Here is a 55,680-nt window from a genome sequence, read left to right on the forward strand (position 1 = left end):
GATGGCTTCCGGCGCCTTGATCTCCATGGTGACCTTGGCGGACTTCGCCTCGGTCGTCTTCTTGAAGGCGGCCGTGAGGACCTTCGTGACCTCGCCGCCGGACTGCGGCTTGCCCTCGGAGCTCGCGCCCTTCTTCCCGTCGCCGTCGCCACCGCTCTGGCAGGCGGTCACGCCCAGCACGACGGCCGCAGCCGTCGCCGCCAGGCCGGCCCGCTTCCACGAGGACTTGCTCATGACCCACCCCATTTGCTTGCTTTACGAACTCTTGAACGGTATCTCACGGCTCTGACACCGCCCCACCGGATATCGGACCCGCCGTCGCACCCCCGAACGAAACGAACCGGCCCCCACACCCCGCGAGGGGCGTGAGGGCCGGTTCCAGCCTGCGTGGACCGCGGCTGCCGTCGGATCAGACGGCCGCCGGGTCCTCCTCGACGAGGAGGTTGCGGGTGCGGTTGGCGTCCAGCGGGATGCCGGGGCCCATGGTGGTGGTCAGGGTCGCCTTCTTGACGTAGCGGCCCTTCGCGGCGGACGGCTTCAGACGGAGGATCTCCTCCAGCGCCGCGGCGTAGTTCTCCACCAGCTTGGTCTCGTCGAAGGAGACCTTGCCGATGATGAAGTGCAGGTTCGCGTGCTTGTCGACACGGAACTCGATCTTGCCGCCCTTGATGTCGGTGACGGCCTTGGCGACGTCGGGGGTGACGGTGCCGGTCTTCGGGTTCGGCATCAGACCACGCGGACCGAGCACTCGGCCGAGACGGCCGACCTTGCCCATGAGGTCCGGGGTGGCGACGACGGCGTCGAAGTCCAGACGGCCCTTCGTCACCTCGTCGATCAGCTCGTCGGCGCCGACGATGTCGGCGCCCGCGGCACGCGCGGCCTCGGCACGGTCACCGGTCGCGAAGACCAGGACCCGGGCGGTCTTGCCGGTGCCGTGCGGAAGGTTCACGGTGCCACGGACCATCTGGTCCGCCTTGCGCGGGTCGACGCCCAGACGCAGGGCGACCTCGACGGTGCCGTCGAACTTGGAGGACGCGGTGTCCTTGGCGAGACGGACGGCCTCGAGCGGGGCGTACTGACGCTCCCGGTCGATCTTGGCGTCCGCAGCGCGGAGATTCTTGCTGCGCTTCACTTCTGCTCCTGGTGTGTTTCAGGTGTGGAGTCGTGGTCCGGGCCAGCGCCTGGCCCTACCACTCAAGGTCAAGAGGGGTTGAATCAGCCCACTGCATCTTTTGCTCGGGCTTCCTCACTCACTCGCTCCGCGGACGACCTCGTACCTCGGTCGGCCACTACGCGAGCTCGATCGTCAGCCCTCGACGGTCACGCCCATCGAACGCGCAGTACCCGCGATGATCTTCTCCGCGGCGTCCAGGTCGTTCGCGTTCAGGTCGGGCATCTTCGTCGTGGCGATCTCGCGGACCTGCTCGCGCGTCAGCTTCGCGACCTTGGTCTTGTGCGGCTCGCCGGAGCCCTTGTCCACGCCCGCGGCCTTGAGGATCAGCTTGGCGGCCGGCGGAGTCTTGGTGATGAAGGTGAAGGAACGGTCCTCGTAGACCGTGATCTCCACCGGCACGACCATGCCGCGCTGCGACTCGGTCGCAGCGTTGTAGGCCTTGCAGAACTCCATGATGTTGACGCCGTGCTGACCCAGGGCCGGGCCCACCGGCGGAGCCGGGTTGGCCGCGCCGGCCTGGATCTGGAGCTTGATAAGCCCCGTGACCTTCTTCTTCTTGGGAGGCATTGCTCTCTCCGGGTCCTAGTGAGAGTTTCCAGCACCCCACCCGATCATCCGGATGGAGGCATACCGCACAACGATAACGGGTATGGCTGCACGGTTAAAAACCGACAGGTCAGAACAGCCACAGGGGCCGTTCTGACCTGGTCGGAAGCGAGTGTCAGTTCTTCTGGATCTGGTCGAAGCTCAGCTCGACCGGGGTCTCGCGGCCGAAGATCTCGACGAGGCCCTTGACCTTCTTCGAGTCGGCGTTGATCTCGTTGATCGTGGCCTGCAGCGTGGCGAACGGACCGTCCGTGACCGTGACGGAGTCGCCGACCTCGAAGTCCAGCACCTGGACCTCGACCTTACGGGCCGGCGCCGGCTCGCCCTTGGCCTCAGCGGCCTCGCGCGCCGCCTTCTCCTCCGCCTCCGGGGCGAGCATCTTGACGATCTCGTCCAGGGTCAGCGGGTACGGGTCGTAGGCGTTGCCCACGAAGCCGGTGACGCCGGGCGTGTTGCGCACGACGCCCCACGACTCGTTCGTCAGGTCCATCCGGACCAGGACGTAGCCGGGAAGCTTGTTCTGGCGGACGTTCTTGCGCTCGCCGTTCTTGATCTGGACGATCTCTTCCTCGGGCACTTCGGCCTGGTAGATGAACTCCTCGACGTTCAGCGAAACGGCGCGCTGCTCCAGGTTCGCCTTCACGCGCTTCTCGTACCCGGCGTAGGTGTGGATGACGTACCACTCGCCGGGGAGGGTGCGCAGCTCCTCGCGGAGCGCGGCGATCGGGTCGACCGGCTCCTCGGCCTCGACCTCAGCCTCGACGTCCTCAGCGACCTCGGCGTCCTCAGCGTCCTCGGTGAGCACCTGGGCCTCGCCGGCGGAGTCCACCTCGATGTGCAGAGCCGCCTCCTCGGCCGGCTCGCCGGCGGCGGCGTCCGCAGCCTCCGCCTCGTCCGGGTCGACGGCGTCCGCAGCCTCAACGACGTCGAGCTCGTCCTCGGTGGACTCCACGGACTGCACGTTCTCGCCGTCCGGCTCAACGGCCTCGTTCAGGTTCGGGTCAGACACGGTGGCTGCTTCTTCCTCGATACAGATGGGTGGAACATGCAAAAAGGGCGCCGCACCGATACTCCCGGCCGACGCCACTCCTCGCGGGAGGGATCAGCCGAAGACGTACCCGACGGCTTCCTTGAACCCATAGTCAATCACGGTCACCAGACCGATCATGATGACGACGAAGATGATCACGACGGTGGTGTACGTCGTCAGCTGGCTGCGCGTGGGCCAGACGACCTTGCGGAGCTCGGCCACGATCTGCCGGTAGAAGAGCGCGAGACGCCCGAAGGGGCCCTTCTTTCCGCGCTTGCCGCCCTTGCGGGGCTTGTCCCGGGACGACTTGTCCTCGGCATCAGGCGTGTCGATGGAGCCCACGGCATCCGTCACTTTCGTTCACCTGATTCCCGGGTCGTGGCCGTGCCGCGCCCGGTCGAGCCGCACGGCGGTTCAATGAATGTACGTACATGCGCACACATCCTGGCGGTGGTGTGTGTAGCAGGGCCGGAGGGACTTGAACCCCCAACCGCTGGTTTTGGAGACCAGTGCTCTACCAATTGAGCTACGACCCTTTGTGGCGTCCCCAACCTACAGCATCCGGAACTGGTCCGAAGATGCGGTCGGTGAGGGCCAACGACCAGTGAGTGTACGTGGTCGAGGCGCTGACGTCGAACAGAAAGCTCCCGAGCGGGTCTTGGGCTGGCGCCGGAGGGCCGTCCGCGGGGGCGGCGTACGCGCCCGCGCCCAAGCGGTGAAACACGTGTGCCGCCCCGGTTTGCCGTCTGGGACGATGGATCGTATGAGCGCTGTCAACCCATCCGCCGAGCGCCGGGTCTCCGCCCGCGTCGGCGCGATCTCCGAGTCCGCGACCCTCGCCGTCGACGCCAAGGCGAAGGCCCTCAAGGCCGCCGGGCGCCCGGTGATCGGCTTCGGTGCGGGCGAGCCCGACTTCCCGACCCCCGACTACATCGTCGAAGCCGCGGTCGAGGCGTGCCGGACGCCGAAGTACCACCGCTACACGCCCGCCGGGGGCCTGCCCGAGCTGAAGAAGGCGATCGCCGAGAAGACGCAGCGCGACTCCGGGTACGCGGTCGACCCGGCCCAGGTCCTGGTGACCAACGGCGGCAAGCAGGCGATCTACGAGGCGTTCGCCGCGATCCTCGACCCGGGTGACGAGGTCATCGTCCCGGCGCCGTACTGGACCACCTACCCGGAGTCGATCCGGCTCGCCGGCGGCGTCCCGGTCGAGGTGGTGGCCGACGAGACGACCGGTTACCGGGTCTCCGTAGAGCAGTTGGAGGCGGCCCGCACCGAGCGGACCAAGGTCGTGCTCTTCGTCTCGCCGTCCAACCCCACCGGCGCGGTCTACAGCCGCGAGGACACCGAGGCGATCGGCCGCTGGGCCGTCGAGCACGGCCTGTGGGTGCTGACGGACGAGATCTACGAGCACCTGGTCTACGGCGACGCGGTCTTCACCTCGCTGCCGGCCGTCGTCCCGGAACTGCGGGACAAGTGCATCGTGGTCAACGGCGTGGCGAAGACGTACGCGATGACGGGCTGGCGCGTGGGGTGGATCGTCGGCCCGAAGGACGTCGTGAAGGCCGCGACGAACCTCCAGTCGCACGCCACGTCGAACGTCTCCAACGTCTCCCAGGTCGCCGCGCTGACCGCGGTCTCGGGCGACCTGGACGCCGTGGCCGAGATGCGGACCGCCTTCGACCGCCGCCGTCGCACGATCGTGCGGATGCTGAACGAGATCGACGGCGTCCTGTGCCCGGAGCCGGAGGGCGCGTTCTACGCGTACCCCTCGGTGAAGGCGCTGCTCGGCAAGGAGATCCGCGGCAAGCGTCCGCAGACCTCCGTGGAGCTGGCCGCGCTGATCCTGGACGAGGTCGAGGTCGCGGTCGTCCCGGGTGAGGCGTTCGGCACACCCGGCTATCTGCGGCTGTCGTACGCGCTCGGCGACGACGACCTGGTGGAGGGCGTGTCGCGGATCCAGAAGCTGCTGGCCGAGGCGCGGGACTGAGCTCCCCCATGGCTGGAAGTACGGCTCCGGCCGACCGGAACGGCCCCCGTCGCCCCATGGCGCCGGGGGCCGTTTCTTCGTTCGGGCAAGCGCCCGATCAGGGAAAACGGCTTCCCGGCACCGGTGTGGTGCGGCAAGATCCGAGGATGGAACGCGTACGTGACGTCAGCCGGCTGCCCAAGGCCCATCTGCACCTGCACTTCACGGGCTCCATGCGGCCCGGCACCCTGCTGGAACTGGCCGAAAAGTACGGCGTCCACCTGCCCGACGCGCTGACCAGCGGCGAGCCGCCCAAACTGCGGGCCACCGACGAGCGCGGCTGGTTCCGCTTCCAACGGCTGTACGACATCGCCCGGTCCTGTCTGCGGGCCCCCGAGGACATCCAGCGGCTGGTGCGCGAGGCCGCCGAGGAGGACGTCCGGGACGGCTCCGGCTGGCTGGAGATACAGGTCGACCCCACCTCGTACGCCCCGATGCTGGGCGGCCTGATCCCGGCGTTGGAGGTCATCTTGGACGCGGTGGAGCGGGCGAGCCGCGACACCGGGCTCGGGATGCGCGTCCTGGTGGCGGCGAACCGGATGAAGCACCCGCTGGAGGCGCGCACCCTGGCGCGGCTCGCGGTGCGCTACCGGGACCGCGGGATCGTCGGTTTCGGTCTCTCCAACGACGAGCGGCGCGGCATGGCCCGGGACTTCGACCGGGCGTTCGCGATCGCGCGCGACGGCGGGCTGCTCGCGGCCCCGCACGGCGGCGAGCTGACCGGCCCGTCCTCGGTGCGCGACTGCCTGGACGACCTGCACGCCTCCCGCGTCGGCCACGGCGTGCGCGCGGCCGAGGACCCGCGGCTGCTGCGGCAGCTGGCGGAGCGCGGGGTGACGTGCGAGGTGTGTCCGTCGTCGAACGTGGCGCTGGGCGTGTACGAGACGCCGGGGGACGTACCGCTGCGGACGCTGTACGAGGCGGGCGTCCCGATGGCGCTGGGCGCGGACGACCCTCTGCTCTTCGGCTCGCGGCTGGCCGCGCAGTACACGTTGGCGCGGCGGCACCACGGCTTCACGGACGGGGAGTTGGCGGAGCTGGCGCGCCAGTCGATCCGCGGGTCGGCGGCGCCGGAGGACGTGCGGAAGAAGCTGCTGGTGGGCGTGGACGAGTGGCTGGCCTCGGAGCCCACGGAGCCCGCGGGCTCCTGAGCCCCGGGCTCCTGTGCTCGTCGTCAGTCAGAGCGAGACGCCGACGGTGACCGGTTCGTTGACCAGGGTCACTCCGAACGCGCTCTCCACGCCCGCCACCACCTCGCGGGCGAGGGCGAGCAGGTCCTCGGTGGTGGCCTCGCCTCGGTTGGTCAGGGCGAGGGTGTGCTTGGTGGAGATGCGGGCCGGGCCGCTGCCGTACCCCTTGGTGAAGCCGGCCTTGTCGATCAGCCAGGCCGCGGAGGTCTTGGTGCGGCCGTCGCCGGCCGGGTAGGCGGGCGGGACGGCGCCGGCGCCGAGGCGGTCACGGACCCGGCCGAGGAACGTCCCGTACGCGTCGGCGTCGAGGATCGGGTTGGTGAAGAAGGACCCGGCCGACCAGGTGTCGTGGTCGTCGGGGTCCAGGACCATGCCCTTTCCGGCGCGCAGCGCGAGGACGGTGCGGCGGACCGCGTCCAGCTCCGCCCGCTCGCCGGGCTCGATCCCGAGGACGCGGGCCGTCTCCGCGTACTTGATCGGCGCGGACAGCCCGTCGGCGTCCTCCAGGTCGAAGCGGACGCGCAGGACGACGTAGCGGTCCGGGTGCTCCTTGAAGACGCTGTGCCGGTAGGTGAAGGCGCAGTCGGCGTTGGTCAGCGTCACGGTCTCGCGCCGGCGGCGGTCGTAGGCGACGACCTCGGTGACGGTGGCGGAGACCTCCTGGCCGTACGCCCCCACGTTCTGGATGGGCGTGGCGCCGGCGGAGCCGGGGATGCCCACCAGGCACTCGACGCCGGCGAGGCCCGCGGCGACGGTCCGGGCGACCGCGTCCGTCCACACTTCGCCGGCGGCGAGCTCCAGGCGGGTGCCGGTCAGCTCGAAGCCGGTGGTGGCGATGCGCAGGGCGGTGCCGTCGAACCCCTTGTCCCCGATGACCAGGTTGCTGCCGCCGCCGACGATCAGCAGCGGGGTGCCGGTGTCGTCCGCCCGGCGCACCGCGGCGACCACCTCGTCGTCGGTGGTCGCCGTGATCAGGCGGCGGGCGGGGCCGCCGAGCCGGAAGGTGGTCAGGGGGGCGAGGGGCGCGTCGTGAAGTTCGTGCACGGGCACAAGGGTACGAAACGACGGCCCCCTCCCCGCGCAGGTTCAGGCCATGCCGACGGGCTGCCGCTCGTCCTCCTGCCCTTGCGGCTCCCAGTCGGCCGACGGCTCCGTACGGTCCGCACCGTCCGTCCGCCGCGTCCCGCGGTCCGTCCGTCGCCTCCCGGGGATCAGCAGCCCGGCGAGGGCCGCGAGCCCGACCGCCGCCGCGCCGATCCACAGCGCCGGCACGATCCCGTCGACGAACGCCTGCGGGGAGGCGTACCCGCCCTGCGCGGCGAAGACGGCGCCGAGGACGGCGATCCCGAGCGCCCCGCCGACTTCCCGCAGGGCGTTGTTCGCGCCGGACGCCATGCCCTCCTCCCCCGGTCGCACGCTGGACATCACCACGCTCATCGCCGGGGCGAAGAAGAGCGCCATGCCCACGCCGCCGACGAGGAGCGCCGGCAGCAGCGCCGGGTACGAGACGTCCGGGGCGAGCGCGAGCGCGAAGAGGGCGAGGCCGAGCGCCTGGAGGGCGAGCCCGGTGACGACGACGGGCCGGCCGCCGATCCGGTCGGAGAGCACTCCGGCGACGGGCGCGACGAGCAGCGGCATCGCGGTCCACGGCAGCATCCGCAGCCCCGCCTCGGTGGGCGAGTAGCCGGCCACGTTCTGGAAGAACTGGCTGAGCAGGAAGATCGAGCCGAACATGCCGAGGAACATCAGCACGCCGGCGATGTTGATCCCGGTGAACGCGCGGTCGCGGAAGAGGCGCATGGGGAGCATGGGGCGGGCGCTGACGATGCCGTGGCGGACGAAGGCGGCCAGCAGGAACGCGCCGCCGATCAGCCCGCCGAGCACCCGGGGGCTCGTCCAACCGTCGACGTGCCCGTTGATCAGTGCGTAGACGATGCCGAAGAGGCCGCCGCTGGCGAGGAGGGTGCCGGGGACGTCGATCCGGGCGTCGGGGGCGTACGACTCGTTCAGGCGCCAGGCGGCGAGGGGCAACAGGACCAGCCCGACGGGCACGTTCAGCCAGAAGATCCACTGCCAGGACAGGTGTTCGGTGAGCACGCCGCCGACGAGCGGGCCGCTGGCGACGGCGAGTCCGTTGGCGGCGCCGAAGACGCCGAGCACGGCGCCCCTGCGGGCGGCGGGCACTGCCGTGGTGAGCAGGGTCATGGTGAGCGGCATCATGACGGCGCCGCCGACGCCCTGGAGCGCCCGGGCGGCGATGAGGGAGTCGATGCCGGGGGCGAGCGCCGCTGCGGCCGACGCGACGGTGAAGATGCCGAGGCCGACGGAGAAGAGCCGGCGCCGTCCGAAGCGGTCGCCGAGGGCCGCGCCGAACAGCAGCAGGACCGCGAAGGTGAGGGTGTAGGCGCTGACGGTCCATTCGAGGTCGGCGAGGCCGCCGCCGAGGTCGTCGCGGATGGCGGGCAGGGCGGTGGTGACGACGAGGTTGTCGAGTGACGCCATGAATCCGGCGACGCAGGTGATGAGCAGCGTCCACCCGACGCCGCCCCGACCGTCCCGCCCGGTCCTGTTGTCCGTGCCGTTGTGCTCGGTCCGTCGTGCCGTGTCGTTCACCGTGTCCTTCACGGTGTTCTCCGCAGTGCCCTTCACGCTGTCTTTCACGGTGCCTCCCCCAACTTTCTCTGTGGTGCTCTCAGTCCACAGATGATTAGTAATCAGTCACTAACTTTCTTGGGCGTGCGACACTCCGCCCCGGCCGGGGCGGAGAGCGCACGTAAATCGCCCTACTCGACGGCGCCGCCGGGCCTGACCGCGAAGTAGTCGCGCCACACCCGGTGGTCGTCGGGGAAGCCCATGGACACCAGCACGTTGATCAGCATCCCGTAGCTCATGAACCGGCCGAGGTGCTCGGCGTCGCCCCCGAGGGCGTCGCCCGCCAGGTCCCAGATCTCCAGCCAGGCGCGCCGCACCGCGTCACCGAACTCGGTGTCGCCCGCGGCCTCGGCCGTCGCCACGGCCACGTAGACCTGCATCTGCATCAGGAGCTTCTCCCGGTCGCCGATCAGCCGGAAGTACTCGGTGGCCATCACGGTCTCGGGGTCGCCGTCGGGCGACGCCTCCAGGGCGCCGGAGAACACTCGTGCCATGTCCTCCATGCAGCGCCTGGCTGCAGCGAGGAACAACTCCCGCTTGCTCTTGAAGAGTCGGAAGAGATACGGCTGGGAGACCCCGACGCGCCGGGCGATCGCCTCCGTCGACGTGCCGTTGTACCCACCGACGGCGAACTCGGAGATCGCCGCCCGAACGACGCTCTCGCGCCGCTCTTCCGCACTCATCCTGACCATGGGCAAGAAAGTTAGTGACCAATCACTATCTTGTCAAGGCGGCTGGTGCCGCGCCCTCATGGGCCGGCCGTCGGCCGTCTCCACGCGAAAGGGGACCCCCCTCGGGAGGGCCCCCTTTCCCGGCGCGCCGGAGCCGCGCCGTACGACCGCTGCTCAGGCCAGTCGGATCAGGCCGGTCGGATCAGGCCAGTCGGACGACCGCGCGGGCCATCCCCAGCACCTTCTGCCCGTCGCTGACGGCGGTCAGGTCGACGCGCACCGCGTTGTCGTCCAGCAGCGCCGCGACCTTCCCGCTGACCTCGATCAGCGCGCCCTCGTCGTCGTTGGGCACGATCACGGGCTTGGTGAAGCGCACCGAGTAGTCGACGAGCGCCCCCGGGTCCCCGACCCAGTCCGTGACCACCCGGGCCGCCTCCGCCATGGTGAACATGCCGTGCGCGATCACGTTGGGCAGCCCGACCTCGACGGCGAACTTCTCGTTCCAGTGGATCGGGTTGAAGTCGCCGGACGCGCCCGCGTACCGGACCAGCGTCGCCCGCGTCACGGGGAAGCTCTGCGCCGGCACCTCGGTGCCGACCTCGACGTCCGCGTAGGACACCTTCGCCGCCATCACGCCTCCTCGGCGGCGCGCGCCACCAGCTTGGTCCACGCGGTCACCACGTGTTCACCGGACTCGTCGTGCACCTCGCCCCGGATGTCCAGGACGTCGTTGCCCGCCATGGACTTCACGCCCTCGATCGTGGAGACGACGGTGAGCCGGTCCCCGGCGCGCACGGGCCTGGTGTACGCGAAGCGCTGCGCGCCGTGCACCACCCGGCTGTAGTCCAGCCCGAGCTGCGGGTCCTGCACCACGACGCCGGCCGCCCGGTAGGTGATCGAGAACACGAAGGTCGGCGGGGCGATCACGTCCTGGTACCCCAGCGCCTTCGCGGCCTCCGCGTCGGTGTACGCCGGGTGGGCGTCCCCGATCGCCTCGACGAATTCGCGGATCTTTTCCCGGCCGACCTCATAGGGCGAGGTGGGCGGATAACTCCGCCCCACGAAGGACTGATCGAGGGCCATGCGGTGGCTCACTCCTCACAATGATCTGACTGGGTGATCGCGAGGACGCGCAAGACCGCGGCCGTTCACTCACGATCGGGTGATCAAATGACCGAAGGCCGTCCCCATGGCGGGAACGGCCTCGGTCGTGCCTGTGCGTGCGAGCCTGTGTCAGCGGGTCTCGCGGTGCGCGGTGTGCGCCTTGCAGCGGGGGCAGTGCTTCTTCATCTCAAGACGGTCCGGGTTGTTGCGCCGGTTCTTCTTGGTGATGTAGTTCCGCTCCTTGCACTCCACGCAGGCCAGCGTGATCTTCGGGCGGACGTCGGTGGCAGCCACGTGAGTGCTCCTTGACGGACAAATGGACGGGTTACGACAAACGCATAAAAGAGTAGCCGATCGGAGGACCGACCCCACAATCGGCTACTGTGTGTAGCGGTGACCGGACTTGAACCGGTGACACAGCGATTATGAGCCGCTTGCTCTACCGACTGAGCTACACCGCTGCGATATCGGATCCCCCCGCTCGAAAGCGGGGGTCCTCGACATCAGAGCCCCAATACGGAATCGAACCGTAGACCTTCTCCTTACCATGGAGACGCTCTACCGACTGAGCTATTGGGGCGAGCGATGAAGACATTACACGGTCTCCGGCCGTTCGCCCAAATCCGTTTCGCGCTCCTCGTCCGGGTCGTCCTCCGGCTGTCCTCCGGTCGTGCTCCGGTCGCGCTCCCGTCCTCCGTCCCGTCCTCGCCCCGCCCGCCTCAGGGCCCTCTTCCGACCCTTGCGCAGGCCCTCGCGCAGGCCCTCGCGCAGGCCCTCGCGCAGGCCCTCGTGCAGGCCCTCGCGCAGGTCAGCTTCCCGCTCGTCGCGCAGGCCCCGTGCACCTCCGCTGCCCCGCCGGAGCACGGCCCCCGCCCGTCGCGCCCAGGGCCGTGCTCCGGCTCGTACTCCGGCGCCTCTTCCGGCAAACCCCAGGTGGGCGCGCCGGTACGACTATTCCGCTCCTCCTCGAAGCCGGCCCCGGCCACCCCTAGGCTCGTCTCACGCTGCGTGACCTTCCCCCTTCCCCCTCCCCACGCCGCCAGCCCGCCGAGACCGCCGGGGCTCGATCCACAGGAGCGCGATGCCCGACAGCCAGCCGCAGCCCTCCGACGGCCCCGCGTCCGACTCCACCGCGCTGCTGCTGAGCGGCGCCCGGCTGGCGGACGGCCGCACCGTCGACGTACGGCTGAGCTGCGGGCGCATCGAGGCCGTCGGCACCGCCGGCAGCCTCACCCCGCGCTGCTCCCGGGTCGACCTGACCGGCTACCTGCTGCTGCCTGCGCCCGCCGAGCCGCACGGCCACGGCGACACCGCCCTCACCGCGGACGGCCCGGGCCCCGTCTCGTACCAGCCCGACGACGTCCAGCGGCGCGCCACCGAGGCCGCGCTGCTGCAACTCGGCCACGGCGCGACGGCGCTGCGCTCGCACGTGCGCATCGGGGACGTGCAGGGCCTCGGCCCGCTGGAAGCGGTGCTCCAGGCGCGCCGCTCGCTGCGCGGGCTGACCGATCTGACGGCGGTCGCGGTGCCCCGGCTGCTGACCGGCGTCGCCGGCGCGGAAGGGCTCGCGATGCTGCGGGACGCGCTGAAGATGGGCGCCGCGGTGGTCGGCGGCTGCCCGGACGCCGACCCCGACCCGACCGGGTACGTGGAGGCCCTGTTGGAGGTCGCGGCCGAACACGGCTGCCCCGTCGACCTGCACACCCACGGTGACGACCCGGCCCGGCTCGCCCGGCTCGCCGCCATGGCCGGCGCGGTGCGGCCGGGCGTGGCGATCGGGCCGTGCGCGGGGCTCGCGCGGCTGCCGCACGAGATCGCCGCCCGCGCCGCCGACCAACTCGCGGCGGCCGGCGTCACCGTGGTCTGCCTGCCGCAGGGCGGCTGCGGCGCGCTGGAGCAGCGCGGCTCGGCGCCGGTGCGCCTGCTGCGCGCCGCGGGGGTGCGGGTCGCCGCAGGCAGCGGCGCGCTCCGGGACGTGTCGAACCCGGTCGGCCGAGGAGATCCGCTGGAGGCGGCATACCTGCTGGCGTCGCGCGACGGGCTGGCCGCGGAGGAGGCGTACGCGGCGGTGGCGGCGTCGGCCCGGGCGGCGATGGGACTGCCGGAGGTACGGGTGGAGGCCGGGTTCCCCGCGGAGTTGCTGGCGATGCGCGGCGAGCGGATCTCGGGCGTGCTGTCACTCGCGTACAGCAGGATCGTCATCCACCGGGGGCGCGTGGTGGCCCGCACCAGCGCGGTGCGGGAGTACTGCGACTCGGCGGTGGCAGTGGCGCTGGAGCTGCCGCGTCAGATCCGCCCCTGAGCGTGGCCGGATCGGGCTCCGTAGCGGCCCGCTGACGATCGCGCGCGCCGGGCTCGGGGCGTACGGTCGGTCCCATGCGCATTGTGATCGCTGGAGGACACGGTCAGATCGCCCTGCGGCTGGAGCGGCTGCTCTCGGCCGGCGGGCACGAGGTGGCGGGGATCATCCGCTCGTCCGGGCAGTCGGACGACCTGCGGGAGGCCGGCGCGGAGCCGGTCGTACTGGACCTGGAGTCGGCGGCGGTCGAGGAGGTCGCCGACGTGCTGCGGGGCGCCGACGCCGCCGTGTTCGCCGCGGGCGCCGGACCGGGCAGCGGCATCCCCCGGAAGGACACGGTCGACCGGGGCGCCGCGGTGCTCTTCGCCGACGCGGCCGAGCGGGCGGGCGTACGTCGCTTCGTCGTCGTCTCCTCGATGGGGGCGGACTCCGGTCACGAGGGCGACGACCAGTTCGCCGTGTACCTGCGGGCGAAGGGCGCCGCGGACGACGACGTACGGGCCAGGTCCGGCCTGGACTGGACGATCCTGCGCCCCGGCTCGCTGACGAACGACGCCGGGACGGGCCTGGTGGACCTCCAGGCGTCGACGGGCCGCGGGATGGTGCCGCGGGACGACGTGGCGGCGGTCATCGCCGAACTCCTCGACACCCCGGCGACGGCCGGCCTGACCCTCGAACTGATCGGCGGCTCGGTGCCGGTGGTGGTCGCGGTGCGGGACGTCGCGGGGAACTGAACGACCGGGGCGATGAGTTCGCCAGCCCGAGGAGGTCCCAGCAGCATGAGTGACGACAGCAGGAACGACACCGACTCCGGAACGAACGGCGCGTCAGGGGCCCGTGACGCAGGGTGGGTCCTACGGCCGACGCTCAGCGTCCAGCCCGAGCAGCCGTACGCCTTCATCCGCGGCTCGGTCCGCATGGACAACTTCGCCGTGATCGCCGACCGCCTGGGCGAGCTGATCGGCTGGCTCTCCGCACAGGGCGCGGAGTTCGCCGGGGCGCCCTTCTTCCGTTTCAACACCGTCGACATGGCGGGCGAGTCGGACGTGGAGGCGGGTGTGCCCGTCGTCGTCGCACCGCCCGCCACGGAGGGCGACATCCAAACGGGCGCGCTCCCGGCCGGCCACTACGCAACGGTCCGCCACACCGGCCATCCCGACCAGCTCTTCGCCGTCATCACCGCCTTGCGCGCCTGGGCGGACGAGGAGGGTCTGACCTGGGACATGACCCCATTGGAGGGCGGCGCGGAGCGATGGGGCTGCCGTCTGGAGTCCTATCTGACCGACCCGGCGGTCGAGCCCGACATGGACAAGTGGGAGATCGAACTCTCCTTCCGCCTCGCGGACACGGGCTGAACGATCCGCACCCGGCGGGCCCGTGACGTACGCCCGTCACGGGCCCTGCGCCACTTGCACACCAGAACGGCCCCTGACTGCGTTTTCGCAGATCAGGGGCCGTTCTTTGAGCGTGGCGGCGCCAGGATTCGAACCTGGGTAGGCTAAGCCGACGGATTTACAGTCTCCTGGCCGATGCAGCACGACAGGTGTGCTGAGCTGCACGGGTACGCCGTCGACGTGCAGCCATACGGCATCTCGTCCACACCTCGTCCAGCATCACTCCCTTCTGCCGCTGCTCCGCTGGCTCCTCCCCATGAGGCCTGCACCTGTCACGGCACGCACCAAGGCGACAAACAGTCCGCTCTGCTGTCTCTCTGGAGCGCGACGCGACGCAACGCAGAAAGCCCCCAAGAGAACCAGCAGTCGGCTGATCTGAAGCAGAAGTGCCGTCACCAGAGCCCCTTCTATCTGATCCAAGAACCGCTGCATCTCACTGATGAAACTCACCGTGTGACTCCCGCCGGCCGGTACGCATTCGCTGACGTCACCCAGTCCGTCAGACTGCGGCCACGCACGGCGAGTCCTTCCCTGTCTCAATTCCTAGAAAGCCCAGCTCACGAGCCTGTTCGGGGCATACGGTGGCGAACAAGGTCCGGACACCGCCGAACATGAACCCAGAGGAGACCACTGCCCGTGCCTGCCGACGCTCAGCAGCACCTAGCTGGAGCCCTACGGTCGCTGTATGAGGAAGCTGGGAGCCCTACGCTCCGCGCGCTCGCCCGCCGCGCATCGGAAGGCCTGAGTGCGGCATCGGCCAGTCCAACGTCGATCAGCGACTGGATGAACGCCAAGGCCGTGCCAGCTAGGAAGGTCGACCTCGCCGCAGTCGTGACAGCGCTGACCTCAACAACCAACCGATCCGTAGGTCGCGAGGTAATTCGATTCGAGGAGTTGCGACGGGCGGCATTTCGAGAGAACCGATCCCAGAAAACAAACAGCCGAGACGATAGGCAGTGGCTGGGGAAATCGGTCGGCAGCTACACCAATCCAATCCATTTGGAAGTTCATCGCCCAATCCGCATGACGGGTGCTCCAAGTGGCGTCCCTGCATACATTGAACGATCGCACGATGCCGAACTGAGGACAACCCTTCTCTCCGACGGTCCACAATTTATGGTCCTCGTAGGAGGATCCTCTACTGGAAAGACACGAGCAGCCTACGAAGCTGCTCAACACCTGAAGGGATGGCGCCTCTTCCATCCAATCTCTCCCAGTAAACCGACTGCACTAACACGAGCACTCACCTCAGACTCTTTGCATCCCAGGACGGTAATCTGGCTTAACGAACTTCAAGACTACCTACTCGCTGACGGCGGTGAACGGGCGGCAGCAATACTCAAGGATTTCCTCGATAGGAACACCACTCAGGTAAAGGTGCTTGCCACGATGTGGCCGCGCTATTGGCAGCAACTAACGAACCCAAGTCACCCTTCTCCTCATGTCAGAACTCTACTTAATAGCATGGCGGTTCGCATTGAGGTGACCCCAACATTTCCCACTGAAGCGCTAAATCAAGCCGCAAAGGCAGATATCCGCATCCGCGCTGCCCTCAAGGCAAACCATTCGAGGATCACCCAATACATCGCCGCCGGACCGGCATTGCTTGACTTTTTCCGAGACTGTCGCGACGTGAATCCCGGCACACATGCAATCCTCTCTGCAGCGATGGACGCATTTACCATCGGGCGACCGGATGCGGTAACCGAGGCTTTTCTTCGTCGCAGCGCCCCCGCATACCTGACAGACGAAGAATGGGGTGAGTGTTCCGAGGGTTGGTTCGACGAAGCAATCCTATTCGCTTCGAAAGAATTGCGCGGTGCGGCACGCCCAATCTCCAAAGTTCGATCACGTACGACCACCTGCTCCCGATACAAGCTCGCCGATTATCTAATCCAGCACGCCCAAATTGAGCGCTCTCAGCGGCCGGTACCTGGGCTTTTTTGGGATGCCGCGCTTGAGACTTTCGACGACCCAGTGGTTGCACCCTCGTTCGCCAGGGCAGCTGATGAGCGCGGGATGTTTGAGGTAGCGGCAAGGCTCTGGTCCCCACTTGCATCCATTGGGGATCCCGAAGCGCTGGGTGCCCTCCTCGCCAATCCGACGGTAGACAAGGAATCAACCCGCACCACCTTGCGGGACTATATCGACGCTGTAGATTTGTGTGATGCAAGCACCATTGCGTGGCTTCTCTGCGAGCTACACAATCAGCCCGAAGAGCGGAGTAGACTCGTCCACCGAATGACTTCGTCGCAGGAATCACTGACGGTCGGCCCTTCGGCATTCGATGCCGGGATCATATTCGAAGAACTTGAAAACGCCGGTGAAGCCGGAGCAGCTGAAAACTATGCCCGCTTGATCCGGGATTCAGCGAGTCTCATCGATATGAGCGATTTCTGGTCAACAGCCAGCCTAATCGAAATACTTTGGGACTCACGAATCGAGACGGCAGAGAAAGCTAGCAGAGAAATCGCACTAGCATACTTTCACCACACAGCCATGCCACCCCTACATCTAGCCGCTCTTCTAGCACGGATAGATGCCACGTCTGAACTTGCAGGTTTGATACGAAGAAGACTTCACGAAGTATCAGACTCAGTTGACATAACCAACGTACTAACCATCCGTCCCTACATCGGCAACTTGTTCGCAGCGTATGAGGGCGACCTTGCTGTTCGCGTACTGTCGCGAGTCCGGCAGTGCATCGGAGATCTGAACCTAGGTAACTCTTACGCTCCGCTTGAAATACTGGACACACTCCGAAACTTGGGTTACACAGAATCCGCACTCGAAATGGGGGATAAAATCTCCCGCGAGTTCGACCCGGTCCTTTCCCACGCTTCAGTAGTAGCTCTTCGATACCTAAAAAAGAACGATTGCATCGAAGCATTCAACGCCATGGCAGTCCGGCTAGCAGAAACGGGCCCCATCCTCCCGCTCCCCGGAGCGGAAGAATTGGTGACCTTCCTCTCTGAGGAAGGTCCGGAAGGGCTTTCCGCTCTATATTCGAGACGAGTGCACGATTTCAAGGTTGCGGAAGGAGGAGAGTAGTACCGCGGCGCATTAGGGGGGCGCCCTCTTGCATGTGAGGCCGTCCCTGCCTCAGACTTCTGACCCAGCGCCCCTCTGACCTGCCGGGGAAGCGGTCAGTGAGGCTGTGAGGCTCCTCGGCCACAGGTCGTCCAGAGCGAGGGGTGACAACCAAGCGAAAGCGCGTCTCCGTTGTTTCTTGCATTATCTTGTATTGCCTACGCTTGCGATGGAACGGCCGACGGACACGGAAGGAGCCAGGTGGGCGACTCACCCAGCAAGCGCATCGGGTATCGACAGATCGCGGACACGCTGCTGACCCAGATCGAGGGGGGCGAGCTGAGGCCCGGGGACTCGCTGCCGTCGGAAGCGAAGCTCGCAGTACAGTTCTCCGTCACGAGGGCGACGGCCCGGAAGGCCGTTGAGCACTTGGCGGCACGGGAGCTCGTGGCACCGGTGCAGGGCCGCGGCTGGTTCGTGCGCGAACCAGAAGGCGGCACGAGCCCGGCCACGAAGCATGCGCATCTTGCGGAGGAGCTCCGTTCCCGGATCCGGAGAGGGGCGCTCAAGCCTGGCGACCCGCTGCCGTCGGAAGCGGCACTTTCGACGGAATTCCAGGTGTCACGGACGACCGTACGCAACGCAGTGTCCGAATTGGAACGCCAGGGCTTTACCCGCAGAGAAGGGCGTGGCCGAGTAGTCGCCACGCCAACGAACTACGGGGATGATGGCGATCGGTCATCGGCCTGGATTGTGCACGGCGAAGAGCCGATCTATGAAAACTACTGGGTAACGGTCAACAGGGCCGACATTCAGACCCCCGATGGGGAGAGGTTCGATCATCACAAGGTCTACCTACCTCCTGCCGCCATGGCCGCAATGGTCGACGTGGACCGCGTCTACATGAAATGGCGGCATCGTTTCGTATCCGATCGCTGGAACTGGGAGCTCCCTGGCGGCGTGGTCGACCCTGGAGAGGATCCCAAAGAGACTGCCGCACGGGAAATCCTGGAGGAGACCGGCTATCGCCCTCTTGGTGAACTTGAGCACGTCGTGACGTTCGAACCGATGATCGGGACGGTTTCGAGCCCTCACTATGTATACGTAGCTCGGGGCGTCGAATACGTCGCACCCCCAACCGAGGTGAACGAGGGTCAGCGCGCCGAGTGGATCCCGCTGGATGAAATCCCCAAGCTCATCTCAGATGGCCTCATTGCCAACTCTGGCGCCCTAGTCGCCCTGCTCCATCTGCTGTCGGAGCGGGCGAGCAGGTAGTTCACTCGGCCCTGACGAGGCGGGCGATCCGGCGGCGCTGACGGGCAGACCCCGTGAGCGCCGCCAAGCGTTCGGCCTGCTTAGCCTGCTGCCTCGCTGCGTCTGACTCACCTCGCATCGTCAGGGCCGTTGCAAGGTCGCACCGGAGTCCCGCTTCCGCCCGACTGAAGCCGGGCTCCATCGTCTCCAGCGCACGCGTCAAGTCGTCAATGGCCTCGCTGAGACCGAGTCGAGCCAGGCAGTTTCCACGCCACCGGGCAAGATGGGGCCCCGCCAAAAAGAGGAACGGCAATTCAGGATCGCTCGGATCGCCAGGCAGAACAGAGTCCGCAGCGTCGAGCGCTTTCAAACACGCCGTTCCATTCCCTACTGCCGCCTGCGCCTCCGCTTCGGCAGCATGCAACCACGTGCGCATAAGAGCGGGGAGCCGCTGTCCTGCCGCGGCGTGAGCACTCTGCATCAACTCCAATGCATGTGCGGGCTGATCCAGATCCAAGAGTACGTACGCCTGCTGGGCGGTGGAATGAGCGAGCAGAGCGGGATTCTCCGCTTCCCGGGCCGCACCCTTCGCCACCTCATGCAGGCGCCAAGCTTCCCGATAATGCCCCAGGTCGAGCGCCTGCCACCCTCCGAGCGCCGCCGCTTCCGTAAGCGCTCCGGCAATGGGCTGCCGAGTTCCCGGCGAAACTCCATGGCGAAGAAGGTTCTCCATCTGGTCGATGTGCGCCTGAGACTGAGGTAAAAGAGCTTTCGCCCCAAGCCTGCGGTCCATTTGACGTAGGTTCTCAGTCTGGGACACGAAGAGCTGAACGAGCTCCAAATCCGCCGTGTTGGCGGCGAAGAGCTCCCGCGTGAGGGCCAGCGCCTCCTCCTGCTCCTCCTCCGGCGGCTCATCGTCGGGGAGGCACCCCAACTCGGCAGGACTGCACTGGTAGACGTCGCAGAAGAGTGTCAGGTACTCCCCCACGAGCGGCCGGCGCCCCGCGTGCCACTCACGGACCATACGGTCAAGACTCTCGTTCGACGCCGTGACGTAGATGCCGCGCGCGTCAGCCGCCCGCCTCAACTCGTGGATGAGCCGAGCCTTCTTCCACCCCTTCGCGGCGAAGGCTTCTGCCAGAGCGGTCATGGTCACCCCCATCAAGTCCATGAGATCGCACCCATTCTGACGCCAGATCGGACGGGGGGACAGTCCCCTACTGTCCGCCTCTGCTCCGTTGTTCTCGCAGGTCAGAGCGGGCAACCTCAAAGCATCGGCGGGGACGCCAACACCCAACACTCCGAGAGGACTTGACGGGCGACCCCCACAGGCCCATTCTGTATGTAGACGCCTAGATACAGAAGGTGCCTCGGGTGGCCCTGTGCCGCCCTGCAAAAGCCGGAGAGCCCGTGAGACGGCTCGAAGGAAAGCGCCCGCTGGGCCCGCTTACATGCGGCCCGAGCGGCAGGGGAGACGTAAAAGTCCGGCGTCTTCACGGATCGATCGGTGTCATCGGCTAAGCCGCTGGTCTGACCCTCGGGCGTAGACCCAGGGACCGGATCACGGGGACCCCGGTGATTGGGCTGCACCCGGTCCATGACACCCGGAAGGGATGGGAGATCCACTCAGCGAGTGACGACTGAGTGACCGCGGTGACCGCGCGCCGACCACAAGAGAGGGAGCAAGGCGCGTACGGAACCGCGGGACGACTGACGGGCTTTCCCGTCACTCGTCATGCGGGCAGGGCACCGATCGCATTGGTGCCCTGCCCGTTTGATGAGGGCCTTCTTTCTCACCACCAACGGCACGCGGCCCCGGGGTGCCTCCCGGGGCCGCAGGTTGGGCCGTTCCACCCCCTGAGAGGAGCACACGACCCATGGGCATTGTCCCTGATCTGACGATCGCTGAGGCGGTTATTGCCGTCGCACCGTGGCCGGAGCCGACGGACGCGGAGTTGGACGCGATCGAGCGGGAGCTCCCGCTGATCCTGGCTGAGGTCGACGAGCTCGACACCCAGATTGTCACCCTGGACCGGACGCCGACCGCCCTGGACGAGCAGCGCCGGCGCCGCGCGCAGCGTCGGGTGCTGGCCGCGCGTCGAGACCTGGCCAATCGCTCCGCAAGCGCAGAGTTGGCGGGGGATGCGGCGTGAGCGGCGCTCTCGTTCTGGACGATTTGGCGGTGTCGCTGCGGGCGTTGCGCTCGCTGGCTCTGGACTTCGGGCACCTGGCGGCGCCGGCCGTGATGGTGAGCACCATCCGGCCTGAGCACCTGGAGTTGGCGTTCCACGACGATCTGCCCGGTTTCGAGGCGTGGCGCGAGGCGTTGAGCATCGCGCCGGACGCGGTGACGCACGGCATACAGGGCGCGGGGCGGACGCGGGTATTGAAAGCGTCGGTTGAGTACCTGGGTGCGACGCTTCGGCTGGTCGCCTATGCCGATGTGCCCGCTCTGGTTCCGGTCGGGGAGTCGGCCTGATGGCGGCGTGGGGGAAGTGCATCGACCCGTCCGGCGCCCGCTACGGCATCCCTACCTACCCCTGGCGCTGCGCCCCCGATGGGTTGGCGACGCGTCGTCAGCTCCGGACCCAGGGGTTACGGCCCGGGGGTCAGCCGGTCGTGGCGCAGACGATGTTGCCGCGGTTTCGGCGTCCGCCGCTGGTCGCGTACCTCTACCGGATCGACCACGCGAAGCCGGTCCGGCCGATGACGTCGCGGAAGTGGGGTGCGCTCGCGCTGGCGATGCTTGCCCGCCGCACCTGCCCGCAGTGCCGTATCGCCTACGACTACTGCATTCCGCGCTCGCTCGGCGTGGGCGTGTTGTGCGCGTACCCCGACGACCAGCGCGTTCCCTGAATCCTGTGAAGGGAGGAACCCTTGATGAATCCGATTCCGGAACGGGCCCTGAGCAAGGGCCAGGTGTACGTACTGGGTGCAGCCGCGGTGCCCATGGTCGCCTTTGGCTTGCTGGGCGCCTGGGGCACCTACAGCAACATCGCATCCGTCTTCCACCGCTCGGCCACCGCCCTGGGCGTGGTCGCGGCCGGTGAGGGTGCGACTCTGGTGTTGGCCCTGGTGTTGGTGGGGCTGACGATGCTGGGGCAGTCGGCGCCGGCGGCTGTGCGGGTGGGCTTGTGGACGCTGCCCGCGGTCGCCTCCCTGACCGGCGCGGCCGTCGCCGCGACCTTCATGGAAGCGGTCGTGTTCGCCGTCACCCCCATGGCCATGTGCGTATCGGCTGAGGGCATGGGCCTGTTGGCCCGCCGCATCGTCGTGTACCGCACGGGGGTGGACGCTGAAGCGCAGCGCCGCAACGCGGCCGTCATTCGGCAGCTCGCCTACCACCGTGCCCGCGCCGCGAACCACCCGGACGACAAGGCCCGCAGCAAGTCCGAGCTGGCGTCGTGGAAGCTCGCTGAGAAGGTCGGCACAGGGGATGCCCTGCTCGGGTCGAACCTGGTGGACGTGCAGCGCGAACGGATGACCGCCGGCGCGGACGGAGCGCTCGCGGGCATGTTCGCGCTGCCCGTCACGCCGACCGTCACCAGCGTCACGCCCGCCCCGTCACACCCGGCCATCGAGGACCCGGGCGAGGAGGCTGTCCCGCCTGCCGTGACGGAGGAAGACACGCAGGTCACGCTCAACCTGGAGCCCGTTCCGCCGCTCCCCGTCACACCGGTGACGCCGCCCGTCACGGTCCCCGTGACGGTGGAGGAAGTCGCTGCCGTGTCCGGGGTGCCTACGCCCGTGCAGGGCGAGCCGCTGAGCGATGACCAACTGGTCGTCGTCCTGCGGCACCTGCGCTACAGCGACGACCCGCCGCTGTCCTACCGCCAGGCCGTAGCCGCCTTCCGTGAGGGCGGGTTCGTCGGCGGCGAGAAGCGGGTGCGCCAGGCGTGGGGCTCTCTGATGTCCCACGAGGAATCCGGCACCTGACCAGCCCTCCGGCACCACCAATGACGGCCAGCCCACTCGAATTGGGCTGGCCGTCGTTGCGACTGCCGGAGCAGTCGACCGCACCAGTGAAGCAGACCCGGTGAGCCCCGGCGAGCGGCACTCCCGCAGACCCGGTGCGCAGACCCGACGAGCTTCCTCACAGCCGTACCGCACGGTTCCCCGTCACCATTCAGGAGGTTCGACCATGACCACCCAGACCGCCTGCGCGAGCGGCACGGCTCAGCCGCGCGTGGGCACCCACCACTTCGTCCTCACGCTGGAGAAGCCGGGGCTGTTCTCCATGACGCAGGAGGGCACCTTCACGCCCCCGCCCGGTAGCAGCCGCCAGGACGCCTACCAGCTCATCTACCGGACCGTCACCGAGAAGGACCCCAAGCTGCGCGGCGCCACCGTCGGGTTCTTTCTGCTGGAGCCTAATCAGCTCTGACCAGCGTCTTTTCTCTATTGCAGGTACCCGGACGCACGTAGCCGTCGAAAGCATCGCGTCCGGGCCCTGCCTCCTCCATGAAGGAGTTGCGTTCAGCATGACGGATACCAGGACGGAACCGGTAGCCCACGTGGCTGCCCCCGCTCCACCGCCAACCCCGTCCCCGCCCCCGGAGCAGGCGCCCCCGCCCGCTCCGGCGGCGCCCGGGTTGGCGCACACACCGGGTGGGATCCCGGTACTGCCTCTCACCCTGTCCGGCGCGAACGGCATGGTCGGCGCGGTGAGCGCTGCCGCTCTGGTGGGCGGAGCTCCCATCGCACTCGCCACCGCCGGCGGCGCCGCCGCAGTGCTCGGCACCGCGGCTGCTCTGCGGGCCCGTCGCAAGTCCACCGAGCGTGACCGGAAGCGCCGCACCCCGACGCCTTCCCCGTCCCGCAGCAACCGAAGCTCGTCAGCAGGCGCCGGCGGACGCAGCCGGAGCGGCAGCAAGCCTTCCGCCGGCTTGGGCAAGTTCGCTTCCCGTCGTGGTCCTGGAGCAGGGCGTCACGGTGGCCGTGACGGTGCGCGTCACGCGTCATGGCGAGGCGTGACGCCCTCGACGAGCCGCGTCACGGACGCAGGCCGGATGAGGCAGGTTCGGGCCCTGCGGCAGGAGAGCAAGGCGCAGGCGCCGACTCGTTCGGCTGCGCGGCAGCAGACCACCGGCGCCCGGCGAGCAGTCGCGGACGCGCGCAGGGATGCCCGCCGTGACACCCGTGCCATGAACCGCGCCAGCAAGACGCGGGCGGGTTCGTCTGCTGGGCTGCGGCGGGCGGGCGGCTGGGCGGCAGGTAAGGCTGCTTCCGGTACCCGTGCCCTGATCAACAAGGCCCGTACCGGCCGAGACCGGTCCACCGCGGCGCAGGTCGACGCGAAGCGCGGGCAGGTTCGTAAGGCGCCGGCTCGCCGCAGGGCCCGCTGGGGGTTGATGCGGTCCGCGGCCCGGTTCCAGGGCCGCCGGCTTCTCGCCGCGTTCGTCGGCGGCGCGGTGGGGCTGCTCGGCTGTGTGACCACCCCGATCGGGCGCAAGCTCGGCATCCCCTGGCTAGTGCACCCCGGACGACGCCTCTACCGGCGCCTCGTCGGCGCTGCCCGCGAGCAGCGCGCCGCGCGTGACGCGGAGATTCGCCAGCTTCGGCAGGCTGAGGAGGCCGTAGCGGACGGTTCGTCCGAGGTGATCGGTGACCGTGTGGAGCGTCCCACTTCTCTCATTCCCGCTGCCGTAACGGCTGTTTTGGAGGGCATCGAGGTGTCTGGTTTCAAGTTCGAGGAAGCGGCGGCTGAGATGGAGAGCGCCGCCCGGCGGTACGAGCCCGACGGGAACATGGAAGTCCTGGCGATGATCGACAACCTGCCCACCGCGCTGCTGTCCATCGCCAACACCTTCCGCGTCCTGGCCGAACGCTCCGACCAGGAGTTCGCGTTCGAGAAGGACGTGGCCGCCGGCTTCGATGACATCCACCGCACCCTGCTGAACGCCGTCGACGACGCCGAAACCCTCGTCCCGCTCTTCCGCAACGTCCACGCCCAGGACATCGCCCGGCACGAGGACCCCCGCAACGGCACCGCGGCCGAGAAGGGCTGGAACGTCTAACCATGACCACCACCAAGACCAAGACCACGAGTAAGAAGAGGGAGTCGTCTGGTTCGGGTGGTCCCGCGTGGGACTGGGCTGCCGGTCACGGACCCGTGACCGGCGCCCTGTCCGCCACGACCGGGGCGTTCGCCGTGGCCACCACCGGCGCCGCGGCCGGCATGCCGCCCGGCTGGGCCATGGCGGTCGGCGCGGCCGGAGCCGTCGGCCACACCATCGCCGGGATCCGGCTGCGCAACGCCGGGCGCACCATCGCCGCCCGCGCCTCCTCCTGGCTGATCGGGGCCGGCTGGACCACCTGGTCCATCACTCACGGACCGCTCACCTGGGAAGCGCTTGGTTCCCTGGCCGCGCTCGGCGTCGCGATGGCCACCACCACCCGCTCCACCAACCTCTACGAAGAGGCCCGCGAGCAGGAAGCGCTCACCGCCGAAGCCAGAGCCGTCGCTGCCGAGTTGTCGGCGGAGCGGCGGGTGATCGCCGAAGAGTGGGTCGACCGCATCCACCGCGTGTGCGGGATCACCGTGCGCATCCTCGCCGTGGAGCACTGGCCCACCGGCACCGGATACACCCTGGACGCCGAACTCCCCGGCGGGACGACGTACGACCAGATCGCCGCCCGGACCGCGGGCCTGGCCGCGGACGCCCACCTGCCGCACGGGTGCAGCGCCACCGCCGGGCCCGGAATCCACCAGGGCCGCACCCTGATCGACGTCGCCACCGTCAACGTCCTGGAAACCGAGACCCCGTACCCGACGGACTACGGGCCGCTCTCCCTCCACACCGGGATCCCCTGGGGCTACCGCTCGAACGCCGAGCAAATCCAGACCTACCTGCGCGAGCAGTGCGCTCTGGTGGTCGGCCCCACCGGGTCGGGCAAGACGAACATGGTCCACGTCATCCTCGCCGGCTTCGCCCGCGCCACCGACGTGCTGACGTTCGTCATCGACCTGAACGCCGGCTCGGCCGGTCTGTCCTGGGTCCTTCCCGCCCTCAACCACCAGCCCGCAACGGGCGAACGGCCGATGAGGCCCGGGATCGACTGGTTGGCGGGCACGGTCGAGGAAGCGAACCTGATGCTGGACGCGGTCCTACGGATCGGGAAGCAACGCAAGATCGCCTACCAAGCGTTGATGGCCCGCGAGGACACCGACCTGCTCCCGATCGGCCCCACGATCCCTCAGATCATGCTCGTCATCGACGAGGGCGCAGAGATCCTGACCAGCACGGACAGGGTGCTGAAGGCGCTGGCGAACAAGATCCTGGAAGTCATCCGGATGCTGCGGGCCATGGGCATCCGCACCGTTTTGACCGCGCTCGGCTCCACCGGCGCAGTGCTGGGAAACCTCATGATCCGCCGTGAGGCAAAGGTCCGGGTCGCCCTAACCGGGGGCGAGAAGGAAGGCATGGACCTGAGCAAGCTCTTCCCCGGCACCCGCGGCCTCAAAGTCGACCAGGCCCCGTACAAGGGGTCCGGGTTCATGGGTACACCGGAGTCCCCGGCGGGCTTGTTCAAGTCCTGGCGGATCCTGCCTTCCCAGATCCGGGAGATCGTGGCCGCCACCTCACAGCGCCACCCCGTCCTCGACGAGGTGTCCGTCAAGGCCGCCGGTGACGCCTACGCCCGCCGCTGGGACCCCGACCGCATCGCCTGGATGCACACCCGCCTCACCTCTCAATCGCCCACCAGCGACGTGGACGGGGGTGGGGACGGTCGGGGCGGGCTGAACCTGTCCGCCCTCCGCACCCAACCGGCCGACCAACCGCAGCACGGGCCGGGGACGGCAGAGGCCGACCGGCTCGCCGACGCGTTCCGGCGAGAGATCGACGAACGCTTCGCCACCACCCCCGAACCCACCCCTCCCGAACCGGAACGGCCCCGACGGGAACACCCCGGCCTGAACCTCTCCGCCCTCCGCGACACCACCACGCCCGCACCCGACCCCGAGTCGGGCGCGGGGCAGGGTCCGGTATCCGGTGGTCCGGGTGGGCCGGACTGGCTACCGGACGCCATCACCGCCATCGCCGCCGCGGGCCCCTCCGGCATGAAACCGTCAGCCGTCGCCGACCTCGTCGGCAAGGACCGCAAGACGGTACGCGCCGGGCTTCAGCAGGCGGTCGACCGCGGGGAGTTGGTCTACCGGGACAACGGACCGCACTCGGTCTACATCCACCCCGACCACACCTGAACCCGTCACACACAGCTACCGGGTAGTGGGTAGTGAGGTACGCCCCACTACCCACTAGGCCACCCCAGTAGGCGCCCCAGTAGCTCTGATATCGGGTTTCTACTGGGGACCCCAATACTCAGTACCCACTAGCCACACCCCAGTGCAACCACACAGCGTGATCAGCAGGAGCCCGCCCGGGCCACCGTCTGGGTGGGCTCTTCCACGTCCACGACCCGCCGGAAGGGAGCACGCCATGGAGCACCGCGAACCGCCCGGACACCTCGCCCCGCACATTCCCGCCCAGGAGTGGCAGCGCGCGCAGGCCACCGGACAACCGGTCGTCATCGTCGTCCACCAGCCCGAGCGCGCCGGCATCCCCTGGCGGCGCCTCGCGGTCCCCTTCGCGATCGCCGGCGCCGCCGTCCTCGGCGTCTGGGGCCTGGTCGCCGTCCTGGCCTGGCTGCTCGACATTGCCGCTCACACCGCCACCGTCATCGCCGGCGCCGCCGGCCCGATCGGCATAGGCGGCATCACCCTCAAACTCGCCCGCGCGAAGTGAAAGGCCACACCCGCCACTGACCCAAGGGAGTCAACGATGGCCACCCGGCTTGTCACCTGCTACGTCGCCGTCTGCGACCTGTGCGGCACCTCCCAGCACGGCGAGGACTACACCCCGCACCTCGACACCCCCGCCGAAGCCGTCCAGTACGTCACCAACTCCGGCGACGAACACAGCGGCTGGACCCTCACCCCCACCGGGCTCCTCGTCTGCGACCAGCGCCGCGACACCACCCACGAGGACGCCCACGCCACCGCCGGCAAACGCATGGGCCACGACGCCATGACCGTCCACTTCACCTGACAACGCACATCGAGGAGCACCATGACATCGCTCTACCCTCGCGAGGACGGGTGCCCGCTGCCGGAGTGGCAGACCCTTCCGCTGGACATGCGCGCCAATCTGGCGCAGCAGACGCCCTACCGCCTCCAGACGATCATGTACGCCTGCGACGTCGGCACCGTCCCGCCGGGTGCTTTCGCGGCCGACGTCGCCGCAGCGGACCGCCGCCTTCAGGCCCTGCTGGACGCTACTCCCGCAGCGCGCCAGTACTTCGGCATCTGGACCTTCGCCAAAGTCGCCCATGAGCCCGACCCGATGCGCGCCGCGGAGGCCGAGTACTACCTGTGCGACGCCCTCATCGAGTACGGCAACCAACACCACGGCTGGGTGTGGGACCCCTCGTTCGCTGTCCTAGACCACACCCTCCACGGCCGGTACGAGCGCCCCAACACCCTCCAGTAGCCAAAACCGAGGGCGGCCCCATTCTCGCCAAAGACCGGGCCGCCCTCATCCACCACCCATGAACAGTGGAGGTCCCAGGATGACGCAACCCACCCCGCTCGCGCGAGGGGCCATGCCCCCGAGCCGGGAGCTCCCGGCCACCGATAGCCCGGGGATGCGGTTCTACCTCACCACCCACAAAAAGCACTGGCTGCGGGAAACACCCGTTGACCTGTTCCTGAAGTCCGAGCACCTGGCGGCATCCGTCAAGCCCCTTCGGGCCATTGGCCGCTATGCGGTCGACTCCGGCGGCTTCATGGAACTGAAGGACAAAGGCGCCTGGACCCGCCCGCCCCGCCAGTATGTGCAGGACCTGCGCCGCATCTGGGAACACGTCGGCCCCTACGACTGGGCCGCACAACAAGACTGGATGTGCGAAGAGGCCATCATCCACGGCGGCACCTTCAACGGACAGCACTTCGTCGGCACCCACCTGTCCGTTGCCGAGCACCAGCGCCGTACGGTCGCCAACTTCCTCGAACTGCGCTCCCTCGCCCCCGAACTACGGATCGCCCCGGTGCTCCAGGGGCGCAGCATCCCGGAGTACGAGCGGTGCGTGGAACTGTTCGAGAACGCCGGCGTCGATCTGCGGCGTGAGCCGGTGGTGGGGCTGGGGTCGGTGTGCCGGTTGCAGTCCACCCGCGAAGGTGCAGCGATCGTCACCGCCATGGCCGCCCACGGCTTCCGCCTGCACGGCTTCGGCTTCAAGACCCTGGGCCTGTCCCGCGTCGGCCACCTGCTGGCCTCCGCCGACTCCGCAGCCTGGAGCACCCACGCCCGCCACCGCCCCCCACTCCCCGACCACACCCACAAGAACTGCGCCAACTGCATCGACTACGCCCTGATGTGGCGCAACCGCGTCATCAACAGCCTCCCACCCCAGGACCCCGGCACTGGACCGGAGGCCGCCGCATGAACACCCTCCTGAACACGGCCCTCGGCCTGGCTCACCGTGGGGTGCCCGTGCTCCCCCTGCGGGCGAAGCGGCCCCCCGCGAACTGCTCTGCGTGCCGGGACACCGCGTGCGGCGGACGCCCGCACATGCGGACCCCCGGCCCGTGCCGCTGCCCGCTGCCCTGCCACGCCTGGGCCGCCGCCACCACCGACCCGCGCGTTCTTGCCTCGCCACAGTGGGCGGCCGACTGGCACCACGCCGACGTCGTGGCCTACCACCCCGGCGGCGCCGGGCTGACCGTCGTCGACCTCGACAACGTGGCCGCGATCGAATGGGCCCGGGCCGCGCTGCCCGCGACGCGCACCGTGGCCACCACCCGCGGTGAACACTGGATCTACCAGGGCACCATGCGCTCCGCGAACGCCGTTCGGGCGGGCGTGGACGTCAAGTCCCTGATGCAGTACGCCCGCTGGCTGGGACCCGGTACGGGCCACATGACCGCGCTGCCGGATGCCGTCCGTGTGCTCGTAGACCAAGCAGCGCCCGTACGGGTACCAGTCCGCCCCACCGCCACCCGCAACGCCAGCCGATACGCCATGGCCGTCCTCGACCGCGAAGCAGCGAGCGTAACCGGGAGCTCCCAGGGCGAGCGTCAGACCGCTCTGCTTCGAGCCGTACGCGCGGTAGGCCGGTTCGTGGCCTGGGGAGACCTTGACCGCACCACCGTGGAAGAGGCTTTTACCCGCGCCGCTGAGTCGGTCGGACTCTCTCCGGGCGAGTCCCGCGCGACCATCCGCAAGGCACTCAACTACTCCATCCGCACTGCCTGGCCCCGGAAGACGGCATGACCACCTCCCAGGCCCGCGCGGCGGGTAAAAGCGCCACTTCCACCCCAAATCAACCGATCCCCGCCGAACCGACCGGCCCCCTGGACGGCCGTAGCGCGCCCGAGGGTCGTCGCCCGAAGGGCGTCCCCTCCGCTTGTCGCTCTGGCAGGCACCCGGCCAGCGACGGACGCACGATCGTCGGCGGGCTCCACATCGTCGCCCCCGGCCGCGGCACCACCCCCACCGCTCGCTCTTGGTGTTCCTGCGGACGTGACCTCTACGCCGTCGGCCACCGCCGCGTACTCGGCCTGATCGCCGACCACGCCCACCACCGGGACATCTGCCCGCACCACCGCACACAGGAAGGAAGGGCCGCATGACTGCCGTCGACGGCGCTGCTGTGCTGGACCTCGTTGAGCGCTTCCACCGCAGGTTCAACGTCTTCCCGACTGAACATGCCTACGTGGCCGTGACTTTGTGGGATGCGCACGCCCACCTCATGGACGCCCTCGACGGCACGGCCCGCCTCGCCTTCCTCAGCCCTGAGCCGGGCTCTGGGAAGTCCCGTGCGCTGGAGATCGTGGAGACGCTCACCCCGCGGGCGGCGACCACGGTCAACGCGTCTGCCAACGCACTGTTCCGCCTGGTCGCGGCGGACGGCGGCACGCCCACGGTCTTGTTCGACGAGATCGACACGGTCTTCGGGCCCAAGGCCGGCGGGAATGAGGAGGTCCGCGGGTTCCTCAACTCCGGCTACCGGCGCGGCGCCAAGTCGCTGCGCTGCGTCGGCGACGGCGCCAACCAGTCCACCGAGTGGTTCTCCTCATTCTGCGCCGTCGCCATGGCCGGGCTCGGCTCCCTGCCCGACACGATCCTGACCCGCTCCGTCATCATCCGGATGCGGAAGAAGGCTCCCAACGAGACTTGCGAGCCCTACCGGCGCCGCGTCCACGAAAAGCAGGGCCACGCCCTGCGTGACCAGCTCGCCGAGTGGACGGCCACGATCCACGACCAGATCGCCGAGGCATGGCCGGAGATGCCCGAGGGTGTCGTCGACCGGCCCGCGGACGTGTGGGAGCCGCTCCTAGCGGTCGCGGACGCGGCTGGCGGACACTGGCCCGAGCGGGCCCGCTCCGCCTGTGTCGCGCTCATCAAGGCCGCCTCCCAGGGCAATGAAGCATCCCTGGGGGTGCGGTTGCTAACTGACCTGCGCGACCAAGTGTTCTGCGGCGCTGACCGCATGCCCACCGCTGCCATCCTCGAAGTCCTCCTCAACCTCGATGACGCCCCGTGGGCCGACATGAGCGACGACGGACACACCCCCAAGCCGCTCACCGCCCGCGCCCTATCCAAGCTCCTGAGCCAGTACGTGCGCCCCGATAACACCCCGATCCGGCCCCGCGGGATCCGGGTCGGGAGCGGCACCCCCAAGGGCTACTACGCAGAAGACCTGAGCGACGCGTGGAAGCGCTACTGCCCCCCTCTCTCCGGAGAACCCGCAACAGCCGAAACATCCGCAACACCGCAGGTCAGCGGGGGTGAAACTGTGGCGGAAGGCCATTCGGAGAGCCGCCACATGTTCGTCGGAACCGACACACGCTCGCTCCGCAGCGTCGGCTGACCTGCCCTCGGATAGGTGCTGCGACGTTCACGCGTCGCAGCACCTATCCGCAACAGAAACGGCATCCGCCACAGACTCAAGCCGCTGACCAGCAATGTTGCGGCGTGGCGGATGTTGCGGACCCTCTGGGGGCCAAAGGGTGGCCCCGCTCATGAAACGTGGAAGGGAAGCCGATGACCACCGCCCGCCGACGTCGACAGCCCGCCGACGAACTTTTGCCTCTGAGTGACGCCCTCGACGAGATCGGCATCACCCGGGCCACCTGGTACCGCTGGCGCAACCGGGGCTACGCCCCTGAGGTAAGCCGCCTCCCGAACGGGCACCTGCGGATCCGTCGCAGCGTGCTCGACGCCTTCAAGAACGAATTGGAGACTGCGTGACCGCGACCAACTGGAGCTACACCGTGCGGATCTGGAAGATTCGCAAGCGGCCGTACCGCAAGCCGTACCAACTCCGGTGGAAGGTCGGCGCAAAGCCCCACTCCGAGTCCTTTCTGACGCTCGGACTCGCAGAGAGCCGCCGCGCGCAGTTCATCACCGCCGCACGCGAAGGCGAACCGTGGGACGTCGACAGCGGGCTGCCCAAATCCATGGTCCAAAAGGCCAAGGACATCTCCTGGTACCAGCACGCCAGGAACTACGTGGAGATGAAGTGGGACCACTCCCCCGCGTCTACACGGCGGAACCTTGCTGAGGCCATGGCGACGGTGACCCTGGCTCTCGTGAAGGACACCAAGGGCATGGCGGACCACAAAGCCGTACGCCGTGCCCTCTACTCCTGGGGCTTCAATGCCAACCGGTGGAAGGAGGAGACACCCGAGGACGTCGCCACGTTGCTCGCGTGGATGGAGCGGAAGTCGGTCCCGACGTCCAGCCTGGCGGACCGGATGTTGGTGCGCCGGGCCCTGGACGCCTGCGCCCGCCGGCTCGACGGTAAGACGTCGTCCGGTGCAGTCATCGCCCGCAAGAGGGCCATCTTCCATCAGGCGCTCGGTCTCGCCGTGGACGCTGAGCTTCTGACCGAGAACCCCCTACCCGCAGTCAAGTGGAAAGCCCCGGAGAAGGTGGAAGAGGAGGTGGACCCGGAAGCCGTGCCAGACCCTGAGCGGGCCGCGGCCCTGTTGGCTGGCGTGCGGAAGCAGGGCGCCCGCGGGCGGCACCTGGAAGCGTTCTTCGGGTGCATCTACTACTCGGCTGCTCGCCCCGGTGAGCTGGTCGGGCTACGCGTCCAGGACTGCGACCTGCCCCGCCGCGGTTGGGGAACGATCCGGCTGAGGGAGAGCCGGGCCCGCTCCGGGACCTCCTGGACGGACACGGGCGAGGCTCACGACCGGCGCGGGCTGAAGCACCGGACGCGAAAGACGGTCCGGTACGTGCCGATCCCGCCCGAGCTGGTCGCGATGCTCCGGTGGCACGTCACCGTCCACGGCACCCATGCCGACGGGCGACTCTTCCGGACGGCCCGTGGCGGCATGGTCCAGGAGAGTGGGTATGGGGAGGTCTGGGCCGGCGCCCGCACTGACGTCCTCACCCTCACCGAGCAGGCAACCAAGCTGGCCAAGCGTCCATATGATCTTCGTCATGCGGCTGTCTCCACGTGGCTCAGCTCTGGCGTGGAGCCGCAGCTCGTCGCCCAGCGGGCGGGGCACTCCACTGCCGTCCTTTTCCGGGTGTACGCGAAGTTCCTGAAGGGCGGGGACGAGGTGGCGAACGCCCGGATCTCAGCCCGGTTGAACCAGCACCGCGCCGGTAGTCCCGCCGCGCTCTGAGCGCGACTTCGACCACAACCGCAGGTCAGAGCAGAGATTCCCGTCCACACTCCGTCCACACACGCTGGTAGAGAGAGGGACCGAGCGAGACAGGGCGAGACAGTTCGGCCCTGCTCCACTTGCACACCAGAACGGCCCCTGACTGCGTTTCCGCAGATCAGGGGCCGTTCTTTGAGCGTGGCGGCGCCAGGATTCGAACCTGGGTAGGCTAAGCCGACGGATTTACAGTCCGCTCCCATTGGCCACTCGGGCACACCGCCATGGGACGTCGCTCCGAGCCTTGGAGAAGGCCGCTGTGCTGCGGCGCTCCCTGTGGTGCTCCGTGGCGACGACGTAAACGATACCTGATGCGCAGGGGTGCTCCGCCACCGGATTGATCAGCCGTGGAGGAACGTCGGGGTGACTAGGCTTGGCCGAGCGGTTCGGAGCATCGGGCCGCGTGTTTCCGCATCCAGATACAAGGAGCTCAGGACATGGCCGACTCCAGTTTCGACATCGTCTCGAAGGTCGAGCGGCAGGAGGTCGACAACGCCCTCAACCAGGCCGCGAAGGAGATCTCCCAGCGCTACGACTTCAAGAACGTCGGGGCGTCGATCGCCTGGTCGGGCGAGAAGATCCTGATGCAGGCGAACTCCGAGGAGCGGGTCAGCGCGATCCTCGACGTGTTCCAGTCCAAGCTGATCAAGCGGGGCATCTCGCTGAAGGCGCTGGACGCCGGTGAGCCGCAGCTCTCCGGCAAGGAGTACAAGATCTTCGCGTCCATCCAGGAGGGCATCACCCAGGAGAACGCGAAGAAGGTCGCGAAGATCATTCGTGACGAGGGCCCCAAGGGCGTGAAGGCGCAGGTCCAGGGCGACGAGCTGCGGGTCAGCTCGAAGAGCCGGGACGACCTCCAGGCCGTGCAGACGCTGCTGCGCGAGCAGGACCTGGACTTCGCCGTCCAGTTCGTGAACTACCGCTGACGCACCGGCCCGGCCAGCTCGCGAGCGGCCGGGCCGACCGCACTCCTCCGGTGCTGCTCCCGCCGCCCCGGCGTGACGTCCGATTTCCGCCAGCTCAGGTGGTGCGCACGGCGCAGAATCGTAGGCGTACGGACGGCGGGGAGGCCGCCGCCGCGGACTCCCCGCGGGCACCACGGAGAGAGGAGCGAGCCATGACGACGATCACAGCCGCCGAAGCCACGAGGACCGCTGCGGCCGACAGGACCGGTGCGAGCGGTGCGACCGGTGCGGTCTACACGACTGTCGACAGCCCGGTGGGCGAACTGCTGCTCGTCGGCGTCGCCTCCGCCGACGCCACCGGCGGCACCGCGCTCGTCTCGCTGTCGCTCCCGGAGCAGAAGGGCGCGGCCACCGTGCAGGACGGCTGGCGTCGCGCCCCCGCCGCCTTCGCGGAGATCCACCGCCAACTGACCGCGTACTTCGAGGGGCGGCTGACCCGCTTCACCATCGCCTACGCGGACGAGGGCACCGACTTCCAGCGGCGCGTGTGGCGGGCGCTGGAGACCATCCCGTACGGGACGACCTGCACCTACGGCGACATCGCGCGACAGGTCGGCGCCTCGCGCGCCGGAGTGCGGGCCGTGGGCACCGCGATCGGGCGGAATCCGCTGCTGGTGGTCCGGCCCTGCCATCGGGTGATCGGGGCGGACGGCGCGCTGCGCGGGTACGCGGCGGGGCTGGAGCGCAAGGAACTTCTGCTGGGGCTTGAGGGCGCGCTGGCGTCATGACCCCGGGTGGTGCGAAGAGCACGGGCGGCGAGGGGGCGCTCTTCCCGAGGGAGCCCAGGGCGGTCTCCCCCGGTGCGGTGCACGTGCCGGGGTGGCTGTCGACGGCGCGGCAGCGCGAACTCGTCGAGTCATGCCGCGCCTGGGCGCGCGGGCCGGTGCCGATGCGGCACACGGTCCTGCCGGGTGGCGGTGTGATGTCCGTGCAGACGGTGTGCGTGGGCTGGCACTGGCAGCCGTACCGGTACGGCCGCACCGCCGACGACGTGAACGGCGCCCGGGTCGCCGACTTCCCCGACTGGCTGGTGGAGTTGGGCCGCGCCGCGCTGACCGCGGCGTACGGCGTCGAAGGCCCTGCCGGGAGCGGCGGCGAGCCGGGGACGTACACGCCCGACACCGCGCTGATCAACTTCTACGACGGCGCCGCCCGCATGGGAATGCACCAGGACAAGGAGGAGCGCTCCGGCGCGCCGGTGGTGTCGCTGAGCATCGGTGACACCTGCCTCTTCCGCTTCGGGAACGCGGAGACCCGCGGACGGCCCTACACGGATGTGGAGTTGGCCTCCGGGGACCTCTTCGTCTTCGGCGGGCCCGCGCGGTTCGCGTACCACGGCGTGCCGAAGGTGTACCCGGGGACGGCCGACCCCGCGACGGGGATGGGCAGCGGGCGGCTGAACATCACCCTGCGGGAGACCGGCCTACCCGGCTGACCGCCGCCCACCCGGCGCACCGACGAGAGCCCCGGACGCACCGCCCGGAGCTGGGCCGCGGCCCTGGTCTCAGCGGGACCGGGAGTTGCCGAAGAGGAGGCGGTAGCCGATGAGCAGCACCAGGGAGCCGCCTATCGCCGCCACCCAGGTCGTGCCGTCGAAGAACTCCTTGGTGATCTCGCGGTCGAAGAACTGAGCCGAGATCCACCCGCCCAGGAAAGCGCCGACCACTCCTATCAGGGTGGTGCCGATCAGGCCGCCCGGATCGCGGCCGGGCAGCAGGATCTTGGCTATGGCTCCGGCGAACAGGCCGAGGAAGATCCAGGCGAGGATGCTCATGCGGTGAACCTGCCTTTCGTGCGGTGTCATCCGGGATGACGTCGAGTGGTCGGTCGTTGGTTGCTGGGGCTCAGTAGGGTGCGGCACATGACACAGCAGCTCAGGCGGACGCTCGGAGTCTTCGACGCGGTCGTGATCGGGCTCGGGTCGATGGTGGGGGCCGGGATCTTCGTGGCTCTGGGGCCGGCGGCCCGTGCTGCCGGGTCGGGGTTGTTGCTGGGTCTGGCGCTCGCCTCCGTGGTCGCGTACTGCAATGCCATGTCATCTGCCCGGCTCGCCGCCGTCTACCCCACCTCGGGCGGCACTTACGTCTACGCGCGGGAACGGCTCGGCCCCTTCTGGGGCTATCTCGCCGGCTGGACGTTCGTCGTCGGGAAGACGGCGTCGTGTGCGGCGATGGCCCTGACGGTCGGGGCGTACGTCTGGCCGGAGCAGGCGCACGCGGTGGCCGTCGCCTCGGTCGTGGCGCTGACCGCCTTGAACTGTCGCGGCGTCCAGAAGTCGGCGTGGCTGACGCGGGTCGTCGTCGCGGTGGTGCTGGCCGTCCTCGCGGCCGTGGTGGTCTCCTCTCTCGGCTCGCCCAAGGCCGACCTCGGTCAGCTGGGCTGGGGCGGTGACGTCTCGGCTGGCGGGGTGCTCCAGGCCGCCGGGCTGCTGTTCTTCGCCTTCGCGGGGTACGCGCGGATCGCCACGCTGGGCGAGGAGGTACGGGATCCCGCCCGCACGATCCCGCGGGCCGTCCCCCTGGCGCTGGGCATCGCTCTGGTCGTCTATGCGGCTGTCGCGGTGTCGGTCCTCTCTGTCCTGGGGCCGGTGGGGCTCGGCCGGTCCGGTGCTCCGCTCGCTGACGCGGCGCGCGCAGCGGGCGCTGACTGGTTGGTGCCGGTGGTGCGGGTCGGCGCCGCCGTCGCGGCGCTCGGCTCGCTGCTCGCGCTGATCCTCGGGGTGTCCCGCACGACACTGGCGATGTCGCGGGACGGCCATCTGCCGGGCGCGCTCTCCGCCGTCCATCCGCGCTTCCAGGTGCCGCACCGGGCGGAGGTGGCGGTCGGGCTGGTCGTCGCGGTGGTGGCGGCGACGGCGGACGTGCGTGGAGCGATCGGCTTCTCGTCATTCGGAGTGCTGCTCTACTACACCCTGGCCAACGCGTCGGCGTGGACGCTCTGTTCCGACCCCTCGACAGGTACACCCGTTCGAGTGACGAAGATGCGTATGAGGGTTGGGCGGGCCACCGCGGTCTGCGGAGCCGTCGGCTGCGTGGCGCTGGCCTTCGCCCTGCCCGGCCCGTCCGTAGCCACCGGAACCGCCGTCGTGGCGTTGGGCGCACTGCTCTACGCCGTGCGCAAGCGAACGCAGCAGCACAAACGGAAGCGCGCGTAGGAGCATGCACGGGTGCACGCGGAGAAGCACGTGCAGAACGGGCGCACGGGGCCGCGCCGACGAGTGGGGTCAGCGGGTGGCGAACGGCTGGTCCGTGGGGACGATCTCCTTACCCAGCGGCATCAGGGAGACCGGGATCAGCTTGAAGTTCGCGATGCCCAGCGGGATGCCGATGATGGTGATGCACAGGGCGATCCCGGTGACGATGTGCCCGAGGGCGAGCCACCAGCCCGCCAGGATCAGCCACAGCACGTTCCCGACGCACGACGGTGCGCCCGCGTCGCGCCGGTCGACCACCGTGTAGCCGAAGGGCCAGAGGGCGTAGATGCCGATGCGGAAGGCGGCGAGCCCGAAGGGTATGCCGATGATCGTGATGCACAGCAGCAGCCCCGCGAGCACGTAGCCCAGGAACATCCAGAAGCCGCAGAGTATGAGCCAGATGATGTTCAGAATCGTCTTCATGGACGTCGACCTGCCATCTGTTCGAGTCGGGCGATGCGCTCGGCCATGGGCGGATGGGTGGAGAAGAGCTTGGCTCCCTTGCCCGGGCGGAAGGGGTTCGCGATCATCATGTGGCTCGCGGTCTCCAGCCGGGGCTCGGGCGGCAGCGGCAGCTGCTTTGTACCGGCGTCGAGCTTCCGCAGCGCGCTGGCGAGGGCGAGCGGGTCGCCGGTGAGCTGGGCCCCGGACGCGTCCGCCTCGTACTCCCGGGAACGGCTGACCGCGAGCTGGATGATGGCCGCGGCCACCGGCCCCAGGATCATGATCAGCAGCATGCCGAGGATCCCCGGTCCGTCGTCGTCCGAGCGGCCCACCGGGATCAGCCATGCGAAGTTCACCAGGAACATCACCACGGAGGCGAGGGCTCCGGCGACGGACGAGATCAGGATGTCGCGGTTGTAGACGTGGCTGAGCTCGTGCCCGATGACGCCGCGCAGCTCCCGCTCGTCGAGGATCTGGAGGATGCCCTCCGTGCAGCACACGGCTGCATTCCGCGGATTGCGGCCGGTGGCGAAGGCGTTCGGCGCTTGGGTCGGGGAGATGTAGAGGCGCGGCATCGGCTGCCGGGCGGCGGTGGAGAGCTCGCGGACCATCCGGTACAGCCCGGGGGCCTCGAACTCGCTGACCGGACGGGCGCGCATGGCCCGCAGGGCGAGCTTGTCGCTGTTCCAGTAGGCGTACGCATTGGTACCGATCGCCACGACGAGGGCGACGATCAGGCCCGTACGGCCGAAGAAACTGCCGATGACGAGGATGAGTGCGGACAGTCCCCCGAGGAGTACGGCGGTCTTCAGCCCATTGTGCCGGCGGTGCACGGTACGCCCTCCAGGTGGTGCGGCAGGGGAACCCTCTTGCGTCGTGGTGCTCCACTCTCCAGTGGACCCTTCTGTACTGGTCAACGCGAGGCGAGGGGGGCGAGTTCCCTGGTGCTCCGGTGGGCGTCCCGGCCATCCGGGTGACGATCGGGGCCGTCACCGCACGTAGGGCCGGTCAGAACAGGTCGACGGCGGCGAAGCGCAGGACGAGCTGCGGATAGCCGGACAGCACGACGCCCGCGACCGCGGTCAGCGCCAGCGCGGCGGCAAGTGACCGGGGCACGGCCAGGGCGCCGCCGGCCGCCTCGGCCGGGCCCGACTCCGCGGCGCCTTCGCCGGCCCCTTCCGGGGACCGGAAGAGGACCGCCGTCCAGCGCAGGTAGTAATAGAGCGCGATGACGACGTTCACGGCCATGACCACGGCCAGCCAGCCCAGGCCGGCGTCCACGGCCGAGGAGAACACGGTCACCTTGGCGAAGAGGCCGATGATGCCCGGCGGCAGCCCGGCGAGGCACAGCAGGAAGAAGCCCATGGTCAGGGCGGTCAGCGGACGGGTCGCGTACAGGCCGCGGTAGTCGGAGATCCGGTTCAGCCGGTGCGTACGGGCCACCAGTGCGGCCACGGCGAAGGCGCCGAGGTTCACCACGGCGTACATCAGCGCGTACGCGACCGTGGAGCCGATCTGGTGGTCGCTGGAGTACGCGGCGCCGGCGATCGGCACCAGGATGTAGCCGGCCTGCGCGACGGACGACCAGGCCAGGAGGCGTACGGCGCTCCACGCGCGCGTGGCGGACTGGCGCAGGGCGGCGACGTTGCCGGCGGTCATGGTGACGGCGGCGAGGACGGCGAGGGCCGGGCCCCAGACGTTCGCGTACCCGGGGAAGCCGATGACGGTGATCACCACGAGCCCCGAGAAGCCCACCGCCTTGCCGACGACGGAGAGGTAGCCGGCGACGGGCAGCGGCGCCCCCACGTAGGTCTCGGGCACCCAGAAGTGGAAGGGCACGGCCGCCGTCTTGAAGGCGAAGCCGATGAGGGTGAGGGCAACGCCGGCCTTGGCGAGGGTGCCCAGTTGGCCGGGGACGTCAGCGACGGCGATCTGGGTGAGGTGGAGGCTGCCGGTGGACGCGTACACGAAGCTGACGCCGAGCAGCGTCACGGCCGTCGCGGTGACCGATGACAGGAAGAACTTGAGGGCCGCCTCGCTGGAGAGGCGGTCGCCGCGGCGCAGCCCGACGAGGGCGAAGGCGGGCAGGGAGGCGACTTCGAGGGCGACGACCAGGGTGGCGAGGTCCCGGGAGGCGGGCAGCAGGGCGGCGCCGGCGGCGGACGCCAGCAGCAGGAACCAGAACTCCCCCGCGGGCAGCTTCCGGCGGGTCTCCCGGATCGAGAGCAGGGCGGTCAGCAGGGCGCCGCCGAGGACCAGGAGTTGGATCGCGAGGGTGAAGCGGTCGGCGGTGTAGCTGCAGGTGGCCGCGTCAGTGGTGAGGCAGAACGTGCTGCGGTCGCCGGCGCGCAGCGGTACGAGGGACAGCAGGGCGAGGCCCAGGCCGACGACGGCGCCGACGCCGAGGAGCCCCTTGCGCCGCTCGGGGACGAAGAGGTCGGCGACGAGCAGGAGCAGCGCGACGGCGGCCGTGATCGTCGGCGGTGCGATGGTGACCCAGTCGACGTTCTGGACAAGGCTGGCGACCCCGGCCGCGCTGGTGGCGCCGTCGGACGCCGCCAGGTGGGCCGCCGCGGGGGCCGTGCCGGTAGCGATGGTCACGAGGTGCCTCCCGAGAGGAGCTTCTGCACGGCCGGGTCGGTGAGGCCGAGGAGGACCGCGGGCCACAGTCCTGCGATGACGGTGAGGGCGACGAGCGGGGTCCACGCGGCGAACTCGTACGTCTGCACGTCGGCGATGGGCTTGACCTCGGCGTCCCCTTCGGCAGGCGCGGGCACGCCCATGCACACGCGGCGGACGACGATCAGGAGGTACGCGGCGGTGAGCAGGGTGCCGAATCCGCCGATCGCCATGAAGGTGAGGAAGGCGGGGCGGTTGAGGCCGGGGGCGGGGTCGAAGGCGCCGAAGAGCGCCAGCATCTCGCCCCAGAAGCCGGCGAGGCCGGGCAGTCCGAGGGAGGCGACGGCGGCGAAGGCGAGGAGGGCGCCGAGGCGGGGGGCGCGGCCGTAGAGCGCGGCGCCGGTGGCTCCGGCGAGGGTGTCGAGGTCGGCCGTGCCGTAGCGGTCCTTGACGGCGCCGACGAGGAAGAACAGCAGCCCGGTGATGAGTCCGTGGGCGATGTTGGCGAACAGCGCGCCGTTGACGCCGGTGGGGGTCATGGTGGCGATGCCGAGGAGCACGAAGCCCATGTGGCCGACGGACGAGTACGCGATCAGGCGCTTCAGGTCGCCGGCGGCGCCGTTCCTGACGAGGGCGAGGCAGGCGAGCGACCCGTAGATGATGCCGACGACGGCGAAGGCTGCGAGGTAGGGCGCGAAGGTCTGCATGCCGTCGGGTGCGACCGGCAGCAGGATCCGGACGAATCCGTACGTACCCATCTTCAGCAGGACGCCGGCCAGCAGGACGGAGCCGACGGTGGGCGCGGCGGTGTGGGCGTCGGGCAGCCAGCTGTGCAGCGGCCACATCGGCGTCTTGACCGCGAGCCCGATCCCGATCGCCAAAACGGCGATGACCTGCGTGGACGTGGTCAGTCCACGGCCGTTGTCAGTGGCGAGTGCCACCATGTCGAATGTGCCCGACTTCAGGCCGATCAGCAGGAAGCCGAGCAGCATGACGACCGAGCCGAGCAGCGTGTAGAGGATGAACTTCCAGGCGGCGGCCTGCCGGCCCTCGCCGCCCCAGCGGGCGATGAGGAAGTACATCGGGATGAGCACCATCTCGAAGGCCAGGAAGAACAGCAGCAGGTCGAGGACCGCGAAGGTCGCGAGGGTCCCCGATTCGAGGACGAGCACCAGTGCGACGAACGCCTTCGGGGAGGGCCCCGCGGGCATCTTGAAGTAGCTGTACAGCGCGCAGAGGAAGGTCAGCAGCGCGGTCAGGACCAGGAGGGGGAGGGAAATGCCGTCGACACCGAGGTGGATGCGCACGTCGAGCGCCGGGATCCAGCTGATGTCCGTGCTGGCCTGCATCTTCGACGGCTGGTCGTGGTCGAAGCCGATGACGAGCAGGATCGCCGCGGCGAGCACCGCTCCGGTCACGGTCACCCCGTGGCGCAGCACCGCCTGGTCGGGGTTCCGGCCCCGCAGCCCGGGCGGGGCGGGCAGCAGGGCGGCCACGGCCCCGATGAGCGGCCCCACGACGACGAACGCGAGGAAGAACTGCATCACGGACTCGCTGATATCGATCACGGCTCACGACCCCGCGTTGACGTTGGACAGGACGACCACGGCGATCACCAGCACGAGGGTGCCCGCCAGCAGTGCGCTGACGTAGGTCTGCACGTTGCCGGTCTGGGCGCGGCGGACGAGCCAGCCGAGCGCGTTGGTGCCGGTGGCCGCGGAGCGCACGTAGGTGTCGATCACCTCGCGGTCGAGGAAGCGGACCAGGCGCGCGCCGGCGAGGACGGGGCGGACGAAGAGCGCGTGGTACGCGGCGTCGAGGTGGAAGCCGCTGGCGGCGTGGCGGTGGAGCGGGCCGAGCAGCATCCGGCCCGGGTCCGCGGGGTCGGGGGCCGATGCGGGTGATCCGTAGGCCGGCGTGTGGGCGGCGATGGCCTCCGCTTCGACGGCGTAGGGCGCGGCGTCCGGGTGGGCGACGACGGCCCCTTCGGGGGTACGGGTCCGCAGCGCGGCGGCGCGGGGGCGCAGGGAGTGCCAGGCGGCGTAGGTCACGGCCGCGCCGATGACGGCGGTGCCGGTGCCGAGGACGGCGGTGGTCACGGTGGGGGCGAGGCTGTGGCCGTCGAACCAGCCGTCGAAGTAGCCGAAGGTCAGGCCGAATCCGAGGGAGGGGATCGCGAGGAGCCACAGGACGGCGGTGATGGCGAGGGGTTCGCGGCCGTGGTCGGGGGCTTCGGCGCCCCGGCCGCGGAAGGCCAGCAGCCACAGCCGGGTCGCGTACGCGGCGGTGAGCAGCGCGGCGATCAGACCGGCGATCAGCACGGTCCAGCCCGCGGCGCCGGGCGCGGTGTTGGACTCGCCGAGCGCGGTGTGCTCGGCGGCGACGAGGACGGCTTCCTTCGTGAAGAAGCCGGCGAAGGGGGGTACGGCGGCGAGCGCGAGCAGGGCGATCGTCATCGTCCAGTACGCGTCCGGGGTGCGGCGGGCCAGTCCGCTGGTCCTGGACATGACGGCCAGGGAGTTCGTGCCGGCGGCGTGGATGACCGCACCGGCGGCGAGGAACAGCAGCGCTTTGAAGGCGCCGTGGGAGAGGAGGTGGAAGACGGCGGCACCGCGGTCGCCGACGGCGAGCGCACCCGCCATGTAGCCGAGTTGGCCGATGGTCGAGTAGGCGAGGACCCGTTTGATGTCGTCCTGGGCGAGGGCGGCGAGGCCCGAGCCGACCATGGTGACGGCGGCCATCACGGCGAGGACGGTGAGCGCGGCGGCGGAGGCGGCGAAGACGGGCAGCAGCCGGGCGACGAAGTAGATGCCGGCCGCGACCATGGTCGCGGCGTGGATCAGCGCGGAGACGGGCGTGGGGCCCGCCATCGCGTCGGGTAGCCAGGTGTGGAGCGGGAACTGCGCCGACTTGCCCGCCACGCCGGCGAGCAGCAGCAGCGCCACCAGGGTGGGGTGGTCGAGTCCGCCGTCGGCGACGGTGTCGAGGATGCCGGTGATCCGGAAGGTGCCGGCGTCGGTCGCCAGGGCGAACAGCCCGATCAGGAAGGGGACGTCGCCGAGCTTGGTGACGAGGAACGCCTTCAGGGAGGCGGCGCGCGCCTCGGGCGTCTCCCAGTAGTGCCCGACCAGGAAGTAGGAGCAGATGCCCATGATCTCCCAGCCGACCAGGAGCACCATCAGGTCGCCGGAGTAGACGACGAGCAGCATCGCGGAGGTGAAGAGGGAGACGAGGGCCGCGTAGGAGGGGTAGCGGGGGTCGTCGCGCAGGTAGGCGGTCGAGTAGATCTGCACGCACGAGGCGACGACGCCGACGAGGACCGCGACGAGGACGGCGAAGCCGTCGAGGTAGAGGGCGAGGTCGATGGGGACGGACCCGGTCGGGGTGAGCCGGGTCGCGGCCGAGATCGGCCCTTCGCCGCCCTGCCGGACGGCGACGACGGCCGCGAGGACCGCGGACGTCAGGATCGGCAGGACGGCCAGGGGCCGGACGAAGCCGGGGGCGGTACGGCCGAGCAGCAGCCCGGCGACGGCGCCGAGGAAGGGGAGGAGGGGGACGAGGACGGCGAGGGTGGTGGTGGTCACGCGGTGGCCTCGGCCTTCTGCGTCGCCGTGGCGGCGGAGTCCGGGGTGGTGGTCAGGGCGTCGAGGGCGCCGGGGTCGTCGGGGCCGTGGCCCTCGGCGGTGTCGCGGAGCCGGTCGATGTCCGAGGAGCCGCGGTTGCGGTAGACCATCAGCACGATCGCCAGCCCGATGCCGATTTCGGCGGCGGCGATGGCGATGGTGAAGAGGGTGAGGGCCTGACCGGAGTGCAGGGCGTCGCGGAGCCAGACGTCGAAGGCGACGAGGTTGAGGTTGACGGCGTTGAGCATGAGCTCGACCGACATCAGGACGAGGATCGCGTTGCGGCGGGCGAGCACACCGTAGATGCCGATGCAGAAGAGGAGGACGGAGAGCACGGCGGGGTAGGCGAGGTGCATCAGTCGTCCCCCTCGGTGTCGGAGGCGGCGGTGCCCGGGGCGGCGGAGCCCTGGCCGGCGGCGGGGTCCGCGGCACCGGTTGCCGCGGCGCGCTTGCGGGACAGCACGATGGCGCCCACGAGGGCCGCGAGCAGCAGCACGGACAGCGCCTCGAAGGGCAGTACCCAGTGCCGGAAGAGGATCTCGCCGACCGCGTCGGTGGACCCCTGGGCCGGCCCGTCCAGGTCGATCCAGGTGGTGCGGAAGGCGTCCACGACCACCCAGACCAGGGCGACGGCGGCGGTGGCGGCGACCGCCAGGGCGACCGGGCGGTTGCCGGAGTCGGCGTCCGGGGAGCGGCCGATGGGCGCCCTGGTGAGCATCAGTCCGAAGAGGAGGAGGACCACCACGGAACCGACGTAGATCAGGACCTGCACCCAGGCGATGAACTCCGCCGTGAGCAGCAGGTACTCGACGGCGAGGCCGCCGAGGGCGACGACCAGCCACAGGGCGGCGTGCACGAGTTGGCGGGTGGTGACGGTCATGACGGCCGCGCCGAGGGTGACGAGGCCGACGAGGAGGAAGGCGATCTCCACGCCCGTGGGCGAGAGGAAGCCCTGGGGTGCGGTGGCGGCGAGGAGGTTCACGCGGTGCCTCCCCCGTCGGACGTGCGCCCCTCGGAGGAGTCCACGCCCCGAGCGCCCCCGCCCGGTGTGCTTTCGTCCTGCGCGCCTTCGCCCTGCGCGCCTTCGCCCGGAGCTTCCGACTCCTTGGCGCGCGCGGCGGCGAGCTTGTCGGCGGCCTTGCGGGCGGCGGTGACCTCCTTGGGCTCCTCGGCCGCCGGATCGAGCGCGGGCGGCGCTGGCACCGTCCACATCCACTCGCGCAACTTGTCGCGCTCGTGCGTGAGCTCGCGGATGTCCGTCTCCGCGTACTCGAACTCCGGCGACCAGAACAGCGCGTCGAAGGGGCAGACCTCGATGCAGATGCCGCAGTACATGCAGAGCGAGAAGTCGATGGCGAAGCGGTCGAGGACGTTGCGGCTGCGCTCGCGCCCGCCGGGGGTGGCCGCCGGGATCGTCTCCTTGTGGGAGTCGATGTAGATGCACCAGTCGGGGCACTCGCGGGCGCACAGCATGCAGACCGTGCAGTTCTCCTCGAACAGTCCGATCACCCCGCGGGTGCGGGGCGGCAGTTCGGGCTGCACGTCCGGGTACTGCGCGGTGACGGACCTCCTCGTCATCGTGCGCAGGGTGACGGCGAGCCCCTTGGCCAGGCCGGAGCCGGGGATCGGGGACATGGTCAGATCACCACCTTCACGATGCCCGTGAGGGCGATCTGGGCGAGGGCGAGCGGGACGAGGGTGGTCCAGGCGAGGCGCTGGAGCTGGTCCTCGCGCATCCGCGGATACGAGACCCGGAGCCAGATCACGACGAACGCGAGCACGGCGGTCTTGAGCAGGGTCCAGACCCAGCCGAGCCCGTCGGCACCGAGCGGACCGTGCCAGCCGCCGAGGAAGAGGACCGTGGTCAGCCCGCACAGGACGACGATGCCGGCGTACTCGGCGAGCAGGAACAGCGCGAACCGCAGCCCGGTGTACTCGGTGTACGCACCGAAGATGATCTCCGAGTCGGCCACCGGCATGTCGAAGGGCGGGCGCTGGAGCTCGGCGAGGCCGGCGACGAAGAAGACGACGGCGCCCACGATCTGCCAGGGCAGCCACCACCACTCGAAGGCGTCGAGGATGCCCGGCAGCGAGACCGTGCCCGCGGCCATCGCGACCGAGGCCGCGGCCAGCAGCATCGGCAGCTCGTACGCCAGTAGCTGGGCGGCCGTGCGCAACCCGCCGAGCAGGGAGAACTTGTTGGCCGACGCCCAGCCGGCCATGAGCGACCCGAGCACGCTGACGCCCATGATCGCGAGGACGAAGAAGATGCCGGCGTCGACGACCTGACCGACCGCGCCCTCGCCGGGGCCGATCGGGATCACCACGAGCACGAGGAGGTACGGCAGCAGGGCGACGGCGGGCGCGAGCTGGAAGACGCGCCGGTCGGCACCGGCCGGAACGACGTCCTCCTTCTGCGCGAACTTCACGCCGTCCGCGACGAGCTGGGCCCAGCCGTGGAAGCCGCCGGCGTGCATCGGGCCGAGCCGACCCTGCATGTGGGCCATGACCTTGTGCTCGGTCTGGCCGACGAGCAGGGGGAAGACCAGGAACACGGCGAAGACGACGAGGAGCCGGACGAGGACGTCGAGAGCGTCGTTCACGAGGGGTCGCCTCCGGCGGTGTCGTCCGTGCCGCTGTCCGGGGCCTTGTCCTTGTCCCTGTCCTTGCTTTCGCCCTTGCCCTGGCCGGCGTCGGCGGCATCGCCGTCGGTGTCGGTGTCCGGGCCCTTGGGGCGGTCTGCCTGGGCTTCGTCGAAGGCGGGGCGCGCGTGGTGCCAGGGCGCGTCCGAGCTGCGGGTGCGCGGCGCCTGGGCCCCCGGCTGGGCTTCGGGCTCGGCCTCCGGCGTACGCGGTGCGGCGTCGCGCTGGCTCGCGGACCCCTCGCCCGCGCTGCGGCTGCGGCGCGGGCGGGCGCCACCGGCCGCACCCGTCGCCTGGCTCGCCGAGCCGTCCGCCGCGCTGCGCATGCGGCGCGGGGCCTTCGGCGCCTCGCCCGTACCGGCCGGTTCCGCCGGAGCGGTCGGTTCCGTAGGAGCGGCGGCAGGTTCGGTCGCGGACTGGCTCGCTGAGCCCTCTCCTGCGGTACGGGTACGGCGTACGGGACGCTCCCCCGCGCCGGCGCCCGCGCCGGCCGCGCGCGCCGCCCTGGCCGGACGCGCCGGCGCGGGGGGGAGCTGACCCTTGAGGGGGCCCCATTCGTTCGGGTCGGGCACGCCCGGCGGCAACATCTGGCGGCGCTTGGGGCCGTGCGCCCCCGCCGCGGACTCGCCCGGCTCCTTCGCCCCCGGCCACGCCTTGGCGACCCGCGCGGCGAGCACGAAGTCCTTGCGCAGCGGATGCCCCTCGAAGCCCTCCGGCAGCAGCAGCGGCGCCGGGTGCGGGTGTCCGGTGAAGGTCACGCCGAACATCTCGTACGTCTCGCGCTCGTGCCACTCCGCTCCGGCGTACACGTGCACGGCGGTGGGGAGGGCCGGGGCGTCGTGCGGCACGGTCGTCCGCAGCAGCAGCCGACGCACCCGACCAGCGCCGCCGGAGCCAGGGCCGGAACCCGAACCCGAACCAGAACCAGAACCGGAAGCGGGCACCGCGGCGACGTGTGCGCAGACGCGGAAGCCGATCCCCGGCTCGTCGACCGCGCTCAGCCAGTCGAAGTAGGTGCAGCCCAGCTCGTCGCGAGCGGTTTCCAGGGCGGCGATCCAGGACGCGGCGGGCACGTCCACGGTGAGCAGGTCGTACGCCGACTCGGCCGTGGCGTCCGGTCCGAAGACCTCGGTGACGGCGTCGGGCAGCCGGTCGTACGCGGTCATGCGCCGCCTCCCGCACCCGGCGCGGGCGGCGGGGCGACCAGGCCGCTGCGGAGTTCGGCGACGGAGGAGCGCGCTCCGCCCGTTCCGTACCGCTCGCCGAGCGATTCGCGGGCGATCTTCTCCTGGAGCTTGAGGATGCCCTGGAGCAGCGCTTCCGGCCGCGGCGGGCAGCCCGGCACGTACACGTCGACGGGGATGATCTGGTCGACGCCCTTGGTCACGGAGTACGAGTCCCAGTACGGCCCGCCGCAGTTGGAGCAGGCGCCGAAGGAGATCACGTACTTGGGCTCGGGCATCTGCTCGTACAGGCGCTTGACCGCGGGGGCCATCTTGTCCGTCACGGTGCCGGAGACGACCATCAGGTCCGCCTGGCGCGGGCCGGGGGCGAACGGGATCACCCCGAGCCGGATGAAGTCGTGGCGGGACATCGAGGCGGCGATGAACTCGATGGCGCAGCAGGCGAGCCCGAAGTTGAAGACCCAGAGGCTGTAGCGCCGGCCCCAGTTCAGGACCACCTTCATCGGTTCCGGCGCCAGTCGGGAGAGGACCCCCAGTCGCTTCGGCTCGGGCAGGAGCTCCGGCGCGTCGGGCGGGGGCGGGGTCACGTCCATGTGAGGACGCCCTTCTTCCATGCGTACAGCAGTCCCACGGCCAGGAAGCCGAGGAAGATGAACATCTCGACGAGCGTCGTCGCCCCGTATCCCGCCGCCGCGAAGACCGTGGCCCAGGGGAAGAGGAAGATCGAGTCGACGGCGAAGATCACGTACAGGAAGGCGTAGACGTAGTAGCGGACCTGGGTGTGGGCCCAGCCCTCGCCGACCGGGTCGACCCCGCACTCGTAGGTGAGCAGCTTCTCGGGGGTCGGCACGACGGGCCGCAGCAGCCGTCCCGCGCCGAAGGCGACGGCGACGAAGATCACGCCGATGAGCGCGAGCAGTCCGACGACGGAGTAGCTGGCGAAGTAGTCGGCCTGCTCCGCCGCGAGCACGGTCACGGTCGGTTCCGGCACGTCAGCCCCTCGCTCCCTGACTCGTCAACCCCGTCAGCCCCGTCAAACTCGTCAACCCTGTCAGTCTTGCCAACTTTGTGAACCTTGGGAAGGACTCATGGACCTGTGGTCCGCCGGCGGTCGCACGGTTGGGGAATCTGGGAAGGCTCTCAGAATCCCTGGTCCCGCACGCCGCCGATCCCTGGTCCGTACGTGACCGGATACCGGCCCCGTACGCGGCCGATCCCTGGTCCCGTACGCACGCGAGTCTAGGCCCTGCTAAAGGGCGCGTAAGCAGTCGCACCGGTGCGGGGTGGGGTTAACCCCACCTCAGGCCACCGCCCTCCCCCATGGCGTCGGGCGGTCCGGGCAGGCACGCTGGCCGGTATGACCGCCAGCGACTTCGCTTCCGATCCGGCGCCGGGCAGGGCGCCGGGCGCCGTGCCGACCGCCGTTCCGACCGCCGTCCCCTCCGGATCCCGGGGCGGGTCCGGCGCCGGAGCGCCGCCTCCGGTGGGGTTCGCCTACGGCGGCCACACCTGGCGCGAGATCGCGCACCTCCTGGCGAACTTCCCGCTGGCGCTGTTCGGTTTTCTTTACGTGGTGTTCACGATCGTCGTGGGGGCGGCGCTCTCGCTGACGGCCGTCGGGCTGCCGATGCTGGCGCTGGGGCTGGCCGGGGCCCGGATGCTGGCGACGGCGGAGCGCGGCCGGGCCCGGACGCTGCTGGGCGTACGGGTGGAGGAGCCGAGTCCGTTGCGCGGCGCCCAGCCGGACGCGGGGTTCTTCGCGTGGCTGTGGACGAGCTTGAAGGACCCGGTGGGCTGGCGCTCGGTGTTGTACTTCGCGATACGGCTGCCGTGGGGCGTCGTCACGTTCGCCGTGGTGCTGATCTCGATGGTGGTGCTGTGGCCGGTGCTCGGGTTCCTGGCGCGCGGGCTGTCGAACGCGGACCGCGTGATGGTGCGGGGGCTGCTGTCGCCGTCCGACGAGTTGGAGCGACGGATCGCCGAGCTGGAGTCGGACCGGGGGGTCGTGGTGGACACCGCCGCGGCCGACCTGCGGCGCATCGAGCGCGATCTGCACGACGGCGCGCAGGCCAGGCTGGTGGCCCTCGCCATGGGGCTCGGGCTGGCGAAGGAGAAGCTGCTGGAGGACCCGGACGCAGCCGCGGCCATGGTCGACGAGGCGCACGGCGAAGTGAAACTCGCCCTGCAGGAGCTGCGCGACCTGGCCCGAGGCATCCACCCCGCCGTCCTCACCGACCGCGGACTCGACGCCGCACTCTCCTCCGTCGCCACCCGGTGCACGGCTCCGGTGGCGGTCTCGGTCGATCTGACGGAGCGGCCGGCGGAGGCGATCGAGGGCATCGCGTACTTCACCGTCTCCGAGCTGCTCCAGAACATCAGCAAGCACGCCCAAGCCCGTCAGGCGTCGGTCGAGGTGTGGCGCAGCGGGAACCGGCTGATGATCCAGGTCACGGACGACGGGAAGGGCGGCGCGCGGCTGGACGGCGGGACGGGCATGGCCGGGCTCGCCGAGCGGCTGGGGGCGGTCGACGGACTGTTCGTGCTGGAGTCGCCGGCGGGCGGGGGGACGACGGTGACGGTGGAGGTGCCGTGGCGGGACCGGGCGTCGGGGCGGGCGGACGGTCCGGCGCGGGCCGGGAGCGCTCCGAGGTAGGGAAAACCCCCCTGTGAAGACGGCACTGGTCCTCATGGTGCGACCGGGTCCGGACCGCGCATCCTGATTGTCATGACAGCAGCCCGACCTGGAGAACGGACGACCCAGATGGCCACCAACCACCGCACGGAGCGGTACGCGGAGCGGTACGACGTGCGCGCCGAGCGCCGTCACGTGGTGCCCGCCGTGCTGCGCGCGCCCTTCGAGGGGCGGACGTGGCGCGAGTTCTGGTACTTGATGCTGAGCCTGCCGATCAGCATCAGCCTCTTCGTCTTCGCGGTCGTGGGCCTGTCGATGAGCGCGGGGCTGCTGATCACCTTCATCGGCGTCCCGGTGCTGGCGGCGACGCTCGCGGGGTGCCGGGCCTTCGGCTCGCTGGAGCGGAGCCGGGCGCGGTTCCTGCTGGGGCTGGAGGTGGAGGAGCCGGAGCCGTTGCGGCCGAAGGCGCGGGGGCTGGCGTCGTGGCTGGGTGCGGTCTTGAAGAGCGGGACGTCCTGGCGGCACGTGTTGTACGCGGTCCTCCACTTCCCCTGGGCGATCACGGCGTTCGTGTCCGTCCTCACCGCGTGGACGTTGGGGTGGGGCCTGTTCCTGTACCCGCTGTGGCAGTGGGTCTTCCCGAGGTACGCGGACGTGCCGGGGATCCAGCTCTACGGGGACGGGAAGGGGAACGAATTCTATTTGGACACCCCGTTCGAGATCGCCGCGACGTCCGGCGGCGGGCTGGCGCTGGTGCTGGTGACGGCCTGGATGATCCGGGGGTTCGCGTACGTGGACCGGGTGATGGTCGCCGGGCTCCTGGGGCCGTCGCGGCTGGCCGCCCGCGTGGTGGAGCTGGAGTCGGACCGGGGGGTCGTGGTGGACACCGCCGCGGCCGACCTGCGGCGCATCGAGCGCGATCTGCACGACGGCGCGCAGGCCAGGCTGGTGGCCCTCGCCATGGATCTGGGGCTGGCGAAGGAGAAGCTGCTGGAGGACCCGGACGCAGCCGCGGCCATGGTCGACGAGGCGCACGGCGAAGTGAAACTCGCCCTGCAGGAGCTGCGCGACCTGGCCCGAGGCATCCACCCCGCCGTCCTCACCGACCGCGGACTCGACGCCGCACTCTCCTCCGTCGCCACCCGGTGCAGCGTGCCGGTGAAGGTGGAGGTGGACCTTCCGTACCGGCCGGCCGCGGCGATCGAGGGGATCGCGTACTTCACCGTCTCCGAGCTGCTCCAGAACATCAGCAAGCACGCCCAAGCCCGTCAGGCATCGGTCGAGGTGTGGCGCAGCGGGAACCGGCTGATGATCCAGGTCACGGACGACGGGAAGGGCGGCGCCGACGTCACCGCGGGCAGCGGTCTCGCGGGGCTGGCGGAGCGGCTGGACGCGGTCGACGGCATCCTGGCCCTCGACTCGCCGGTCGGCGGTCCGACGACGGTGACGGCCGAGCTGCCCTGGCGCGGCTGAGGTCCGCCCGCGACCCCCGAGGCCCGAGCTCCCGAACCCCCGAGGCCCGAGCTCCCGAACCCCCGGGGGCCCGGGCTCCCGAACGCCCCGGGAGCCTTGGGCTCGCGCCCCCGGGGCCTTGCCGGGCCTTGGGCTCCCGAAGTTATCCACAGGCTTCCCCGGCTCGATCCGAATCCTGGGATGCTGTTGGTCACGAGGCCAGCAGGCCAGTACGGATCGACAGGGGGAACGGGGCTGTGGTGGACGAACGGGTGCGGGTGGTCATCGCCGAGGATTCGGTGCTCTTGCGCGAGGGCCTGACCCGGCTGTTGACCGACCGGGGACACGAGGTGGTCGCCGGGGTCGGCGACGGGCAGGCGTTGGTCAAGACGGTCGGCGAGTTGGCCGCCGCGCAGGAGCTGCCGGACGTGGTCGTGGCCGACGTGCGGATGCCCCCGACGCACACGGACGAGGGCGTGCGCGCCGCGGTGCAGCTGCGCAAGGAGCACCCGGGGATAGGGGTCCTCGTCCTTTCGCAATACGTGGAGGAGCGGTACGCGACGGAGCTGTTGGCGGGCAGCAGCCGGGGCGTGGGGTATCTGCTGAAGGACCGCGTGGCCGAGGTGCGGGAGTTCGTGGACGCGGTGGTGCGGGTGGCCAAGGGGGGCACGGCGCTGGACCCCGAGGTGGTCGCCCAGTTGCTGGGGCGCAGCCGGAAGCAGGACGTCCTGGCGAAGCTGACGCCGCGCGAGCGCGAGGTGCTGGGGCTGATGGCGGAGGGGCGGACGAATTCCGCGATCGCGAAGCAGCTGGTGGTGAGCGACGGCGCGGTCGAGAAGCACGTGAGCAACATCTTCCAGAAGCTGGGGCTGTCCCCGAGTGACGGGGATCACCGTCGGGTCCTGGCGGTCCTCACGTATCTCAATTCCTGAGCGACCGACTGCCCGTCAGAAATCGCCCAGGTCTGGTGGGCCGATAAAGCGGGACTAGTCCTACGCCTAAAGGATGAGCCGAAAGGGGCCGGATCGCACTCTTCAAAGAGTGGGGCGAACTATGACAAATAGGGACACGTCAGTGTCTCATTTCCTGGTCCAACATATGAGCGATCCAGGGAAGGCCACCCTAACCAACGTAGGGTGGCACGTGGAACGGCCGGTGGGACGGCCGGTCCGAGCAGCCGCCTCAAGGGAGGTCCAGTTCAGTGACCAGCCAGGTCAGTAGCCCAGCCGAGCACGCCGACGAGGCCGACGGCGTCAGTGCGACCGGCGACGCCCAGGAGGCGCTCGTCGGTGGACAGCGCCACTCAGGTACCGACGAGCCCGGCACCGCAGCGGCTGCCGCGGCCAAGGAAGTCCGCAAGGTCGACCGGGTCATCATCCGGTTCGCCGGGGACTCCGGCGACGGCATGCAGCTCACCGGCGACCGCTTCACGTCGGAGACGGCGTCATTCGGAAACGATCTGTCCACGCTGCCGAACTTCCCCGCCGAGATCCGCGCCCCCGCCGGGACCCTGCCCGGCGTCTCCAGCTTCCAGCTGCACTTCGCGGACCACGACATCCTCACCCCGGGCGACGCGCCGAACGTGTTGGTGGCGATGAACCCGGCCGCCCTGAAGGCGAACATCGGCGACGTGCCGCGCGGCGGCGAGATCATCGTCAACACCGACGAGTTCGCCAAGCGCGCGATGGCCAAGGTCGGCTACGACGCCTCCCCGCTGGAAGACGGCTCCCTGGACGGCTACCAGGTCCACCCGGTGCCGCTGACGACGCTGACGATCGAGGCGCTGAAGGACTTCGGCCTGTCCCGCAAGGAGGCCGAGCGTTCGAAGAACATGTTCGCGCTCGGCCTGTTGAGCTGGATGTACCACCGGCCCACCGAGGGCACCGAGGCGTTCCTGCGCTCCAAGTTCGCCAAGAAGCCGCAGATCGCCGAGGCGAACATCGCCGCCTTCCGCGCCGGGTGGAACTTCGGCGAGACGACCGAGGACTTCGCCGTCTCCTACGAGGTGGCACCGGCCAGCTCCGCCTTCCCCACCGGCACCTACCGCAACATCTCGGGGAACCTCGCCCTGTCCTACGGCCTGGTCGCCGCCGGGCAGCAGGCGGACCTGCCGCTGTACCTGGGCTCGTACCCGATCACCCCGGCCTCCGACATCCTGCACGAGCTCTCCAAGCACAAGAACTTCCGCGTGCGGACCTTCCAGGCCGAGGACGAGATCGCCGGCATCGGCGCGGCGCTCGGCGCCGCCTTCGGCGGGGCGCTCGCGGTGACGACCACCTCGGGCCCGGGCGTGGCCCTGAAGTCCGAGACGATCGGGCTCGCCGTCTCGCTGGAGCTGCCGCTGCTGATCGTGGACATCCAGCGCGGCGGCCCGTCCACGGGCCTGCCGACCAAGACGGAGCAGGCCGACCTCCTCCAGGCGATGTACGGGCGCAACGGCGAGGCGCCGGTGCCGGTCGTCGCCCCGCGCACCCCGGCGGACTGCTTCGACGCCGCCCTGGACGCCGCCCGGATCGCCCTGACGTACCGCACCCCTGTGTTCCTGCTCTCCGACGGCTACCTGGCCAACGGCTCCGAGCCGTGGCGGGTGCCGGAGGTGGACGAACTCCCCGACCTGCGCGTGCAGTTCGCGACCGGACCGAACCACGAGCTCGCCGACGGCACCGAGGTGTTCTGGCCCTACAAGCGCGACCCGCAGACGCTGGCGCGCCCCTGGGCCGTGCCCGGCACCCCCGGTCTCGAACACCGCATCGGCGGCATCGAGAAGCAGGACGGCACGGGGAACATCTCCTACGACCCGGCGAACCACGACTTCATGGTCCGCACGCGCCAGGCCAAGGTGGACGGCATCGCCGTCCCCGACCTCACGGTCGACGACCCGGACGGCGCCACCACGCTGGTGCTGGGTTGGGGCTCCACCTACGGGCCGATCACGGCCGCGGTGCGCCGGCTGCGCGCCGAGGGCGTGCCGATCGCCCAGGCGCACCTGCGCCACCTCAACCCCTTCCCGGCGAACCTCGGGGACGTCCTCGGCCGGTACGCCAAGGTCGTGATCCCGGAGATGAACCTCGGCCAGCTCGCCACCCTGATCCGGGCGAAGTACCTGGTCGACGCCGTCAGTTACAACCAGGTCAACGGCATGCCGTTCAAGGCCGAGCAGCTGGCCACGGCCCTCAAGGAGGCCATCGATGACTGAGACCGTGCACAGTGCGCCCAGCCTGCTCTCCCTGGTGCCCAAGGCCGAGGCGAAGCAGTCCATGAAGGACTTCAAGTCCGACCAGGAGGTGCGCTGGTGCCCCGGCTGCGGTGACTACGCGATCCTCGCCGCCGTCCAGGGCTTCATGCCCGAGCTGGGCCTGGCGAAGGAGAACATCGTCTTCGTCTCGGGCATCGGCTGCTCGTCCCGCTTCCCGTACTACATGAACACCTACGGGATGCACTCCATCCACGGCCGCGCCCCGGCCATCGCCACCGGGCTGGCGTCCTCGCGGCGCGATCTGAGCGTGTGGGTGGTCACCGGCGACGGCGACGCGCTCTCCATCGGGGGCAACCACCTCATCCACGCCCTGCGGCGCAATGTGAACTTGAAGATCCTGCTGTTCAACAACCGGATCTACGGTCTGACGAAGGGCCAGTACAGCCCCACGTCCGAGGTCGGCAAGATCACCAAGTCGACGCCGATGGGCTCCCTGGACGCCCCCTTCAACCCGGTGTCGCTGGCGCTGGGCGCCGAGGCGTCCTTCGTGGCCCGTACGGTCGACTCGGACCGCAAGCACCTCACCTCGGTGCTGCGGGCCGCCGCCGACCACGAGGGCA

Annotated in this window: 57 protein-coding genes and 5 tRNA genes (2 of these 62 cut by a window edge); 31 read left to right on the forward strand and 31 right to left on the reverse strand. The window is 69.8% G+C overall.

Features of this window, described 5'->3' with window-relative positions:
• The 6 genes from ABZ842_RS02645 to ABZ842_RS02670 form a co-directional block, all read right to left on the reverse strand.
• Window positions 1-234, reverse strand: partial view of a hypothetical protein gene (locus ABZ842_RS02645; protein ID WP_361530415.1) — the 5' end (the start) only. The gene continues 744 nt to the left of window position 1, outside the view; only the first 234 of its 978 coding nucleotides appear in the window; its start codon is at window positions 232-234; the stop codon falls past the left edge of the window.
• 175 nt (window positions 235-409) lie between these two features.
• Window positions 410-1,132 (reverse strand): 50S ribosomal protein L1, encoded by a 723-nt coding sequence (gene rplA / locus ABZ842_RS02650; protein ID WP_361530418.1) that lies wholly within the window; start codon window positions 1,130-1,132, stop codon window positions 410-412.
• A 174-nt stretch (window positions 1,133-1,306) separates the two neighbouring features.
• Window positions 1,307-1,741, reverse strand: coding sequence for a 50S ribosomal protein L11 (rplK, locus tag ABZ842_RS02655; RefSeq protein ID WP_361530421.1), 435 nt, complete (start codon window positions 1,739-1,741; stop codon window positions 1,307-1,309).
• Between the two features lie 154 nt (window positions 1,742-1,895).
• Complete coding sequence (nusG, locus tag ABZ842_RS02660) at window positions 1,896-2,789, reverse strand: transcription termination/antitermination protein NusG (RefSeq protein ID WP_361530424.1); 894 nt, start codon at window positions 2,787-2,789, stop codon at window positions 1,896-1,898.
• A gap of 93 nt (window positions 2,790-2,882) precedes the next feature.
• The gene (gene secE, locus ABZ842_RS02665; RefSeq protein ID WP_361530427.1) at window positions 2,883-3,164 is read right to left on the reverse strand and encodes a preprotein translocase subunit SecE; all 282 of its coding nucleotides are present in this window, start codon (window positions 3,162-3,164) and stop codon (window positions 2,883-2,885) included.
• A gap of 109 nt (window positions 3,165-3,273) precedes the next feature.
• Window positions 3,274-3,346: transfer RNA gene (locus ABZ842_RS02670), tRNA-Trp, on the reverse strand.
• A gap of 227 nt (window positions 3,347-3,573) precedes the next feature.
• Here ABZ842_RS02670 and ABZ842_RS02675 point away from each other — a divergent pair.
• Complete coding sequence (locus ABZ842_RS02675) at window positions 3,574-4,800, forward strand: pyridoxal phosphate-dependent aminotransferase (protein WP_361530430.1); 1,227 nt, start codon at window positions 3,574-3,576, stop codon at window positions 4,798-4,800.
• Window positions 4,801-4,946: 146 nt separating this feature from the next.
• Window positions 4,947-5,990, forward strand: a complete 1,044-nt coding sequence (locus ABZ842_RS02680) for an adenosine deaminase (RefSeq protein ID WP_361530433.1) — start codon at window positions 4,947-4,949, stop codon at window positions 5,988-5,990.
• Window positions 5,991-6,017: 27 nt separating this feature from the next.
• Here ABZ842_RS02680 and ABZ842_RS02685 read toward each other — a convergent pair whose 3' ends face one another.
• The 9 genes from ABZ842_RS02685 to ABZ842_RS02725 all read right to left on the reverse strand — a co-directional run bounded on the left by ABZ842_RS02685 (window position 6,018) and on the right by ABZ842_RS02725 (window position 11,320).
• Entirely contained in the window at window positions 6,018-7,073 is a 1,056-nt protein-coding gene (locus tag ABZ842_RS02685; protein WP_361530435.1) for a UDP-N-acetylmuramate dehydrogenase, read from the reverse strand.
• A gap of 42 nt (window positions 7,074-7,115) precedes the next feature.
• Entirely contained in the window at window positions 7,116-8,558 is a 1,443-nt protein-coding gene (locus ABZ842_RS02690; RefSeq protein WP_361530960.1) for an MFS transporter, read from the reverse strand.
• Window positions 8,559-8,812: 254 nt separating this feature from the next.
• The gene (locus tag ABZ842_RS02695; RefSeq protein WP_361530438.1) at window positions 8,813-9,373 is read right to left on the reverse strand and encodes a TetR/AcrR family transcriptional regulator; all 561 of its coding nucleotides are present in this window, start codon (window positions 9,371-9,373) and stop codon (window positions 8,813-8,815) included.
• A 181-nt stretch (window positions 9,374-9,554) separates the two neighbouring features.
• Window positions 9,555-9,983, reverse strand: a complete 429-nt coding sequence (locus tag ABZ842_RS02700; RefSeq protein WP_361530441.1) for a MaoC family dehydratase — start codon at window positions 9,981-9,983, stop codon at window positions 9,555-9,557.
• Window positions 9,983-10,435, reverse strand: a complete 453-nt coding sequence (locus tag ABZ842_RS02705; RefSeq protein ID WP_361530444.1) for a MaoC family dehydratase N-terminal domain-containing protein — start codon at window positions 10,433-10,435, stop codon at window positions 9,983-9,985. The genes ABZ842_RS02700 and ABZ842_RS02705 overlap by 1 nt, the downstream gene beginning before the upstream one ends.
• 150 nt (window positions 10,436-10,585) lie before the next feature.
• Complete coding sequence (rpmG, locus tag ABZ842_RS02710) at window positions 10,586-10,750, reverse strand: 50S ribosomal protein L33 (protein ID WP_006347275.1); 165 nt, start codon at window positions 10,748-10,750, stop codon at window positions 10,586-10,588.
• Between the two features lie 94 nt (window positions 10,751-10,844).
• Window positions 10,845-10,917 (reverse strand) — tRNA-Met (locus ABZ842_RS02715).
• A 46-nt stretch (window positions 10,918-10,963) separates the two neighbouring features.
• Window positions 10,964-11,036, reverse strand: a tRNA-Thr gene (locus ABZ842_RS02720).
• A 14-nt stretch (window positions 11,037-11,050) separates the two neighbouring features.
• A complete protein-coding gene (locus ABZ842_RS02725) occupies window positions 11,051-11,320 on the reverse strand; it encodes a hypothetical protein (RefSeq protein WP_361530448.1) in 270 nt (89 codons plus the stop codon).
• 217 nt (window positions 11,321-11,537) lie between these two features.
• Here ABZ842_RS02725 and ABZ842_RS02730 point away from each other — a divergent pair, with 217 nt between their 5' ends.
• The 3 genes from ABZ842_RS02730 (at window position 11,538) to ABZ842_RS02740 (ending at window position 14,110) form a co-directional block, all read left to right on the forward strand.
• A complete protein-coding gene (locus tag ABZ842_RS02730; protein ID WP_361530451.1) occupies window positions 11,538-12,758 on the forward strand; it encodes an amidohydrolase family protein in 1,221 nt (406 codons plus the stop codon).
• A 74-nt stretch (window positions 12,759-12,832) separates the two neighbouring features.
• Window positions 12,833-13,489, forward strand: a complete 657-nt coding sequence (locus ABZ842_RS02735) for an SDR family oxidoreductase (protein WP_361530454.1) — start codon at window positions 12,833-12,835, stop codon at window positions 13,487-13,489.
• 45 nt (window positions 13,490-13,534) lie between these two features.
• On the forward strand, window positions 13,535-14,110 hold the full coding sequence (locus ABZ842_RS02740) for a GyrI-like domain-containing protein (RefSeq protein WP_361530457.1): 576 nt from the start codon (window positions 13,535-13,537) through the stop codon (window positions 14,108-14,110).
• A gap of 113 nt (window positions 14,111-14,223) precedes the next feature.
• Here the strand turns inward: ABZ842_RS02740 and ABZ842_RS02745 are convergent.
• A tRNA-Tyr gene (locus tag ABZ842_RS02745) sits at window positions 14,224-14,326 on the reverse strand.
• A gap of 606 nt (window positions 14,327-14,932) precedes the next feature.
• Between ABZ842_RS02745 and ABZ842_RS02750 the strand changes: the two genes are divergently transcribed.
• Window positions 14,933-17,200 (forward strand): hypothetical protein, encoded by a 2,268-nt coding sequence (locus ABZ842_RS02750; protein ID WP_361530460.1) that lies wholly within the window; start codon window positions 14,933-14,935, stop codon window positions 17,198-17,200.
• Window positions 17,201-17,440: 240 nt separating this feature from the next.
• Window positions 17,441-18,454: a GntR family transcriptional regulator gene (locus tag ABZ842_RS02755; RefSeq protein ID WP_361530463.1), complete on the forward strand. Its 1,014-nt coding sequence runs from the start codon at window positions 17,441-17,443 to the stop codon at window positions 18,452-18,454.
• 1 nt (window position 18,455) lies between these two features.
• Here the strand turns inward: ABZ842_RS02755 and ABZ842_RS02760 are convergent, their stop codons facing one another.
• Window positions 18,456-19,583 (reverse strand): hypothetical protein, encoded by a 1,128-nt coding sequence (locus ABZ842_RS02760; protein WP_361530466.1) that lies wholly within the window; start codon window positions 19,581-19,583, stop codon window positions 18,456-18,458.
• A gap of 727 nt (window positions 19,584-20,310) precedes the next feature.
• Here ABZ842_RS02760 and ABZ842_RS02765 point away from each other — a divergent pair.
• From ABZ842_RS02765 to ABZ842_RS02835, 15 genes are all read left to right on the forward strand, one after another.
• The gene (locus tag ABZ842_RS02765) at window positions 20,311-20,586 is read left to right on the forward strand and encodes a DUF6284 family protein (protein ID WP_361530469.1); all 276 of its coding nucleotides are present in this window, start codon (window positions 20,311-20,313) and stop codon (window positions 20,584-20,586) included.
• On the forward strand, window positions 20,583-20,912 hold the full coding sequence (locus ABZ842_RS02770; RefSeq protein ID WP_361530472.1) for a hypothetical protein: 330 nt from the start codon (window positions 20,583-20,585) through the stop codon (window positions 20,910-20,912). Before ABZ842_RS02765 ends, ABZ842_RS02770 begins: the two co-directional genes overlap by 4 nt.
• Window positions 20,912-21,289, forward strand: a complete 378-nt coding sequence (locus ABZ842_RS02775) for an RRQRL motif-containing zinc-binding protein (protein ID WP_361530475.1) — start codon at window positions 20,912-20,914, stop codon at window positions 21,287-21,289. The genes ABZ842_RS02770 and ABZ842_RS02775 overlap by 1 nt, the downstream gene beginning before the upstream one ends.
• Before the next feature lie 24 nt (window positions 21,290-21,313).
• Complete coding sequence (locus ABZ842_RS02780) at window positions 21,314-22,369, forward strand: hypothetical protein (protein WP_361530478.1); 1,056 nt, start codon at window positions 21,314-21,316, stop codon at window positions 22,367-22,369.
• Window positions 22,370-22,574: 205 nt separating this feature from the next.
• Complete coding sequence (locus ABZ842_RS02785) at window positions 22,575-22,817, forward strand: hypothetical protein (protein WP_361530481.1); 243 nt, start codon at window positions 22,575-22,577, stop codon at window positions 22,815-22,817.
• Window positions 22,818-23,577: 760 nt separating this feature from the next.
• On the forward strand, window positions 23,578-24,450 hold the full coding sequence (locus ABZ842_RS02790) for a hypothetical protein (protein ID WP_361530484.1): 873 nt from the start codon (window positions 23,578-23,580) through the stop codon (window positions 24,448-24,450).
• 2 nt (window positions 24,451-24,452) lie between these two features.
• The gene (locus ABZ842_RS02795; RefSeq protein WP_361530487.1) at window positions 24,453-26,639 is read left to right on the forward strand and encodes a hypothetical protein; all 2,187 of its coding nucleotides are present in this window, start codon (window positions 24,453-24,455) and stop codon (window positions 26,637-26,639) included.
• A gap of 235 nt (window positions 26,640-26,874) precedes the next feature.
• Window positions 26,875-27,180 (forward strand): hypothetical protein, encoded by a 306-nt coding sequence (locus tag ABZ842_RS02800; protein ID WP_361530490.1) that lies wholly within the window; start codon window positions 26,875-26,877, stop codon window positions 27,178-27,180.
• A 36-nt stretch (window positions 27,181-27,216) separates the two neighbouring features.
• Entirely contained in the window at window positions 27,217-27,483 is a 267-nt protein-coding gene (locus ABZ842_RS02805) for a hypothetical protein (RefSeq protein WP_361530493.1), read from the forward strand.
• 21 nt (window positions 27,484-27,504) lie between these two features.
• Window positions 27,505-27,924: a hypothetical protein gene (locus ABZ842_RS02810; protein WP_361530496.1), complete on the forward strand. Its 420-nt coding sequence runs from the start codon at window positions 27,505-27,507 to the stop codon at window positions 27,922-27,924.
• Window positions 27,925-28,003: 79 nt separating this feature from the next.
• The gene (locus ABZ842_RS02815) at window positions 28,004-28,879 is read left to right on the forward strand and encodes a hypothetical protein (RefSeq protein ID WP_361530499.1); all 876 of its coding nucleotides are present in this window, start codon (window positions 28,004-28,006) and stop codon (window positions 28,877-28,879) included.
• The gene (locus ABZ842_RS02820) at window positions 28,876-29,706 is read left to right on the forward strand and encodes a bifunctional DNA primase/polymerase (RefSeq protein ID WP_361530502.1); all 831 of its coding nucleotides are present in this window, start codon (window positions 28,876-28,878) and stop codon (window positions 29,704-29,706) included. The genes ABZ842_RS02815 and ABZ842_RS02820 overlap by 4 nt, the downstream gene beginning before the upstream one ends.
• Window positions 29,707-30,061: 355 nt before the next feature.
• A complete protein-coding gene (locus ABZ842_RS02825; protein ID WP_361530504.1) occupies window positions 30,062-31,306 on the forward strand; it encodes a DUF3631 domain-containing protein in 1,245 nt (414 codons plus the stop codon).
• 173 nt (window positions 31,307-31,479) lie between these two features.
• Window positions 31,480-31,686: a helix-turn-helix domain-containing protein gene (locus ABZ842_RS02830; protein ID WP_361530506.1), complete on the forward strand. Its 207-nt coding sequence runs from the start codon at window positions 31,480-31,482 to the stop codon at window positions 31,684-31,686.
• Window positions 31,683-33,074, forward strand: a complete 1,392-nt coding sequence (locus tag ABZ842_RS02835; protein WP_361530509.1) for a tyrosine-type recombinase/integrase — start codon at window positions 31,683-31,685, stop codon at window positions 33,072-33,074. The genes ABZ842_RS02830 and ABZ842_RS02835 overlap by 4 nt, the downstream gene beginning before the upstream one ends.
• Window positions 33,075-33,252: 178 nt before the next feature.
• On the opposite strand, the gene ABZ842_RS02840 is transcribed toward ABZ842_RS02835, so the two are convergent.
• Window positions 33,253-33,334 (reverse strand) — tRNA-Tyr (locus ABZ842_RS02840).
• A gap of 213 nt (window positions 33,335-33,547) precedes the next feature.
• On the opposite strand from ABZ842_RS02840, the gene ABZ842_RS02845 reads away from it, so the two are divergent.
• The 3 genes from ABZ842_RS02845 (at window position 33,548) to ABZ842_RS02855 (ending at window position 35,510) form a co-directional block, all read left to right on the forward strand.
• On the forward strand, window positions 33,548-34,036 hold the full coding sequence (locus ABZ842_RS02845) for a YajQ family cyclic di-GMP-binding protein (protein ID WP_361530512.1): 489 nt from the start codon (window positions 33,548-33,550) through the stop codon (window positions 34,034-34,036).
• Window positions 34,037-34,227: 191 nt separating this feature from the next.
• The gene (locus ABZ842_RS02850) at window positions 34,228-34,803 is read left to right on the forward strand and encodes a methylated-DNA--[protein]-cysteine S-methyltransferase (protein WP_361530515.1); all 576 of its coding nucleotides are present in this window, start codon (window positions 34,228-34,230) and stop codon (window positions 34,801-34,803) included.
• Window positions 34,800-35,510 (forward strand): alpha-ketoglutarate-dependent dioxygenase AlkB, encoded by a 711-nt coding sequence (locus tag ABZ842_RS02855; protein WP_361530518.1) that lies wholly within the window; start codon window positions 34,800-34,802, stop codon window positions 35,508-35,510. Before ABZ842_RS02850 ends, ABZ842_RS02855 begins: the two co-directional genes overlap by 4 nt.
• 69 nt (window positions 35,511-35,579) lie before the next feature.
• Here ABZ842_RS02855 and ABZ842_RS02860 read toward each other — a convergent pair whose 3' ends face one another.
• Window positions 35,580-35,849 (reverse strand): GlsB/YeaQ/YmgE family stress response membrane protein, encoded by a 270-nt coding sequence (locus ABZ842_RS02860; protein ID WP_361530521.1) that lies wholly within the window; start codon window positions 35,847-35,849, stop codon window positions 35,580-35,582.
• Between the two features lie 87 nt (window positions 35,850-35,936).
• Here ABZ842_RS02860 and ABZ842_RS02865 point away from each other — a divergent pair, with 87 nt between their 5' ends.
• Window positions 35,937-37,229, forward strand: a complete 1,293-nt coding sequence (locus ABZ842_RS02865; RefSeq protein ID WP_361530524.1) for an APC family permease — start codon at window positions 35,937-35,939, stop codon at window positions 37,227-37,229.
• A 69-nt stretch (window positions 37,230-37,298) separates the two neighbouring features.
• On the opposite strand, the gene ABZ842_RS02870 is transcribed toward ABZ842_RS02865, so the two are convergent.
• The 12 genes from ABZ842_RS02870 to ABZ842_RS02925 form a co-directional block, all read right to left on the reverse strand.
• Window positions 37,299-37,691, reverse strand: coding sequence for a YccF domain-containing protein (locus ABZ842_RS02870; protein WP_361530527.1), 393 nt, complete (start codon window positions 37,689-37,691; stop codon window positions 37,299-37,301).
• Complete coding sequence (gene htpX / locus ABZ842_RS02875) at window positions 37,688-38,545, reverse strand: zinc metalloprotease HtpX (protein ID WP_361530530.1); 858 nt, start codon at window positions 38,543-38,545, stop codon at window positions 37,688-37,690. Before htpX ends, ABZ842_RS02870 begins: the two co-directional genes overlap by 4 nt.
• A 175-nt stretch (window positions 38,546-38,720) precedes the next feature.
• Window positions 38,721-40,274 carry an NADH-quinone oxidoreductase subunit N gene (locus ABZ842_RS02880; RefSeq protein ID WP_361530963.1) on the reverse strand — a complete coding sequence of 518 codons (1,554 nt, stop codon included), beginning with the start codon at window positions 40,272-40,274 and terminating at the stop codon, window positions 38,721-38,723.
• Window positions 40,275-40,309: 35 nt separating this feature from the next.
• Window positions 40,310-41,899 (reverse strand): NADH-quinone oxidoreductase subunit M, encoded by a 1,590-nt coding sequence (locus tag ABZ842_RS02885; protein WP_361530533.1) that lies wholly within the window; start codon window positions 41,897-41,899, stop codon window positions 40,310-40,312.
• Between the two features lie 3 nt (window positions 41,900-41,902).
• A complete protein-coding gene (locus ABZ842_RS02890; RefSeq protein ID WP_361530536.1) occupies window positions 41,903-43,915 on the reverse strand; it encodes an NADH-quinone oxidoreductase subunit L in 2,013 nt (670 codons plus the stop codon).
• Window positions 43,912-44,310 (reverse strand): NADH-quinone oxidoreductase subunit NuoK, encoded by a 399-nt coding sequence (gene nuoK, locus ABZ842_RS02895; RefSeq protein WP_361530539.1) that lies wholly within the window; start codon window positions 44,308-44,310, stop codon window positions 43,912-43,914. The genes ABZ842_RS02890 and nuoK overlap by 4 nt, the downstream gene beginning before the upstream one ends.
• A complete protein-coding gene (locus tag ABZ842_RS02900; RefSeq protein ID WP_361530542.1) occupies window positions 44,310-44,936 on the reverse strand; it encodes an NADH-quinone oxidoreductase subunit J in 627 nt (208 codons plus the stop codon). Before ABZ842_RS02900 ends, nuoK begins: the two co-directional genes overlap by 1 nt.
• Window positions 44,933-45,589, reverse strand: a complete 657-nt coding sequence (locus ABZ842_RS02905; protein ID WP_361530545.1) for an NADH-quinone oxidoreductase subunit I — start codon at window positions 45,587-45,589, stop codon at window positions 44,933-44,935. The genes ABZ842_RS02900 and ABZ842_RS02905 overlap by 4 nt, the downstream gene beginning before the upstream one ends.
• 2 nt (window positions 45,590-45,591) lie before the next feature.
• On the reverse strand, window positions 45,592-46,557 hold the full coding sequence (locus ABZ842_RS02910) for a complex I subunit 1 family protein (RefSeq protein WP_361530548.1): 966 nt from the start codon (window positions 46,555-46,557) through the stop codon (window positions 45,592-45,594).
• Window positions 46,554-47,762: an NADH-quinone oxidoreductase subunit C gene (locus ABZ842_RS02915; RefSeq protein ID WP_361530551.1), complete on the reverse strand. Its 1,209-nt coding sequence runs from the start codon at window positions 47,760-47,762 to the stop codon at window positions 46,554-46,556. Before ABZ842_RS02915 ends, ABZ842_RS02910 begins: the two co-directional genes overlap by 4 nt.
• Entirely contained in the window at window positions 47,759-48,373 is a 615-nt protein-coding gene (locus ABZ842_RS02920; RefSeq protein WP_361530554.1) for an NADH-quinone oxidoreductase subunit B family protein, read from the reverse strand. Before ABZ842_RS02920 ends, ABZ842_RS02915 begins: the two co-directional genes overlap by 4 nt.
• Window positions 48,364-48,771, reverse strand: coding sequence for an NADH-quinone oxidoreductase subunit A (locus tag ABZ842_RS02925; RefSeq protein WP_361530557.1), 408 nt, complete (start codon window positions 48,769-48,771; stop codon window positions 48,364-48,366). Before ABZ842_RS02925 ends, ABZ842_RS02920 begins: the two co-directional genes overlap by 10 nt.
• Before the next feature lie 366 nt (window positions 48,772-49,137).
• Between ABZ842_RS02925 and ABZ842_RS02930 the strand changes: the two genes are divergently transcribed.
• The 5 genes from ABZ842_RS02930 to ABZ842_RS02950 all read left to right on the forward strand — a co-directional run.
• Window positions 49,138-50,433, forward strand: coding sequence for a sensor domain-containing protein (locus ABZ842_RS02930; protein ID WP_361530560.1), 1,296 nt, complete (start codon window positions 49,138-49,140; stop codon window positions 50,431-50,433).
• Window positions 50,434-50,541: 108 nt separating this feature from the next.
• Window positions 50,542-51,885 (forward strand): sensor domain-containing protein, encoded by a 1,344-nt coding sequence (locus ABZ842_RS02935; protein WP_361530966.1) that lies wholly within the window; start codon window positions 50,542-50,544, stop codon window positions 51,883-51,885.
• Window positions 51,886-52,136: 251 nt separating this feature from the next.
• Window positions 52,137-52,796: a response regulator transcription factor gene (locus tag ABZ842_RS02940; RefSeq protein ID WP_361530969.1), complete on the forward strand. Its 660-nt coding sequence runs from the start codon at window positions 52,137-52,139 to the stop codon at window positions 52,794-52,796.
• Between the two features lie 269 nt (window positions 52,797-53,065).
• The gene (locus ABZ842_RS02945; protein WP_361530563.1) at window positions 53,066-55,060 is read left to right on the forward strand and encodes a 2-oxoacid:acceptor oxidoreductase subunit alpha; all 1,995 of its coding nucleotides are present in this window, start codon (window positions 53,066-53,068) and stop codon (window positions 55,058-55,060) included.
• Window positions 55,053-55,680, forward strand: the 5' portion of a protein-coding gene (locus tag ABZ842_RS02950) for a 2-oxoacid:ferredoxin oxidoreductase subunit beta (protein WP_361530566.1). The gene runs 443 nt beyond the window's last position; the window shows 628 of its 1,071 coding nt (coding positions 1-628); it begins with the start codon at window positions 55,053-55,055; its stop codon lies off the right edge, out of view. Before ABZ842_RS02945 ends, ABZ842_RS02950 begins: the two co-directional genes overlap by 8 nt.

This window comes from Streptomyces sp. NPDC047315 (assembly GCF_040643215.1).
Classification (GTDB): Bacteria; Actinomycetota; Actinomycetes; order Streptomycetales; family Streptomycetaceae; genus Streptomyces.

Excerpts from the sequence above, each read along its gene's own strand:
- rplK (WP_361530421.1), bottom strand. The coding sequence starts at position 1,741 with ATGCCTCCCAAGAAGAAGAAGGTCACGGGGCTTATCAAGCTCCAGATC.
- ABZ842_RS02675 (WP_361530430.1), top strand. The coding sequence starts at position 3,574 with ATGAGCGCTGTCAACCCATCCGCCGAGCGCCGGGTCTCCGCCCGCGTC.
- ABZ842_RS02680 (WP_361530433.1), top strand. The coding sequence starts at position 4,947 with ATGGAACGCGTACGTGACGTCAGCCGGCTGCCCAAGGCCCATCTGCAC.
- ABZ842_RS02695 (WP_361530438.1), bottom strand. The coding sequence starts at position 9,373 with ATGGTCAGGATGAGTGCGGAAGAGCGGCGCGAGAGCGTCGTTCGGGCG.
- ABZ842_RS02700 (WP_361530441.1), bottom strand. The coding sequence starts at position 9,983 with ATGGCGGCGAAGGTGTCCTACGCGGACGTCGAGGTCGGCACCGAGGTG.
- ABZ842_RS02705 (WP_361530444.1), bottom strand. The coding sequence starts at position 10,435 with ATGGCCCTCGATCAGTCCTTCGTGGGGCGGAGTTATCCGCCCACCTCG.
- ABZ842_RS02730 (WP_361530451.1), top strand. The coding sequence starts at position 11,538 with ATGCCCGACAGCCAGCCGCAGCCCTCCGACGGCCCCGCGTCCGACTCC.
- ABZ842_RS02735 (WP_361530454.1), top strand. The coding sequence starts at position 12,833 with ATGCGCATTGTGATCGCTGGAGGACACGGTCAGATCGCCCTGCGGCTG.
- ABZ842_RS02740 (WP_361530457.1), top strand. The coding sequence starts at position 13,535 with ATGAGTGACGACAGCAGGAACGACACCGACTCCGGAACGAACGGCGCG.
- ABZ842_RS02750 (WP_361530460.1), top strand. The coding sequence starts at position 14,933 with ATGAACGCCAAGGCCGTGCCAGCTAGGAAGGTCGACCTCGCCGCAGTC.
- ABZ842_RS02760 (WP_361530466.1), bottom strand. The coding sequence starts at position 19,583 with ATGACCGCTCTGGCAGAAGCCTTCGCCGCGAAGGGGTGGAAGAAGGCT.
- ABZ842_RS02765 (WP_361530469.1), top strand. The coding sequence starts at position 20,311 with ATGGGCATTGTCCCTGATCTGACGATCGCTGAGGCGGTTATTGCCGTC.
- ABZ842_RS02775 (WP_361530475.1), top strand. The coding sequence starts at position 20,912 with ATGGCGGCGTGGGGGAAGTGCATCGACCCGTCCGGCGCCCGCTACGGC.
- ABZ842_RS02780 (WP_361530478.1), top strand. The coding sequence starts at position 21,314 with ATGAATCCGATTCCGGAACGGGCCCTGAGCAAGGGCCAGGTGTACGTA.
- ABZ842_RS02785 (WP_361530481.1), top strand. The coding sequence starts at position 22,575 with ATGACCACCCAGACCGCCTGCGCGAGCGGCACGGCTCAGCCGCGCGTG.
- ABZ842_RS02790 (WP_361530484.1), top strand. The coding sequence starts at position 23,578 with ATGAACCGCGCCAGCAAGACGCGGGCGGGTTCGTCTGCTGGGCTGCGG.
- ABZ842_RS02795 (WP_361530487.1), top strand. The coding sequence starts at position 24,453 with ATGACCACCACCAAGACCAAGACCACGAGTAAGAAGAGGGAGTCGTCT.
- ABZ842_RS02800 (WP_361530490.1), top strand. The coding sequence starts at position 26,875 with ATGGAGCACCGCGAACCGCCCGGACACCTCGCCCCGCACATTCCCGCC.
- ABZ842_RS02805 (WP_361530493.1), top strand. The coding sequence starts at position 27,217 with ATGGCCACCCGGCTTGTCACCTGCTACGTCGCCGTCTGCGACCTGTGC.
- ABZ842_RS02810 (WP_361530496.1), top strand. The coding sequence starts at position 27,505 with ATGACATCGCTCTACCCTCGCGAGGACGGGTGCCCGCTGCCGGAGTGG.
- ABZ842_RS02815 (WP_361530499.1), top strand. The coding sequence starts at position 28,004 with ATGACGCAACCCACCCCGCTCGCGCGAGGGGCCATGCCCCCGAGCCGG.
- ABZ842_RS02820 (WP_361530502.1), top strand. The coding sequence starts at position 28,876 with ATGAACACCCTCCTGAACACGGCCCTCGGCCTGGCTCACCGTGGGGTG.
- ABZ842_RS02825 (WP_361530504.1), top strand. The coding sequence starts at position 30,062 with ATGACTGCCGTCGACGGCGCTGCTGTGCTGGACCTCGTTGAGCGCTTC.
- ABZ842_RS02830 (WP_361530506.1), top strand. The coding sequence starts at position 31,480 with ATGACCACCGCCCGCCGACGTCGACAGCCCGCCGACGAACTTTTGCCT.
- ABZ842_RS02845 (WP_361530512.1), top strand. The coding sequence starts at position 33,548 with ATGGCCGACTCCAGTTTCGACATCGTCTCGAAGGTCGAGCGGCAGGAG.
- ABZ842_RS02850 (WP_361530515.1), top strand. The coding sequence starts at position 34,228 with ATGACGACGATCACAGCCGCCGAAGCCACGAGGACCGCTGCGGCCGAC.
- ABZ842_RS02855 (WP_361530518.1), top strand. The coding sequence starts at position 34,800 with ATGACCCCGGGTGGTGCGAAGAGCACGGGCGGCGAGGGGGCGCTCTTC.
- ABZ842_RS02860 (WP_361530521.1), bottom strand. The coding sequence starts at position 35,849 with ATGAGCATCCTCGCCTGGATCTTCCTCGGCCTGTTCGCCGGAGCCATA.
- ABZ842_RS02865 (WP_361530524.1), top strand. The coding sequence starts at position 35,937 with ATGACACAGCAGCTCAGGCGGACGCTCGGAGTCTTCGACGCGGTCGTG.
- ABZ842_RS02870 (WP_361530527.1), bottom strand. The coding sequence starts at position 37,691 with ATGAAGACGATTCTGAACATCATCTGGCTCATACTCTGCGGCTTCTGG.
- nuoK (WP_361530539.1), bottom strand. The coding sequence starts at position 44,310 with ATGCACCTCGCCTACCCCGCCGTGCTCTCCGTCCTCCTCTTCTGCATC.
- ABZ842_RS02905 (WP_361530545.1), bottom strand. The coding sequence starts at position 45,589 with ATGTCCCCGATCCCCGGCTCCGGCCTGGCCAAGGGGCTCGCCGTCACC.
- ABZ842_RS02915 (WP_361530551.1), bottom strand. The coding sequence starts at position 47,762 with ATGACCGCGTACGACCGGCTGCCCGACGCCGTCACCGAGGTCTTCGGA.
- ABZ842_RS02920 (WP_361530554.1), bottom strand. The coding sequence starts at position 48,373 with ATGGACGTGACCCCGCCCCCGCCCGACGCGCCGGAGCTCCTGCCCGAG.
- ABZ842_RS02930 (WP_361530560.1), top strand. The coding sequence starts at position 49,138 with ATGACCGCCAGCGACTTCGCTTCCGATCCGGCGCCGGGCAGGGCGCCG.
- ABZ842_RS02935 (WP_361530966.1), top strand. The coding sequence starts at position 50,542 with ATGGCCACCAACCACCGCACGGAGCGGTACGCGGAGCGGTACGACGTG.